This window comes from Streptomyces sp. NPDC054866 (assembly GCF_053610745.1).
On sequence record NZ_JBSGZA010000005.1, the window covers coordinates 112174 to 169844 of the forward strand.

General features: G+C 70.7%; 46 protein-coding genes, 1 tRNA gene and 2 pseudogenes (2 of these 49 only partly in view). 15 read left to right on the forward strand and 34 right to left on the reverse strand.

The features are described from left to right. From ACWGI2_RS25410 to ACWGI2_RS25430, 5 genes and pseudogenes are all read right to left on the reverse strand, one after another. Nucleotides 1-651 carry the start of a tetratricopeptide repeat protein gene (locus ACWGI2_RS25410; RefSeq protein WP_453698291.1) on the reverse strand. Its footprint begins 1452 nt before the window's first position, so only the first 651 of its 2103 coding nucleotides appear in the window; the start codon lies at nucleotides 649-651; its stop codon lies off the left edge, out of view. A 1020-nt stretch (nucleotides 652-1671) separates the two neighbouring features. After that, nucleotides 1672-2424, reverse strand: a pseudogene (locus tag ACWGI2_RS25415) (AfsR/SARP family transcriptional regulator); the annotation flags it as partial. Between the two features lie 474 nt (nucleotides 2425-2898). Then, nucleotides 2899-5040, reverse strand: coding sequence for an ATP-binding protein (locus ACWGI2_RS25420; protein ID WP_453697822.1), 2142 nt, complete (start codon nucleotides 5038-5040; stop codon nucleotides 2899-2901). Then, entirely contained in the window at nucleotides 5030-5887 is an 858-nt protein-coding gene (locus ACWGI2_RS25425) for a response regulator transcription factor (RefSeq protein WP_453697823.1), read from the reverse strand. The genes ACWGI2_RS25420 and ACWGI2_RS25425 overlap by 11 nt, the downstream gene beginning before the upstream one ends. An 85-nt stretch (nucleotides 5888-5972) precedes the next feature. Next, nucleotides 5973-6371: a hypothetical protein gene (locus tag ACWGI2_RS25430; protein ID WP_453697824.1), complete on the reverse strand. Its 399-nt coding sequence runs from the start codon at nucleotides 6369-6371 to the stop codon at nucleotides 5973-5975. A 181-nt stretch (nucleotides 6372-6552) separates the two neighbouring features. On the opposite strand from ACWGI2_RS25430, the gene ACWGI2_RS25435 reads away from it, so the two are divergent. Then, nucleotides 6553-7023, forward strand: a complete 471-nt coding sequence (locus ACWGI2_RS25435; protein WP_453697826.1) for an FxLYD domain-containing protein — start codon at nucleotides 6553-6555, stop codon at nucleotides 7021-7023. A gap of 19 nt (nucleotides 7024-7042) precedes the next feature. Here ACWGI2_RS25435 and ACWGI2_RS25440 read toward each other — a convergent pair whose 3' ends face one another. Then, a complete protein-coding gene (locus ACWGI2_RS25440; RefSeq protein ID WP_453697828.1) occupies nucleotides 7043-7636 on the reverse strand; it encodes a TetR/AcrR family transcriptional regulator in 594 nt (197 codons plus the stop codon). A 99-nt stretch (nucleotides 7637-7735) separates the two neighbouring features. Between ACWGI2_RS25440 and ACWGI2_RS25445 the strand changes: the two genes are divergently transcribed. After that, the gene (locus tag ACWGI2_RS25445) at nucleotides 7736-8284 is read left to right on the forward strand and encodes an LppU/SCO3897 family protein (protein ID WP_453697830.1); all 549 of its coding nucleotides are present in this window, start codon (nucleotides 7736-7738) and stop codon (nucleotides 8282-8284) included. Between the two features lie 77 nt (nucleotides 8285-8361). On the opposite strand, the gene ACWGI2_RS25450 is transcribed toward ACWGI2_RS25445, so the two are convergent. From ACWGI2_RS25450 to bldG, 11 genes are all read right to left on the reverse strand, one after another. Then, a tRNA-Thr gene (locus ACWGI2_RS25450) sits at nucleotides 8362-8435 on the reverse strand. Between the two features lie 101 nt (nucleotides 8436-8536). Further along, nucleotides 8537-10084, reverse strand: a complete 1548-nt coding sequence (locus ACWGI2_RS25455; RefSeq protein WP_453697831.1) for an alpha/beta hydrolase — start codon at nucleotides 10082-10084, stop codon at nucleotides 8537-8539. Between the two features lie 93 nt (nucleotides 10085-10177). Beyond that, on the reverse strand, nucleotides 10178-11383 hold the full coding sequence (locus ACWGI2_RS25460; protein WP_453397032.1) for a DNA polymerase III subunit delta': 1206 nt from the start codon (nucleotides 11381-11383) through the stop codon (nucleotides 10178-10180). 119 nt (nucleotides 11384-11502) lie between these two features. Further along, the gene (gene tmk / locus ACWGI2_RS25465; protein ID WP_453697833.1) at nucleotides 11503-14664 is read right to left on the reverse strand and encodes a dTMP kinase; all 3162 of its coding nucleotides are present in this window, start codon (nucleotides 14662-14664) and stop codon (nucleotides 11503-11505) included. Nucleotides 14665-14774: 110 nt separating this feature from the next. Beyond that, nucleotides 14775-17606 (reverse strand): type I DNA topoisomerase, encoded by a 2832-nt coding sequence (topA, locus tag ACWGI2_RS25470; protein ID WP_453397030.1) that lies wholly within the window; start codon nucleotides 17604-17606, stop codon nucleotides 14775-14777. 275 nt (nucleotides 17607-17881) lie between these two features. Beyond that, nucleotides 17882-18079 (reverse strand): hypothetical protein, encoded by a 198-nt coding sequence (locus ACWGI2_RS25475; protein WP_190084028.1) that lies wholly within the window; start codon nucleotides 18077-18079, stop codon nucleotides 17882-17884. 212 nt (nucleotides 18080-18291) lie between these two features. Next, nucleotides 18292-19812 (reverse strand): DUF7059 domain-containing protein, encoded by a 1521-nt coding sequence (locus ACWGI2_RS25480; protein WP_453697835.1) that lies wholly within the window; start codon nucleotides 19810-19812, stop codon nucleotides 18292-18294. A 164-nt stretch (nucleotides 19813-19976) separates the two neighbouring features. Continuing rightward, the gene (locus tag ACWGI2_RS25485; RefSeq protein WP_453697836.1) at nucleotides 19977-20558 is read right to left on the reverse strand and encodes a small secreted protein; all 582 of its coding nucleotides are present in this window, start codon (nucleotides 20556-20558) and stop codon (nucleotides 19977-19979) included. 198 nt (nucleotides 20559-20756) lie between these two features. Next, the gene (locus tag ACWGI2_RS25490) at nucleotides 20757-23165 is read right to left on the reverse strand and encodes a sodium-translocating pyrophosphatase (RefSeq protein WP_453697838.1); all 2409 of its coding nucleotides are present in this window, start codon (nucleotides 23163-23165) and stop codon (nucleotides 20757-20759) included. Nucleotides 23166-23477: 312 nt separating this feature from the next. Beyond that, a complete protein-coding gene (locus ACWGI2_RS25495; protein WP_453397026.1) occupies nucleotides 23478-23915 on the reverse strand; it encodes an ATP-binding protein in 438 nt (145 codons plus the stop codon). A 113-nt stretch (nucleotides 23916-24028) separates the two neighbouring features. Continuing rightward, complete coding sequence (gene bldG / locus ACWGI2_RS25500) at nucleotides 24029-24370, reverse strand: anti-sigma factor antagonist BldG (protein WP_003975386.1); 342 nt, start codon at nucleotides 24368-24370, stop codon at nucleotides 24029-24031. Between the two features lie 80 nt (nucleotides 24371-24450). On the opposite strand from bldG, the gene ACWGI2_RS25505 reads away from it, so the two are divergent. Beyond that, nucleotides 24451-26904, forward strand: coding sequence for a DEAD/DEAH box helicase (locus tag ACWGI2_RS25505; protein WP_453697840.1), 2454 nt, complete (start codon nucleotides 24451-24453; stop codon nucleotides 26902-26904). A 306-nt stretch (nucleotides 26905-27210) separates the two neighbouring features. Here ACWGI2_RS25505 and ACWGI2_RS25510 read toward each other — a convergent pair. The 7 genes and pseudogenes from ACWGI2_RS25510 to ssd form a co-directional block, all read right to left on the reverse strand. Then, nucleotides 27211-27504, reverse strand: a pseudogene (locus ACWGI2_RS25510) (Rv3654c family TadE-like protein); the annotation flags it as partial. After that, nucleotides 27501-27893: a TadE family type IV pilus minor pilin gene (locus ACWGI2_RS25515; RefSeq protein ID WP_453397024.1), complete on the reverse strand. Its 393-nt coding sequence runs from the start codon at nucleotides 27891-27893 to the stop codon at nucleotides 27501-27503. The gene ACWGI2_RS25515 and the pseudogene ACWGI2_RS25510, both read right to left, overlap by 4 nt. Next, the gene (locus ACWGI2_RS25520; protein WP_453697842.1) at nucleotides 27880-28083 is read right to left on the reverse strand and encodes a DUF4244 domain-containing protein; all 204 of its coding nucleotides are present in this window, start codon (nucleotides 28081-28083) and stop codon (nucleotides 27880-27882) included. Before ACWGI2_RS25520 ends, ACWGI2_RS25515 begins: the two co-directional genes overlap by 14 nt. 59 nt (nucleotides 28084-28142) lie before the next feature. Continuing rightward, nucleotides 28143-28925 (reverse strand): type II secretion system F family protein, encoded by a 783-nt coding sequence (locus tag ACWGI2_RS25525; protein WP_453697843.1) that lies wholly within the window; start codon nucleotides 28923-28925, stop codon nucleotides 28143-28145. Then, entirely contained in the window at nucleotides 28922-29773 is an 852-nt protein-coding gene (locus ACWGI2_RS25530; RefSeq protein ID WP_453697844.1) for a type II secretion system F family protein, read from the reverse strand. Before ACWGI2_RS25530 ends, ACWGI2_RS25525 begins: the two co-directional genes overlap by 4 nt. Beyond that, nucleotides 29770-30945: a TadA family conjugal transfer-associated ATPase gene (locus tag ACWGI2_RS25535; RefSeq protein WP_453697846.1), complete on the reverse strand. Its 1176-nt coding sequence runs from the start codon at nucleotides 30943-30945 to the stop codon at nucleotides 29770-29772. The genes ACWGI2_RS25530 and ACWGI2_RS25535 overlap by 4 nt, the downstream gene beginning before the upstream one ends. Next, entirely contained in the window at nucleotides 30942-32084 is a 1143-nt protein-coding gene (gene ssd / locus ACWGI2_RS25540) for a septum site-determining protein Ssd (protein ID WP_453697847.1), read from the reverse strand. The genes ACWGI2_RS25535 and ssd overlap by 4 nt, the downstream gene beginning before the upstream one ends. Nucleotides 32085-32603: 519 nt before the next feature. On the opposite strand from ssd, the gene ACWGI2_RS25545 reads away from it, so the two are divergent. Continuing rightward, nucleotides 32604-33443, forward strand: coding sequence for an HAD family hydrolase (locus ACWGI2_RS25545; RefSeq protein ID WP_453697848.1), 840 nt, complete (start codon nucleotides 32604-32606; stop codon nucleotides 33441-33443). Between the two features lie 312 nt (nucleotides 33444-33755). On the opposite strand, the gene ACWGI2_RS25550 is transcribed toward ACWGI2_RS25545, so the two are convergent. Continuing rightward, nucleotides 33756-34571, reverse strand: coding sequence for a Fic family protein (locus tag ACWGI2_RS25550; RefSeq protein ID WP_160506339.1), 816 nt, complete (start codon nucleotides 34569-34571; stop codon nucleotides 33756-33758). A gap of 101 nt (nucleotides 34572-34672) precedes the next feature. Here ACWGI2_RS25550 and ACWGI2_RS25555 point away from each other — a divergent pair, with 101 nt between their 5' ends. After that, nucleotides 34673-35653, forward strand: a complete 981-nt coding sequence (locus tag ACWGI2_RS25555) for an ATP-binding protein (RefSeq protein WP_453697850.1) — start codon at nucleotides 34673-34675, stop codon at nucleotides 35651-35653. A gap of 15 nt (nucleotides 35654-35668) precedes the next feature. Here the strand turns inward: ACWGI2_RS25555 and ACWGI2_RS25560 are convergent, their stop codons facing one another. Next, nucleotides 35669-36949: a hypothetical protein gene (locus ACWGI2_RS25560; protein ID WP_453397016.1), complete on the reverse strand. Its 1281-nt coding sequence runs from the start codon at nucleotides 36947-36949 to the stop codon at nucleotides 35669-35671. A 400-nt stretch (nucleotides 36950-37349) separates the two neighbouring features. On the opposite strand from ACWGI2_RS25560, the gene ACWGI2_RS25565 reads away from it, so the two are divergent. From ACWGI2_RS25565 to ACWGI2_RS25590, 6 genes are all read left to right on the forward strand, one after another. Then, nucleotides 37350-39713: a bifunctional SulP family inorganic anion transporter/carbonic anhydrase gene (locus tag ACWGI2_RS25565; RefSeq protein WP_453697851.1), complete on the forward strand. Its 2364-nt coding sequence runs from the start codon at nucleotides 37350-37352 to the stop codon at nucleotides 39711-39713. 49 nt (nucleotides 39714-39762) lie between these two features. Next, nucleotides 39763-41766, forward strand: a complete 2004-nt coding sequence (gene acs / locus ACWGI2_RS25570; RefSeq protein ID WP_453697852.1) for an acetate--CoA ligase — start codon at nucleotides 39763-39765, stop codon at nucleotides 41764-41766. A 213-nt stretch (nucleotides 41767-41979) separates the two neighbouring features. After that, on the forward strand, nucleotides 41980-43389 hold the full coding sequence (gene nhaA / locus ACWGI2_RS25575; RefSeq protein WP_453697854.1) for a Na+/H+ antiporter NhaA: 1410 nt from the start codon (nucleotides 41980-41982) through the stop codon (nucleotides 43387-43389). Between the two features lie 141 nt (nucleotides 43390-43530). Then, the gene (locus ACWGI2_RS25580; protein WP_160506299.1) at nucleotides 43531-44037 is read left to right on the forward strand and encodes a phage holin family protein; all 507 of its coding nucleotides are present in this window, start codon (nucleotides 43531-43533) and stop codon (nucleotides 44035-44037) included. Beyond that, nucleotides 44034-44981, forward strand: coding sequence for an alpha/beta fold hydrolase (locus ACWGI2_RS25585; protein WP_453397012.1), 948 nt, complete (start codon nucleotides 44034-44036; stop codon nucleotides 44979-44981). Before ACWGI2_RS25580 ends, ACWGI2_RS25585 begins: the two co-directional genes overlap by 4 nt. 161 nt (nucleotides 44982-45142) lie before the next feature. Further along, entirely contained in the window at nucleotides 45143-45331 is a 189-nt protein-coding gene (locus ACWGI2_RS25590; RefSeq protein WP_237330242.1) for a hypothetical protein, read from the forward strand. A gap of 45 nt (nucleotides 45332-45376) precedes the next feature. On the opposite strand, the gene ACWGI2_RS25595 is transcribed toward ACWGI2_RS25590, so the two are convergent. The 3 genes from ACWGI2_RS25595 to nth are packed head-to-tail and all read right to left on the reverse strand — an operon-like array spanning nucleotide 45377 to nucleotide 48423. Then, on the reverse strand, nucleotides 45377-46579 hold the full coding sequence (locus tag ACWGI2_RS25595) for a MarP family serine protease (protein WP_453697856.1): 1203 nt from the start codon (nucleotides 46577-46579) through the stop codon (nucleotides 45377-45379). 49 nt (nucleotides 46580-46628) lie between these two features. After that, on the reverse strand, nucleotides 46629-47411 hold the full coding sequence (locus tag ACWGI2_RS25600) for an NUDIX hydrolase (protein WP_453697857.1): 783 nt from the start codon (nucleotides 47409-47411) through the stop codon (nucleotides 46629-46631). 55 nt (nucleotides 47412-47466) lie between these two features. Next, complete coding sequence (gene nth, locus ACWGI2_RS25605) at nucleotides 47467-48423, reverse strand: endonuclease III (protein WP_453697858.1); 957 nt, start codon at nucleotides 48421-48423, stop codon at nucleotides 47467-47469. A 304-nt stretch (nucleotides 48424-48727) separates the two neighbouring features. Here nth and ACWGI2_RS25610 point away from each other — a divergent pair, with 304 nt between their 5' ends. After that, nucleotides 48728-49402, forward strand: a complete 675-nt coding sequence (locus tag ACWGI2_RS25610; RefSeq protein WP_016642758.1) for a Crp/Fnr family transcriptional regulator — start codon at nucleotides 48728-48730, stop codon at nucleotides 49400-49402. 429 nt (nucleotides 49403-49831) lie between these two features. On the opposite strand, the gene ACWGI2_RS25615 is transcribed toward ACWGI2_RS25610, so the two are convergent. From ACWGI2_RS25615 to ACWGI2_RS25630, 4 genes are all read right to left on the reverse strand, one after another. After that, the gene (locus ACWGI2_RS25615; RefSeq protein WP_453697860.1) at nucleotides 49832-50662 is read right to left on the reverse strand and encodes an MBL fold metallo-hydrolase; all 831 of its coding nucleotides are present in this window, start codon (nucleotides 50660-50662) and stop codon (nucleotides 49832-49834) included. A gap of 691 nt (nucleotides 50663-51353) precedes the next feature. Then, nucleotides 51354-52220, reverse strand: a complete 867-nt coding sequence (locus tag ACWGI2_RS25620) for an NUDIX hydrolase (protein ID WP_453397007.1) — start codon at nucleotides 52218-52220, stop codon at nucleotides 51354-51356. A 106-nt stretch (nucleotides 52221-52326) separates the two neighbouring features. Next, nucleotides 52327-52797, reverse strand: coding sequence for a RidA family protein (locus tag ACWGI2_RS25625; protein ID WP_160506292.1), 471 nt, complete (start codon nucleotides 52795-52797; stop codon nucleotides 52327-52329). Then, on the reverse strand, nucleotides 52794-52955 hold the full coding sequence (locus ACWGI2_RS25630) for a DUF4177 domain-containing protein (RefSeq protein ID WP_003975360.1): 162 nt from the start codon (nucleotides 52953-52955) through the stop codon (nucleotides 52794-52796). Before ACWGI2_RS25630 ends, ACWGI2_RS25625 begins: the two co-directional genes overlap by 4 nt. A gap of 82 nt (nucleotides 52956-53037) precedes the next feature. Between ACWGI2_RS25630 and ACWGI2_RS25635 the strand changes: the two genes are divergently transcribed. Beyond that, nucleotides 53038-54018 (forward strand): ArsA-related P-loop ATPase, encoded by a 981-nt coding sequence (locus ACWGI2_RS25635; protein WP_453697861.1) that lies wholly within the window; start codon nucleotides 53038-53040, stop codon nucleotides 54016-54018. Between the two features lie 11 nt (nucleotides 54019-54029). Beyond that, complete coding sequence (locus ACWGI2_RS25640; RefSeq protein ID WP_453698293.1) at nucleotides 54030-55400, forward strand: ArsA family ATPase; 1371 nt, start codon at nucleotides 54030-54032, stop codon at nucleotides 55398-55400. A 78-nt stretch (nucleotides 55401-55478) separates the two neighbouring features. On the opposite strand, the gene ACWGI2_RS25645 is transcribed toward ACWGI2_RS25640, so the two are convergent. After that, complete coding sequence (locus ACWGI2_RS25645; protein WP_167828965.1) at nucleotides 55479-55823, reverse strand: WhiB family transcriptional regulator; 345 nt, start codon at nucleotides 55821-55823, stop codon at nucleotides 55479-55481. Nucleotides 55824-56239: 416 nt separating this feature from the next. Here ACWGI2_RS25645 and ACWGI2_RS25650 point away from each other — a divergent pair, with 416 nt between their 5' ends. After that, on the forward strand, nucleotides 56240-57671 hold the 5' portion of the coding sequence (locus ACWGI2_RS25650; RefSeq protein WP_453697862.1) for a transglycosylase domain-containing protein. It continues 851 nt past the right edge of the window; 1432 of the gene's 2283 nt are visible here — the first part of the coding sequence; it begins with the start codon at nucleotides 56240-56242; its stop codon lies beyond the right edge, outside the window.

Below are 57671 nucleotides of genomic sequence, written 5' to 3' on the forward strand. Positions count from 1 at the left end.
ACGCTCCGAAGTACGCAGCGCGTCCAGAGCCACGGCCAGCGAACGCCGGACGCTCAAGTCGTCGTGCTCCAGGTGGTGCAGGCGTCCGCCGCTGACGGTGAGGAGCTCGGCGAGGGCGTCGGGGGTGAGCGCGCGGCGGGCGGCGAGGCGGGCCGCGATGATCCGCAGGGCCAGCGGCAGGCGGCCCGCGAGTTCGACCAGGGGGTGCCCCGCGTCGAGCCCCGCGCGCCCGGAGGCGGCGCGCAGCAGGGCGGCGCTGTCCCCCTCGGAGAGCGGATCCAGCGGGAAGCGTCCCGCCCCGTCGAGCGCGGTGAGCGGAGAGCGGCTGGTGACGATGACCGCGCAGCCGGGGCCCGCGGGCAGCAGTGGCCGCACCTGCGCGGCGGTCGCCGCGTCGTCCAGGACGAGCAGGGTGCGGGTGGGCGCGAGCAGCGAACGGAGCAAAGCGGCTGCGGCGTCCGGGTGTTCGGGGCTGTGGCTCGACTCGACCCCGAGGTCCCGGAGCAGGGCGGCGAGGGCCTGGCCGGGGGTGAGGGGCGTCATCCCGGGGGTGGCGCCGCGCAGATTGACGTAGAGCTGCCCGTCGGGGAAGTGCTCGCGAAGCCGATGGGCCACGTGCAGGGCAAGGGCACTCTTCCCCACACCCGCCATGCCGGACAGAACGGCGACGGGCGGCGTGACCCCACCCCCCGGGCCGAGCGCACCGCCACCGCCCCCCTGCCCCGCAAGAAGCCGCGCCAGGGAGCGAACCACTTCTTCGCGTCCCGTGAAGTGGGGCGGGGAGGGCGGGAGTTGGGCGGGGCGGGTGGAGGGGCGCGGGGGGCTTGCGGGGGTGGGGCCTGGGGCGGTGGGGCTCGCGGGGGTGGGACTCGGGGCGGTGGGGCCCGCGGGGGCGGGGCCCGGGGCGGTGGGGCCCGAGGCGGCGGGGCTCGGGGCGGTGGAGCCCGAGGCGGCAGGGCTCGCGGGGGTGGGGCCCGCAGTGGTGGGGCCTGAGGGAGGAGGCGTGGCGGGGCTTGGGGCGGGGGGTGTCGGGGGTTCTGGTGTGGTGGAGGGTGGGGGCACTGGGCCTGTGGAGGCTGGGGACTCTGGTCCGGCGGAGGCTCGCGACTCCGGGCCGGGGGATGCCGGGGACGCGGGCCCGGGGAAGGCTGCGGACTCTGGTCCGGTGAAGGCCTGCGACTCCGGGCCAGCGGAAGCCGGGGACGCGGGTCCGGCGAAAGCAGAGGACTCCGAGCCAGCGGAAGCCGCGGACACAGAGTCGGCGGAAGCCGGGGGCTCCGATCCGGCGGAGGCTGGGGACACAGGGCCAGCGAAAGCCGCAGCCTCTGGTCCAGCGAAAGCCTGCGACTCCGAACCGGCGGAAGCCGGAGACACAGGACCAGCGGAAGCCAGGGACATAGGTCCGGCGAAAGCCGGGGACTCCAGACCGGAATCCGCCGTGCCGGCCCTCGTAGCGGAGGGCACCGGGGCGACCCTGGAAGCGGAACCCTCCTGAGCCATCCCCGAACCGGTGCCCGCCGGGGTGGCAACCCCCGGAGCGGAACTCTCTTGAGCAACTCCCGCCCAGGAACCCGCCGAAGCGCCCCCCGAACCGGAGCCCCCCTGAGCACCCCCCGAACCCGAACCCGCCAGCGCACCACCCGAAACTGAAGCCCCCACCAACGCCGCCCCCGCAGGCTCCTGCAGTACCTCGCGGTGTGCTTCCCGTACCGAGGCGCCCGGTTCCACGCCCAGTTCTTCCACCAGCCTGCGTCGCAGCTCGCGGTGGACCGCGAGTGCTTCCGCCTGGCGGCCCGTGCGGTGCAGTACCAGCATCAGCTGCCGGTGGAAGGTCTCCCGCAGCGGATACTCGGCGACCAGTTCCGCCAGCTCCGGTACGAGCCCTCGGCCGCCGGCCCCGGTCGCCAACTCCGCGTCGTACCGCAGTTCGAGGGCGAGGAGCCGCGCCTCCTCCAGGCGCGGCACGAGCGCGTGCCCCGCCGCGTCCGCGGGCAGCCCGCCCAGCGGGGCGCCGCGCCACAGGGCGAGCGCGCCGGAAGCGGCGGACACGCAGCCGTCCCAGTCACGTTCCGCATGCGCGGACCTGGCCTGCGCGACCAGCTGCTCGAAGACCCGTACGTCCAGCTCACCGTCGGCCACCCGCAGCCGGTACCCCGGAGGCACCGCCCGCAGCCGGTCCGGGTCGTCCAGGAGCCGGCGCAGCCGCGTCACGTGGTTCTGGAGCGAGGCGTGCGCGGACGCGGGCGGTGCGCCGCCCCACAGCGCGTCCTTGAGGGCGTCGACGGAAACCACCCTGCCCGGTTCGAGCAGCAGCGCGGCCAGCAGGGCGCGGCCCTTGGCACTCTGCACGGGCTGCGGCTCGCCCTCGGCGTCGTACACGGCAGGCGCGCCCAGGAGCCCGAACCGCAACCCGTCGCACCGCACGTCCACGCCATCTCCCGCCAACCGTTGGCCACATGTTAGCGATCGGTTGGCGGGCCCTGATGGGATCAGAACATCGGGCCCGGCCCCGCCGGTACTCGCGCCAAGCGCGTAACTCGGGGGAGTGTCACCGTTGCGGCCGGGCCCGCTCAGTTTCTGCGAGGCACTCTTAACTCCCTTACGGGATGGGGGAGTTGAGATGCTCGCGGGACGTGAGCAGCCGCGCGAGCCCCACCGTACCCATGCGGGAAGCACCACCCCACGGGTCCCAACAGAACCCTCCGGCCGCCGGATTCCGGCACCAGGTGCTCACTGATCACCCACCATTCGCCCACCATTCGCTCACGTGGGCGGGCCGCGCGATGAGCCCCCGGAATGGTATCCCCCGGTAACACCGCGCACCTATGGCCCCCCCCCCCCCCGCACCCCCGCGCCCCGGCAACACCACGTCCCCGCACCCCCGCGTCCCCGCGCCCCTCACTCCGCCGGCACCCGCACCGTGAACACCGCCCCCTCCCCCGGCGTACTCCGCGCCGTCACCGTCCCGCCGTGCCCCTCCACCAACTGCCGGACGATCGCGAGGCCGAGCCCGCTGCCGCCCGTCGCCCGCGTACGGGACTTGTCCGCGCGCCAGAAGCGGTCGAAGACGTGCGGCAGGTCCTCGGGGCTGATGCCGGTACCGGTGTCGGCGACCTCCACCACCACCGCGTCGAGCGTGGCGCGGCAGTTGATCGTCACGCTGCCGCCCTCCGGAGTGTGCCGGATCGCGTTGGAGACGAGATTGCCGATGGCCTGGCGGAGCCGGAGCGGGTCGGCCGTGAAGCAGGGGTCCCCGAGCGTCGTCGCGCTCAGCCGTACGCCCGCCGCCTCGGCACCCGCCTGGTGCGCCGCCGCGACCTGGTCCACGACGTCGGACGCGTGCACGGGCTCGCGGTGCAGCCGGAGCGTACCGGCGTCGGCGGCGGCCAGGTCCTGGAGGTCGTTGACGATGTGCTGGAGCAGCACGGCCTCTTCGAGGAGCGAGGAGACCAGCTCCGGGTCGGTGGCGACCACGCCGTCCTCGGCCGCCTCCAGCCAGCCGCGGATGTTCGAAAGCGGCGTACGCAACTCGTGCGCGACGTCGCTCACCATGGCCTGGCGCTGGTCCTCCAGGGCCTTGCGGTGGGCTGCCATGTCGTTGAAGGCGTCGGCGAGTTGGCGGATCTCCCCCGCCGATCCCGCCGAGCGCGCGGTGACGGGTTCGGCCGCCTCACCCGTCTTCATGCGCTGCGTCGCGGCGGTCAGCGCCCGCAGCGGGCGGGTCAGCCGGCTCGCGGCGAAGGCGGTCACGGCGACGGTCACCGCGAGGATGCCCGCCGAAAGCCCCGCGAGCCGGGTGGTGTTGGCCCCGGAGAGGCTGAACCCCGAGTTCTCGCCCGCGCGGGCCGCCGCGGTGCGCGAACCGTCGGAGCTGGTGACGAAGAGGAGGGCGGGCGCGGAGACGAACGGACCGAGCTGCTCGCGCCGGGCGCTGCCCACGCAGGCGGCGGTCTTGGTGTCGAACTCGCTGTCGATGCGGCTGACTCCGCCCGACGGCTCGGTGGGGTACGGCGATTCCGCGGGGGCGCTGGTAGGCGTGCCCCGCCGCTTGGCAGGAGCGTCCGGCACCGGGGAGGCGCCGTGTTCGGCCCGGTCGCCGGGCTTGGCGGGCTGTTCCGTTTCGGTGGGCGGTTCCGCTTCGGTGGGCGCTTCCGTTTCCGTGGGCGGTTCCGCATCGATGGGCGCTTCCGTTTCCGTGGGCGGTTCCTTTTCCGTGGGGATGTAGCGCCCGGATTGACGGTCGAACACCCCCACCGACTGCCACCACGTCAGGTCGAGCCCGATCTTGACGGGCGGGGCGTCCCCGCGCCGCAGGCACGCGTTGGTGAGCTCGTTGAGCCGCTCGAGCGCCTTGTTCTCGGTACGGGTGGGCATGTCGAGCCGATAGTCGCGGCAGCTGGAGTCCAGGAACTGGGACGGGTCGTTGGGGGCCTCGACGCGTGGCCGCCCACTGGGCCCCTGGACGGCATGGGCGGAAACCCCGAGGTCGTGCATGCAGCCCACGACGCTCGCCGCCACCTTCGCCAGCTCTTTCCGCTCCGACCCCGGCAGGCGGAAGGGCCCGACCGCGCGCGGATCGATACGGTCCTGGCCCCCGGACTCCGCGTCCGCGCTCCCCGCACCGGCGGTGAGCGCCCCGTCGACGGCGAGCGGATCGACGACGGCCGAGGCCTTGGCCGGCAACTCGGCCCCGGCTGCCCCCTTACCGCCCTCAACACCCTTGCCGCCCCCGCCCCGCGAATCGGCGATGACCACCCGATCCTGCGTGGTCAGGGCGATACGCCGCCCGGTCTGACGGGCCAGCTCCCGCACGGTCTTCTCGGCGCCGCGCCACCCCGGCGCACCGGCCGCGAGACCGAGCAACTCGTCGTAGACACGGGCGTCATCGGCGAGTACCTGCCCCTGTTCCTGCCGGATCGCGCCGGACGTGGTCTGCGCGGCGAGCCAGGCGGTGGCGGCGATGGAGACCACGGAGACGAGCACGGAGACCGCAAGCAGCCGGGGCAGCAGACTCTTGCGGAACGGTATGTCACGCACCACGTCGTGCCGCCGCCCCGAGGGCCGGTCCGAGGGCGGGCCCGGGGGCGGGGGCGGGTCCGAGAGCGGGCCCGGCGGCGGACCCGGGGGCCGCGCGGAAGGCCGCACCCGTGAGCTTGTACCCGACGCCGAAGACCGTCACGAGATGGCGCGGCCTGCGCGGATCGGCCTCGATCTTCTTGCGCAGATTCAGTACGTGTACGTCGACGGTGCGCACCGATATGTACCCCGACGACCCATGAATACGATCAAGCAGCTGGGGCCGTGTGAACACCCGCTCAGGCTCCGCGGCCAGCGCCGCGAGCAGTTCGAACTCCCCCGGAGTGCACTCGACGAGCCGCCCGTCGACGGTCACCTCGTGCCGCACCGGATCGACGGAGAGCCCGCCCACCCGCAACACACGCGGCACTGCCTCGGCACCCTCGACGACGGGATGGTGCGTGCCCTGGGAGCGCCGCAGCAAGGTACGGACACGGGCCATGAGCTCGCGCGGGCTGTACGGCTTCGTCAGATAGTCGTCGGCCCCGAGATCGAGCCCGAGCAGCAGATCGTCCTCGGTCGTCCGGGCGGTCAGCATCAGAATAGGAATCCCGGCGACGGAGCCACCCCCACCGCCACTCCCGCCCCCGCTCAAGCTCCCACCCCGCAGGACGCGTGTGACGCCGAGGCCGTCGACCCGCGGCATCATCACGTCGAGCACGAGCAGGTCCGGCGGCCTGCGCCGCACCTCGTCGATCGCGGCGCGCCCGTCGTGGACGACGGCGACCGTGTGGCCCTCGCGCTCCAGATAGCGGCGGACCAGCTCGGCCTGTTTCTCGTCATCCTCCGCGACCAGGACAAAAGCGCACATGGCGTCGAGCATAAGCGGGGCGGTACGGGCCTGACCGGATACGGACAGCGGCCTGACAGGATCCTCATAACTCCCGGCAGGCTGCCTACGCCTCGTACGGCACGACTACGACCTGGAACTCGTCCTCGTAGACGACCCGCCCCGGATCCGATGACCGCACCACCCGGCACTCGATGCCGTGCGCGTCCAGAATCTCGAGATAGCCGGGCAGGCGCTCGATGAGATGAGTGGCGGTCACCTTGAACCAGGCGACGGCGCCGGGCGTGACGTCGGGGTCGTAGACGGTGGGGTCCACCTTCGAGGGGGTCGGGTACGCGGCGTCGTACCAGTCGTTGTTGACCCGCCGGAACCGCTCCTGCTCCGGGGTCAACTTCCCTTCCCTGGCAAGCCCGTTGACGAGAACGAACACCCCGGGGAAATGCCCGCGCGGATGGCGCGAGGGCGACTCGTACCGAACGTAAGCGGCAACACCGTCATCACTCATCGCGGCATCCTCGCAGGCCCGAGAGCGGCCGCAGGAACGGGGCTCCCCCACCAACCGTCACCCTGACCCCGCACCCGCACCCGCACCCGCACCCGCACGGCAGCAACGAACGACACCCCACAGAGACCCATACGGCCGCCCCACCTCGCGCCCAAAGCCCACCACCCCGAAGGTGGTCCGCATGAACCACACCCAAGCCACCCGCATCGCCACCACCGCAGCCACCGCCGCCCTCCTCGCCCTCGCCACCACCGCCTGCTCGGACAGCGACGTGGACAAGGTCAAGGACAGGGCAGCCTCCGCCACAGCCAAGGCGGGCGAAGCCGTCGCATCCGCCACGGAGGCAGCCGCGTCCAAGATGGCCGAGGTGAAGGACGGGGTGGACGCGAAGGGCGACGTAAAGGTCGACGGACCCACCAAGTCAGAGAACGACCGGGCAACGGCCAAGATCACGGCCACCAACACCACGGACAAGAAGGCGGACTACACCATCTCCGTCAACTTCCGCGACGGCGACGGCAACCTCCTGGACACGGCAGTCCTCAACATCACCAATGTCGACGCCGACAAGTCGAAGTCCGCCACAGCCCGCAGCAACCGCTCCCTCTCCGGCACCCCGAAGGCAGAAATCAGCAGGGCACTACGCCACTGATCGCCCCGCCAGACAGCCCTCAGGGAACGATCGACCGCCAAATCCGCTCCGGCAGAAGCCGCGCAGCCTGATCGAGATCGACGTCGTCGTACCCGGCGAGCCAGCGGCGCGCGGTCGCGACGACGGGCCCCAGGACAAGACCCTCGATCAAGGACATGGGAAGCGGAGCGACCTCACCCGAGTCGACGTGCTGCTGCATCCAGCCGGTCAGCGGAGACAGCCTGGCCTCCTGCGCGTCACGGATCTGCCAGGCCTGCGTCATCCCGAGCCGGTCGGCGTACGAGGAGTGCAGGAGCCGGGCGGCGTCCGGGTTCTCCTGGATGAACCTCAGGTAGGCCCGCACAAGGGAGCGGATACCGGTCCGTGCCGTACGGGAACGCTCCACGGAAGCGCCGAGCTCGGTGAGGAGACGGCCGAGCCAGCGCAGCAGCAGGGCGCTCATGAGGCCGTCGACGCTGCCGAAGTGGTGGTAGAGGCTGCCGAGGCTGACACCACTGGCCTTGGTGAGCGCGCCGACGGTCACGCCCTGCTCGCCGGAGTCGGCGTACACCTGGAGCGCGGCCTCCAGGAGTCGGTCGGCGGTCTCTTCACCGCGTTGCTGCTTGGGGCTCATGGTCCACCCAGCCTAGAGCACCCCTGGACCCTTCCATTCCTAGAGCACATTTCTAGAAAAGCACTCCACTCCAGCAACCCACTGACTCATACTGACCCGGTGTCTGAACCCATATCGCCGGCCCCACGGCCCGGCCGCCCACCCGGCTCCACCGCCCGCGGCTGCCTGGGGTCCCTGGGCGCCATCGGCGCCGTACTCATCGTCATCCTGCTCGTGAACCAGGGAGAGGACGACGACGGCAACAACGCCGCCCCAACCCCCGCGACGAGCCAAAGCACGTACACCACCGAACCACCCCCCATCGCCACCCCGACACCCGCCACCACCCCGACATCCGCCACCACCCCGACATCCGCCGCCACGCCCACAAGCGAGGCCCCCACCCCCTTCAAGTCGGGAACCTGCCTCAACGGCACGCTGCCGGACTCCACGACAGCGCAGGAGGTCAACGACGTGGAGGAGGTGTCCTGCTCGGCAACCGACGCCCACTACGAGGTGATCGAGACGATCCCCATGACGTCAGAGATGAGCCGCTGCAACGACAACCCAAAAACCCAATACGCCTTCTCGTACCGCTACACCCTCAACGGCTCGACCATCAACGAATACGTCTACTGCCTGATCGGCCTCGGCTCATACGCCCGCTGAACCCCCCGAACAACGGGACCACTCCAGGCAAAGCAAAAGCCCCAGGTCACGGCGAGTGAGTCCTGGGGCTTCTACAGAGCCGCCTTCGGGATTCGAACCCGAGACCTACGCATTACGAGTGCGTTGCTCTGGCCATCTGAGCTAAGGCGGCACGCGTCCCGCACCTATGGTGCGATCAGCAGCGACGCCAAGTCTACACAGTTTCCGGGGGTGCTCCGTACACCCCCGGTGGGCGGCCCACCCGGGCCCGTGTCACCCCTGCGAGCAGCGCTTTCCGTCGTCCGGGGCCTTGCCTTCCAGCAGGTACGCGTTGACCGCCTCGTCCACGCACTTGCTGCCGCGCCCGTACGCCGTGTGGCCGTCCCCCTCGTACGTGAGCAGCTTGCCGGAGGAGAGCTGGTCGGCCAGGGCCTCGGCCCAGCGGTAGGGGGTCGCCGGGTCGCGTGTGGTGCCGACCACGACGATCGGAGCCGCGCCTTCCGCCTCGATGCGGTGCGGCTCACCCGTCGCCTTCACCGGCCAGTACGCGCAGTTCAGCGAGGCCCAGGCCAGGCCCTCGCCGAAGACCGGGGAAGCCTTCTCGAAGTCCGGGAGGGATTTCTCGACGTCGGCGGCCGTATCGAAGGCCGGGGGGAGGTCCAGGCAGTTCACGGCGGCGTTGGCGAACATGAGGTTCGCGTACGTCCCGTCGCCGTCGCGCTCGTAGTAGCTGTCCGAGAGGGAGAGGAGGCCCGCGCCGTCCTTGTCCCTCATCGCGGTGGCCAGCGCCGTGCGCAGTTGGGGCCAGGCGCCCTCGTCGTACATCGCCGCGATCACGCCCGTCGTGGCGAGCGCCTCGCCGAGCTTGCGGCCGTCGGAGTCGCCGGTGGGGATCGGCGCGCGGTCCAGTTCGTCGAAGAAGGACTTGAGACGCTTGCCCGCGTCCGCCTCGCTCCCCGTGCCCAGGGGGCATTCCGACCGGCCCACGCAGTCCTTCGCGAACGACTGGAACGCCGTCTCGAAGCCCGCCGTCTGGTCACGGTTCATGCGACGCGCCGGCAGCGACGGATCCATCGCGCCGTCCAGGACCAGGCGCCCGACGCGGTCGGGGTAGAGCCCGGCGTACGTCGCTCCCAGGAACGTGCCGTACGAAGCGCCCACGTAGCTCAGCTTCTCGTCGCCGAGCGCCGCGCGCAGGATGTCCATGTCGCGGGCCGCCTCGACCGTCGAGACGTGCGGCAGCACCTCGCCGGACCGCTTCTCGCAGCCCGCCGCGAACTTCTTGAAGGCGAGCGACAGTTGGGCGGTCTCGCGCTCGTCGTCCGGTGTGACGTCCGTCTGCGTGTGCGCGTCCATCTGCTTGCCGTCGAGGCAGGTGACGGGCTCGCTGCGGGCCACGCCGCGCGGGTCGACCGCCACCATGTCGTACTGGGCGCGGACCTCTTCGGGGTAACCGAGGGCCGCGTACGACTGGAGGTAGCCGATCGCCGAGCCGCCGGGTCCGCCCGGGTTGACCAGGAGCGAGCCGAGGCGCTTGCCGGGTCCTGTGGCCTTCTTCCGGGAGACGGCGAGCTTGATCGCCTCGCCGTCCGGCTTCGCGTAGTCCAGCGGCGCCTTGATCGTGGAGCACTCGAAGCCGGCGACGCCGCACTCGCGCCAGCTCAGCTTCTGTTCGTAGTACGGAGTCAGCTCCTGCGGGGTGGCGCGGGGCAGCGCGGCCATGGACACGTCCGCCGTCGTGCTCCCGGCCGAGCAGCCGGAGATGAGCAGTCCGGCGGCCAGGAACGCGGTCGCGGGGGTGCGGAGTCCTCTGATGCGCATCACGTGAGACTAACGCCATGCGTTGGATCAGTGACACAAAGTGCCCGTACGGGTGACTCCGTCAACCAGCCCGCCCGCAGCCAACCACCCCAGCTAGCCCGCCCGCAGCGCCACCGTCATCGCCTCCACCGCGAGCAGCGGCGCAACATTGCGCTCCAGTGCCGTGCGGCAGGCGCCGATCGCCTCGATGCGGCGCAGCGTGGACTCGGGCGATGTGCCGCGCGCCAGGCGCTCCAGCATGTCGAGCACCTCCGTGTTGGCCAGTGCCACGCGCGAGCCGAGCTGCAGGGTGAGCACGTCGCGGTAGACACCGGTCAGCTCGATGAGCGCGAGGTCGAGGCTGTCGCGCTGTGTGCGGGTCCTGCGGCGCTTCTGCCGGTCCTCCAGGTCCTTCATGACGCCCGCGGTGCCGCGCGGCATCCGGCCACCCTTCTCCGCGCCGAGCGCCGCCTTCAGGTCGTCGGTCTCCTTGACGTCGACTTCCTCGGCGACCTGCTTCGCGTCGTCGCCCGCCGTGTCGATCAGCTCCTGCGCGGCCTTGAGACAGCCGCCGATGTCCTCCACGCGCATGGGCAGCTTGAGCACGGCGGCACGGCGCTCGCGTGCCCGCGGGTCGGTCGCGAGGCGGCGGGCGCGGCCGATGTGTCCCTGGGTGGCGCGCGCGGCGGCAGCGGCGACATCGGGCTCGATGCCGTCACGGCGGATGAGTACGTCCGCGACGGCGTCCACCGGAGGCGTACGCAGCGTCAGATGGCGGCAGCGCGAGCGGATGGTGGGCAGCACGTCCTCGAGCGAGGGCGCGCAGAGCAGCCATACGGTGCGGGGGGCGGGCTCTTCCACGGCCTTCAGGAGGACGTTGCCCGCGCCCTCGGTGAGACGGTCGGCGTCCTCCAGGACGATGACCTGCCAGCGGCCGCCCGCAGGCGACATCTGGGCCCGTCTGACCAGCTCGCGGGTCTCCTTGACGCCGATGGACAGCAGGTCCGTACGCACCACTTCGACGTCGGCGTGCGTGCCGACCAGGCTCGTGTGGCAACCGTCGCAGAAGCCGCAGCCGGGCGCCCCACCGAGCGCGCGGTCCGGGCTGGTGCACTGGAGCGCGGCACCGAAGGCGCGGGCGGCGGTGGACCGCCCGGAGCCTGGCGGCCCGGTGAACAGCCAGGCGTGCGTCATCTTCGACGCCTCGGGCCGCGGGGTGCCCGCGGCCACGGCGGTCACCAGCGTGTCGGCGTCCCGGGCCGCGGCACTGAGCTGCTCACTCACCCGCTCCTGGCCCACCAGGTCGTCCCATACGGTCATCGGTCACCGCCTCCGCCCTGCTCCCGCGTCGTACGTCGCGCGCTGTCGAATTCATTGTGGAGCACGCCACTGACAACGCGGGCCGCTCGCTGCTCGGTGAGGCTCAGCGCCTCAGCGCCTCAGCGCCTGTTCCTCCCACGGCCGCCCCGGCCGCCGCCCCGGCCGTCCTCATCCTCGTCCCGCTCCCCCAGCAACTCGTCCGCCAGCGAAGGCAGATCGTCCAGCGGAGTCTCCTCCGCCCAGTCCGAGCGAGGGCGCTGAACAGGCTCTCCGTGCTCATCGACCTGGGGCAGCTCACGAGTGCGGTCGTTCCCGCCGCCACCGTCCGGCGAAGGCGCAGGCGAAGACGCAGGCCGCTCGTCGCGGAAGTACCCCGGCGGCACCTTGTCCTCCTGTACGGAAGGCAGCACGGCCGTCTCGTCCGCAGCACCCGGCACGGGCGGCTGCGGCAGCACCTCGGTCTCCTCCGAACCGGAGGAGTCCTGCACCTGCGGGAGCACCGCGGTCTCGTCGGCCGCACCCGGGGCAGACGCACCCGGAGCGGACGCACCCGGCTTCACGACGGGAGTGGGCACCGTCGTCTCGTTGTCCGGCACGGCATCCGCATCCGCAGGAGCGCCGGACGAAGCCGACTTCGGAGCCGGAGCACGCTTCGGAGCCGGAGCAGAAGCCGCCGCACTCGAAGCGGCAGCAGCCGCAGCCGCGGAAGCCGCAGCCAACCGCCGCGCCTCCTCGGCCCGCAGCAGCGCCTCCTCGGCCTTGCGCTGCTTCTCGAGGCGTCGCGCCTCGGCCTCGGCACGGAGCCGCGCCTCTTCCTCCGCCTCCTGGCGGCGCCGCGCCTCCTCGGCCGCCCGCACCTTCTCCTCGGCGAGCAGTCGCGCCTGCTCCTCCTCGGCCCGGCGCTTCGCCTCCTCGGCGCGCTGCCTTGCCTCCTCCGCCTGCCGTTCGGCCTCGCGGCGCTGCGCCTCCTCCAGCTCGCGGCGCTTGCGCTCCTCCTCCTCGGCGCGGAGCTTGGCGAGCTGCTCCTGGCGCTCGCGCTCGACCCGCTCCTCCTCGGCCTTGCGCGCGGCTTCTTCCTCGGCCTTGCGGCGCGCCTCTTCCTCGGCGGCCTTGCGGGCCTCTTCCTGTGCCTTCACCTCGGCCTCGGAGAGCGGCAGCATCAGGTCGAGCCGGTGCCGGGCGACGGTCGTGACCGCTTCCGGCTCCTGCGCGGCGTCGATCACCAGATAACGCCCCGGGTCGGCGGCGGCGAGCGTGAGGAAACCGGACCGCACGCGCGCGTGGAACTCGGCGGGCTCCGACTCAAGTCGGTCGGGCGCCTCGGTGAAGCGTTCGCGGGCCGCCTCCGGAGACACGTCGAGCAGCACCGTCAGATGCGGCACGAGCCCGGCCGTCGCCCACCGCGAGATACGGGCGATCTCGGTCGGGGACAGATCGCGCCCCGCGCCCTGGTAGGCCACGGACGAGTCGATGTACCGGTCGGAGATGACGACCGCGCCCCGCTCAAGGGCGGGACGTACGACCGTGTCGACGTGCTCGGCGCGGTCGGCGGCGTACAGAAGTGCCTCGGCGCGGTGCGAGAGGCCGGCCGACGAGACGTCGAGCAGGATCGACCGCAGCCGCTTGCCGACCGGCGTGGCGCCCGGCTCGCGCGTCACGACGACCTCGTGGCCCTTGGCCCGGATCCACTCGGCGAGCGCCTCGGCCTGCGTCGACTTGCCGGCGCCGTCGCCGCCCTCCAGGGCGATGAAGAAGCCCGTGGCCGCGATCCCCTGCGCGGGATCGTCGCCGCCGCGCAGCGCGTCCCGCAGGTCGTGGCGCAGCGGCACGCCCTGCCGGTCGTCGATCTTGGCGAGGACCAGCGCGGCCACCGGCAGGAGCAGCGCGCCCACCAGCATCAGTGTGAAGGCGGCGCCTCCGTGGTCGAACACGAACTTGCCGTTGACGAAGCGGTGCGGTCCGATCGCCGCCGCGACCACGGGGGCGATGAGCGCGCCGAGCGCGATGAAGAGGCGTACGACCGCTTGGAGATGTTCCGTCGTGCGCGCCCTGCGGTAGTCCTCGACCTCCTGGTCGAGCAGTGCGTGCCCGGTGTGCGCGGCGATGCCCGCGGCCACCCCGGCGAGCGCCAGGAGCAGCAGCACGGTCGTCACGTCGGGCACGAGACCCGCGGCGAGCAGCGCGACGCCGGTGAGGGCGATGGCGAGCGCGAGCAGCCTGCGGCGCGAGAGCGAGGGCAGCAGCGACGGTGCGGTGCGGATGCCGACGGCAGTGCCGCCGGTCAGCGCGAGGACGACCAGGCCGTACGTGACGGGTCCGCCGTCCAGGTCCTTGGCGTGCAGCACGGCGACCGCTACGGAGGCCGCGATGGCCCCGGCGATCGCGGCGCAGGCGGCGACGAGCAGCGGGATCGCGCCGGTGCGGCCGCGGTCGGTGCCGCTGCCGGTGCGCGGCCTGCGCAGCCCTTCGAGGGGGCTACGCGCGCGTGGCGTCTGCGTGGCGGGAAGTTCGAGGAAGTAGACGATCGACAGCGAGGCCGCGAAGAGCCCGGCGGCGACGAACGAGGCGAGCCCCGCCTGGTGCACCCCGAACCAGTCGATCCCGGTGCCGAGGAGGTTCCCGACCAGGGTGACGGCGACGAGCGCGGCGGCCGCGACGGGCAGCGCGATGAATCCCGTACGCAGCGACAGGCGCCGCAGTGCGTCCATGTGGTCCGGCAGCGGCCGCACCGTCGCGCCCTCCAGGGGCGGCGCGGGCAGCAGCGCGGGCGCCGCGCTCTCGCGGCAGACCGTCCAGAAGCGTTCGGCGACGCCGATCACGAAGGCGGTCACGAGCAGCATCGCGAGCGCGTTGTCCGGGGTCCAGTCGATCCACAGCGGCGCGACGATCAGGAGCCCGGCCCGCAGACCGTCCGCCACGACCATCGTCCAGCGCCGGTCCAGCGGCCCGTCCGGTGACGTGATCGAACTCAGCGGCCCGAGAAGCACCGCTCCGAAGAGCAGCGTCGCGAGAACGCGTGCCCCGAAGACAGCGGTGACCGCGAACGCGGCCCCTCGATAGCCGCCCCCGAACGCCCCCTCGGCGATGGCCGCTTGCAGCGCGAGCACCACCAGGACAAGGAGGGCGAGGGCGTCGCCGACACCGCCGACCAGCTGGGCGCTCCAGAGCCGCTTCAGCTGCGGCACGCGCAGCAAGGCGCGGACAGCACGCTCTCGGGAATCTGCGACCAGGGCGTCGTCGGGGGCCGGGTTTCCGACCGTTGGCTGCTCGGCACGCGTCATCCGTCCAGCCTATCCGCACGGTGTGACACTCCGAAGGGGCGCCCGAACAAACGGGCGCCCCTTCGGTTCACACATTCACAGCGCCGTCACCAGGCGACGTACACGGCTGCCTACTCGGCGTCGGACGCCTTGGCGGCCGAAGCCGCGGTCTTCTTGGCGGCGGCCGTCTTCGTAGTGGTCTTCTTCGCGGCCGTCGTCTTCTTGGCAGCCGTTTTCTTAGCGGCTGTCTTCTTGGCGGCGGTCTTCTTCGCGGGAGCCTTCTTCGCCGCCTTCTTGGCGGTCTTCTTGGCCGGCCCCTTCGCCCGCTTCTCGGCGAGCAGTTCGTAGCCCCGCTCGGCGGTGATGTCCTCGACGCTGTCGGCGGCCCGCAGTGTCGCGTTCGTCTCGCCGTCGGTGACGTACGCCCCGAAGCGGCCGTCCTTGACGACGACGGGCTTTCCGCTGACCGGGTCCTCGCCGAGCTCCTTCAGCGGCGGCTTGGCGGCGGCCCGCCCGCGCTGCTTGGGCTGGGCGTAGATCGCGAGGGCCTCGTCGACCGTGATGCTGAAGAGCTGCTCCTCGGTCTCCAGGGAGCGCGAGTCGGTGCCCTTCTTCAGATACGGGCCGTAGCGGCCGTTCTGCGCGGTGATCTCCACGCCCTCGGCGTCCGTCCCGACCACACGCGGCAGGGACATCAGCTTCAGGGCGTCCTCGAGCGTCACCGTGTCGAGTGACATGGACTTGAAGAGCGAGGCCGTCCGCGGCTTGACCGCGTTCTTGCCGGTCTTCGGGGTGCCCTCGGGGAGCACCTCGGTGACGTACGGCCCGTAACGGCCGTCCTTGGCGATGATCTCGTGGCCCGACGTGGGGTCGGTGCCGAGGGCGAAGTCACCGCTCGGCTTGGCGAGCAGCTCCTCGGCGTACTCGACCGTCAGCTCGTCCGGCGGCAGGTCGTCGGGCACGTCGGCGCGCTGGTGGCCCTCCGCGTCCTTCTCGCCACGCTCGATGTAGGGGCCGTAGCGGCCGACCCGGAGCACGATGCCGTCGCCGACGGGGAAGGAGGAGATCTCCCGGGCGTCGATCGCGCCGAGGTCGGTCACCAGTTCCTTGAGCCCGCCGAGGTGGTCACCGTCGCCGTTGCCCGCGCTCGACGCGGCCCCCGCGTCGTCGCCCTCGCCGAAGTAGAACCGCTTCAGCCACGGCACGGCCTGCGCCTCGCCCCGCGCGATGCGGTCGAGGTCGTCCTCCATGCGTGCGGTGAAGTCGTAGTCGACGAGCCGCCCGAAGTGCGTCTCCAGGAGGTTGACCACGGCGAAGGACAAGAAGGAGGGCACAAGGGCCGTGCCCTTCTTGAAGACGTAGCCGCGGTCGAGGATCGTGCCGAGGATCGACGCGTACGTCGACGGGCGGCCGATCTCACGCTCTTCGAGCTCCTTGACCAGCGAGGCCTCGGTGTAGCGGGCCGGCGGCTTGGTCGCGTGGCCGTCGACGGAGATCTCGTCGGCGGACAGCGCGTCGCCCTCGCTGACCTGCGGAAGCCTGCGCTCACGGTCGTCGAGCTCGGCGTTCGGGTCGTCCGCGCCCTCGACGTAGGCCTTCATGAAGCCGTGGAAGGTGATGGTCTTGCCGGACGCGCTGAACTCGGCGTCGCGGCCGTCGGCGGCGGTGCCGCCGATCTTCACCGTGACGGAGTTTCCGACCGCGTCCTTCATCTGGGAGGCGACGGTCCGCTTCCAGATCAGCTCGTAGAGCCGGAACTGGTCGCCGGTCAGGCCGGTCTCGGCGGGCGTGCGGAAACGATCACCCGAGGGACGGATCGCCTCGTGCGCCTCCTGCGCGTTCTTGACCTTCCCGGCGTACGTGCGGGGCTTGTCCGGCAGGTAGTCGCTGCCGTACAGCTGCGTGACCTGCGCGCGAGCGGCGGTGACCGCCGTGTCGGACAGCGTCGTGGAGTCCGTACGCATGTAGGTGATGAAGCCGTTCTCGTACAGCTTCTGGGCCACCTGCATCGTGGCCTTCGCGCCGAAGCCCAGCTTGCGGCTGGCCTCCTGCTGCATCGTCGTCGTACGGAACGGCGCGTACGGAGAGCGGCGGTAGGGCTTGGACTCGACGGAGCGGACCGCGAACCGGGTGTTCTCCAGGGCGGCGGCGAGCGAGCGGGCGTTCGCCTCGTCCAGGTGCAGCGTGTCGGACTTGAGCTGCCCGACCGAGTTGAAGTCGCGGCCCTGAGCGATGCGCTTGCCGTCGACCGCGGTGAGGCGCGCGACCAGCTGCGAGGGGTCGGAGGCGTCACCGGTGCGGCCGGTGCCGAAGGTGCCCGTCAGGTCCCAGTACTCGGCGGAGCGGAAGGCGATGCGCTCGCGCTCACGCTCGACGACGAGGCGGGTCGCCACGGACTGGACACGGCCCGCCGACAGGCGCGGCATGACCTTCTTCCACAGGACCGGCGAGACCTCGTAGCCGTACAGACGGTCGAGGATGCGGCGGGTCTCCTGGGCGTCGACCATGCGCTTGTTGAGCTCGCGCGGGTTGGCGACGGCGCCCTGGATCGCGGCCTTGGTGATCTCGTGGAACACCATGCGCTTGACCGGGACCTTGGGCTTCAGGACCTCGAGGAGGTGCCACGCGATGGCTTCGCCCTCGCGGTCCTCATCGGTGGCGAGGAAGAGTTCGTCGGAGTCCTTCAGCAGGTCCTTGAGCTTCTTGACCTGTGCCTTCTTGTCGGCGTTGACGACATAGATGGGCTCGAAGTCGTTCTCGACGTCCACGCCGAGCCGGCGCACCTCGCCGGTGTACTTGTCCGGGACCTCCGCAGCCCCGTTGGGGAGGTCGCGGATGTGCCCGACGCTCGCCTCGACTACGTAGCCGGGGCCGAGGTAACCCTTGATCGTCTTCGCCTTGGCAGGCGACTCGACGATGACGAGTCGGCGGCCGCCCTTTGCGGTCTCGCTGGTCGGGGACAACTTCGCTCTTCTCTCCGGTCGGTACTCGGTGGCCGTGCTGTGTGGCCTCGCTCGGTGCGCTTGAGTTGCGCTGACGCTGCGGAGTGTGACGGTACATCCCGCCCCCGTGTCAAACGGGAAAAGCCCGCAACGGCCACTCGAACGGTAACCCGACTACCGCCATTCCTGCCGCCCGGAGTGGCGACCTGCCCTTTCACCACCGGCTTCACCACCGGCTCGGCACCGGCGCCGGGCCTACGGCCCGTGTGCGCCGTGAGGCCACCGGCCCTTTCCGGTCACATCCGAGTGAAACACCACACTCCGAGCACCAGTGCGCCCGATCCCGCGAGCGCGGCGAGTGTCGCCGATGCGACAGGGTTCACACCGTCGGCGACGGGCGCGCGGTGCGCCACCCGTGCCCCGGTCCACAGCAGCAGCCCCGCTCCGAACAGCGCGAACACCGTTCCCGCGAAGATCGCTGGTCCACTCTCCATGGCGTTGCCTCCCCGTACTGAGTTCCCTGCTTCGGGAAACTTGCACGCCCGGGAATCCGGGGTGCGAACCCCGGGTGAACGGAGGGCGCCCGGCCGTACGTCCAGCGGTCGCGGACGTCCATCCATCCCACCCACAACGGGGGACCGATGTCCGCGAAACGTACGAGACACGCCGTACGCGTACCGCCAACAGGCCGAGGAGCGATGTGCCTCTACGCGCCGGCCGGCTCCAGGAAGCCCTGCTCGACGAGGAGCCGGATCTGCGCGGGCGTGCGGTCCCGCAGCAATACGGGGTCCTCCCCCACCAGTTGGGCGATCGCGTCGAGGATCCGCCCGGCGCTCAGCGACCCGTCGCACACCCCGGCGAAGCCCGCGCCCACGGTGTCCACCTTGGTGGCCCGCCGCATCCCGCGGTGCTGGCGCAGCACGACGTGCTCCGGGTCCTCGGCTCCGGGCAGCCCGACCTGCTCCTGCACGACCTCGTCCGCGAGCTTGAAGTGCCCCGCGAGCAGCGCGGCGTCGTCGTGCGTCCGCAGGAAGTCCTGGCGCACGAAGAACTCCCGCACCGTCTCGCCCAGCGGCTGCTCGACGGGGTGCGGCCACTCCTCGACGGTCACGGACGGCTCGGCCACACCGGACTTGCGGAGTGTGATCCACCCGAACCCGATCGCGCGCGTCTTGCGTGCTTCGAACTCGTCGAGCCACGCGTCGTACCGCGCCGCGTACTCCTCCGGGTCCGTGCGGTGGTCCCCGGCGTCCCGCAGCCACAGCTCGGCGTACTGCGTGACGTCCTGCACCTCACGCTGCACGATCCACGCGTCGCACCCGCGCGGCACCCAGGAACGGAGCCGCTCGGTCCACTCCTCACCGTCCACGTGCTGCCAGTTGGCCAGGAAGTGCGCATACCCCCCTTCGTTCAACCGCTCCCCCGCCTGCTGAACGAGCGACCGGCACAGATCGTCCCCACCCATGCCGCCGTCGCGGTAGGTGAGCCGCGCTCCGGGTGAGATCACGAAGGGCGGATTGGACACGATCAGGTCGTACGTCTCATCGCCCACGGGTTCGAAGAGGGAGCCCTCCCGCAGGTCCGCCTCGGGAGCACCGGACAGGGCGAGGGTGAGCCGTGTGACGTGCAGGGCGCGGGGGTTGAGGTCGGTCGCCGTCACCCGGGTCGCATATTGCGCGGCGTGCAACGCCTGGATCCCGGAGCCGGTGCCGAGGTCGAGAGCGCTGGCCACCGGTGTACGCACCGTGAGTCCGGCGAGCGTCGTCGATGCCCCGCCGACGCCGAGTACGACCCCTTCGTCATGGCTGCCGATGCCTCCGGCGCCGCCGACCGCACACCCCAGGTCCGAGACGATGAACCAGTCCTCGCCGCTCGGCCCTCCGTAGGGCCGCACGTCTACGGTGGCCTTCAGCGCGCCCTCACCATCCGCCGCGGACAGCCAACCGCTCTCCAGTAGAGGGCCGACCGGCAGAACGGCCGCCACGCGCGCGTGCGGCACGGAACGCTGCAACAGGAAGAGCCGTACGAGCGTCTCCAGCGGCCCTTCCCCGCGGGTGGCCCGCAGCGCGGGCACGGTCTCGCTGCGGGCCAACGCCGTGTAGGCGGGCGCCCCGAGCAGCTCGAGCAGCCCGTCAGCGGTGAAGTCGGCCGCCAGCAGGGCTTCCCGCAACTGGGCGGAGACGTCGGCACGATCGGACGAGGGCAGGGGGGCGCTAGCAATACTCACCCCTTCATTGTGACCCGCATCCGCGTGTATCCACCGCTGCGGGCAATCGTTCCGCAGGGCGGATCCCACACGGATCCCACCCCGGCGGCTGAACGCAACGCTGCCCCGGACGCCGGGGAATCTTTCCCAAGGCTCCGGGGCAGCGGGCGAGAAGGGGGCAACCCCTAGGCGGCGGAAGGCGTAGCGCTGGCCGACTTGCAGCTGTCCTGCTTGCCCATCGCCTTGCCCACCTCACCCTCCTGCAACTTCTCAAGCGCCTCGTTGCCGCTCTTGCTCAGCTTGTCCAGCTCCCCCGCGACGGTCTTGAGGCCGTCCGCGAAGTCCGCCTGGTTCTTGGTGTCCAGGCCGTCGACCTTCTTCTTCAGGTCGCCGTACGACTTGGAGATGGCGTTCAGTTCCTTGACCGCGTCGTCGGTCTTCTTCTGGCCGCCGTCGACCGGCGGGGCACCCGCGTCCTTCACCGCGGTGCCCATCGCCTTGTAGGCGTCGGACATGTCCTGGAACGCCTTGGAGTCGGTCTTCTGGACGTCCTCCGGCGAGCTGTTGTCCGAGGTCTCCTTCTGGATCGCCGCGTTGGCGGCAGCGATCTTCTTCGACTGCGGCTGAACCGAGTCACAGACGTCCTTGGCCCAGGAGTCCAGCTTCTCGTTGCCGTCGTCGCTGCAGCCCGACAGCGCCAGTACCAGTACCGCACCGCCGGACAGTGCGGCTGCAAGCTTCTTGTTCACCGGATTGGTCCCTTCCATGGCTCTCGGCCCCGGAACTTACACGCCAACTGGGCTACAACCGCATGCCGAGGGTCCGGTACCACCCCTATTGAAGCCATTTGCACCAAGCAGAGAGCGCGAGAGAAGGCTCACGAGACATTCACCGGGTGCACGAAGGGCGGACGCCGCGTCAAAACGCGCCGCCCGCCCCTGTGTTGGGCAGAGTCTGACCCGGTGTTACGACACCACAGCCGGGTCAGCCGAGTTGTTCACTCGCTCCGTCCCACCTTCCTCCGCGTCACCCACGGCGATGCCCCGCCTCTTGGAGACGTACACCGCGCCGATGATGACCAGGATCGAGAGCACCGCGATCAGTGCCCGGACCCCCGCGCTCGCGTCGTCCCCGTAGCTGAACTGGACGACCGCGGGCGCGATGAGCAGCGCCACCAGGTTCATCACCTTCAGGAGCGGGTTGATCGCCGGTCCCGCGGTGTCCTTGAACGGGTCACCGACGGTGTCACCGATCACCACAGCCGCGTGGGCCTCACTGCCCTTGCCGCCGTGGTGGCCGTCCTCGACAAGCTTCTTCGCGTTGTCCCAGGCGCCGCCGGAGTTGGCGAGGAAGACCGCCATCAGCGTGCCCGTGCCGATCGCGCCCGCCAGGAACGAGCCGAGTGCGCCGACGCCGAGCGAGAACCCGACCGCGATCGGCGTGAGCACGGCGAGCAGACCTGGCGTGGCCAGCTCGCGCAGCGCGTCCTTGGTGCAGATGTCGACGACGCGCCCGTACTCCGGTTCCTCGGAGTAATCCATGATCCCGGGGTGCTCGCGGAACTGCCGCCGCACTTCGTAGACCACCGCTCCCGCCGACCGCGACACCGCGTTGATCGCGAGCCCCGAGAAGAGGAAGACGACCGCGGCGCCCAGGATCAGGCCGACCAGGTTGTTGGGCTGTGAGATGTCCATCACGAGGTTCATCGGGGCGCCGTCGCCCATTTTCTCGCCGACGTCCTTGGCCGCGGTCGCGATGGCGTCGCGATACGAGCCGAAGAGCGCCGAGGCGGCGAGGACGGCCGTGGCGATGGCGATGCCCTTGGTGATGGCCTTGGTGGTGTTGCCGACGGCGTCCAGGTCGGTGAGCACCTGCGCGCCGGCGCCCTCGACGTCACCGGACATCTCGGCGATGCCCTGCGCGTTGTCGGAGACCGGACCGAAGGTGTCCATGGCGACGATCACGCCGACCGTGGTGAGCAGGCCGGTTCCGGCGAGCGCCACGGCGAACAGGGCGAGCATGATCGACGTACCACCGAGCAGGAACGCCCCGTACACACCGAGCCCGATCAGGAGCGCGGTGTAGACGGCCGATTCGAGGCCGATCGAGATGCCTGCCAGGACGACGGTGGCCGGGCCGGTGAGCGACGTCTTGCCGATGTCCTTCACCGGCCGCCGGGTGGTCTCCGTGAAGTACCCGGTGAGCTGCTGGATCAACGCCGCCATGACGATGCCGATCGCGACGGCGACGACCGCGAGAACCCGCGGGTCTCCGCCGTGACCCGCGACCGCCGCGTCCGTGACGCCGTCCAGATCGGCGTACGACGACGGCAGGTAGAAGAAGACCGCGACAGCCACGAGCACCAGCGAGATGATCGCCGAGATGAAGAATCCGCGGTTGATGGCGGTCATCCCGCTGCGGTCGGAGCGCCGTGGCGCCACCGCGAAGATCCCGATCATCGCCGTCACGACACCGATCGCCGGAACGATCAGCGGGAAGGCGAGTCCGGAGTCGCCGAAGGCGACCTTGCCGAGGATCAGCGCGGCGACCAGGGTCACCGCGTAGGACTCGAAGAGGTCGGCGGCCATTCCCGCGCAGTCGCCGACGTTGTCGCCCACGTTGTCGGCGATGGTCGCGGCATTCCTCGGGTCGTCCTCAGGAATGCCCTGCTCGACCTTGCCGACCAGGTCGGCGCCGACGTCGGCGGCCTTGGTGAAGATGCCGCCGCCCACACGCATGAACATCGCGATCAGCGCCGCCCCGAGGCCGAAACCTTCGAGGACCTTCGGCGCGTCGGCCGCGTAGACGAGCACCACGGTGGAGGCGCCCAGAAGACCGAGCCCCACCGTGAACATGCCGACAACGCCGCCCGTGCGGAAAGCGATCTTCATGGCCTTGTGCGAAACGGCGGTGAGATCCTTTTCGGGTTCACCTTCCGCAGGCGTGGCCTCTCGTGCGGCTGCCGCCACACGGACATTGCTGCGTACGGCGAGCCACATGCCGATATAGCCGGTGGTCGCCGAGAACACCGCACCGATCAAGAAGAAGATCGATCGGCCGGCACGCTGATTCCAGTCGTCTGCGGGCAGCAGCATGAGCAGGAAGAACACCACGACGGCGAAAACGCCGAGAGTGCGCAACTGCCTGCCCAGATAGGCATTGGCGCCCTCCTGAATCGCCTTCGCGATCTTCTTCATGCTGTCGGTGCCCTCGTCGGCCGCGAGCACCTGGCGTACGAGCACCCAGGCGACCGCGAGGGCCGCGACCGCGACGGCCGCGATGACCATCACGATGAGTCGATTGTCGTCGGTCAGTACTGCAGCTGCGAAGGTTGAGGGGTGGTCAAACTGATGAGGGGTAGAAAGCCCCGCCATTCGTCCTCCTTGACGCCTGGGGTGAGCTCAAGATGTGGACGGATTGTAGGTAGCGGAACCTGATCAAAACAGAGCGCCGCAAACGGAATTGGCGCGAGATTGCTCCCCAGCAAATGATCGCGAGCGCGGATTGACCCCGAAAGCGGTAATGCCCCAAAACCGTTGACGGCTACTGGCAGTCCCGAGGCAATTGACTGGGGCAATGATCCACAAGAGAAAAAGGCCCTGCTCCCGGGTGGGGAGCAAGACCTTGGTGTGGCTCAGGGGTGGACCGACGGACTGATGGAGCAGCGGACCGACCGATGGACCGCTTCAGAGAAGCGGTGCCGGGGCCGTCGGCCACGTCATCCGGATGAGACCGCCGCCTTCGCCGGCGGTGACCTCCACGTCGTCCACGAGCCCGCTGATGACGGCGAGACCCATCTCGTCCTCACCCTCGGCATCCAGATCGTCGGCCCCACCGGACCCCGAGCCGGGTGCCCGGTCGCCGGGAGTCGCGTGGGGAGCCTCGTCGCCGACCTCGATGGAGAACTGCTTCTCGTCCTCGATCAGGGCGACCCGCACCGGCGCCGATACGCCGTTGCTCTGGTGCAGCCCCACGGCACGCGTGCAGGCCTCGCCGACCGCGAGTCTGACCTCGTCGAGGACGGCCTCGTCCACTCCGGCCCTGCGCGCGACCGCCGCCGCCACGAGCCGAGCGGTCCTGACGTGCTCGGGCAGCGCGCTGAAGCGGAGTTCAACGGTGGCCATGCATCCCCCTCGGACATACGCGCGTGCTGTCAGGGGGCCGGGCCGAGGGCCCGGTCCCCTGCTGTTCTGCCACTCCCGGGCCGAGCAAGCAGCCGACCCGGGACATCCGGCTCTCAGTCGGTGGCCGCGACCGCTTCCTCGACCGAGGTGTGAATGGGGAACACCTTGGTCAGGCCGGTGATGCGGAAGATCTTCAAAATACGTTCCTGGTTGCAGACCAGGCGCAGCGAGCCCTCATGGGCACGCACCCGCTTCAGGCCGCCGACCAGTACGCCGAGCCCGGTGGAGTCGAGGAAGTCCACGCCCTCCATGTCGACGACCAGGTGGAAACTGCCGTCGTTCACCAACTCGACCAACTGTTCGCGCAACTTGGGCGCGGTATAAACATCGATTTCGCCACCGACCTCGACGACCGTACGATCGCCGACGGTACGGGTCGACAGGGACAGGTCCACGGATCCTCCAGCACCTTGCTATCGAGCGGTCATCCCTCGGGACACCTCGGCAGAGCCCCCAGGACGGATCGCCAGCCGCGATGGCATTCAATCACTTACAGGCAGGCGTGCACGACGCCTTGGGACCATTGTCCATCCCGCCAGTGACACACTCGGTGCCGATGGCCAACTTTTCTCCGCCGGGAGGACCCTCCACGGGCGCCCCGGTACGCACGTCTCCACGGACGGTCCTGGACCGGCTCACCGCGGGACCGAGCCGTGCTTCGCGCGTCACTCATACGGAGCACTTGCCCCCGCGCGAGGCTCGATATGCAGTCTGGCCTGATCGCATCCGTTCGGAGGTCGTCGCCGCGGTCCAGTCGGCCGGAATCGAGCATCCCTGGGCCCACCAGGCACTCGCCGCCGAGCACGCCCTGGACGGCGAGTCGGTCATCGTCGCCACCGGCACCGCCTCGGGCAAGTCGCTGGCGTACCTCACGCCCGTGCTCTCGGCCCTCCTGGACGGCTCTCAGGCCCCGAACGGCCGCGGCGCGACCGCGCTGTACCTGGCCCCGACGAAGGCCCTGGCCGCCGACCAGCGCCGCGCCGTACGCGAGCTCGCGGCGCCCCTGGGGAACGCGATCCGCCCCGCCGTGTACGACGGCGACACACCGGTCGAAGAACGCGAATGGGTACGTCAGTACGCCAACTACGTCCTGACCAATCCCGACATGCTGCACCGCGGGATACTCCCGTCCCACCCCCGCTGGTCCTCCTTCCTGCGCGCCCTGCGCTATGTCGTCATCGACGAGTGCCACACCTACCGCGGCGTCTTCGGCTCGCACGTCGCCCAGGTCCTGCGCCGCCTGCGGCGCCTCTGCGCCCGCTACGGCTCCGACCCCGTCTTCCTCCTCGCCTCCGCCACCTCCGCCGACCCCGCCATAGCCGCGGAACGCCTCACCGGGCTCCCGGTGAAGGAGGTCGCCGACGACGCTTCACCCCGCGGCGACCTCGTCTTCGCCCTCTGGGAACCCCCGCTCACCGAGCTCCACGGCGAGAAGGGCGCCCCCGTCCGCCGCACCGCCACCGCCGAGACGGCCGACCTCCTGACCGACCTGGCCGTCCAGGGCGTCCGCTCCGTCGCCTTCGTACGGTCCCGGCGCGGCGCCGAGCTGATCGCGGTGATCGCTCAGGAACGCCTCGCCGAGGTGGACCGCTCCCTCGCCCGCCGCGTGGCCGCCTACCGCGGCGGATATCTCCCCGAGGAACGCCGCGCCCTGGAGCGGGCCCTGCACTCCGGGGAACTCCTCGGCCTCGCGGCCACCACCGCCCTCGAACTCGGCGTGGACGTATCCGGGTTGGACGCCGTGATCATCTCCGGCTATCCAGGGACCCGCGCCTCGCTCTGGCAGCAGGCGGGCCGTGCGGGACGCTCCGGGCAGGGCGCGCTGGCCATCCTGGTCGCCCGCGACGACCCGCTGGACACCTATCTCGTCCACCACCCCGAAGCGCTGTTCGACCAGCCGGTGGAGTCGACGGTCCTCGACCCCGACAATCCGTACGTCCTCGCACCCCACCTCTGCGCGGCCGCCGCGGAACTCCCGCTCACGGACGACGACTTGGCGCTCTTCGGCCCCGCCACCGAGGACCTGCTCCCGCAGCTGGAGGCCGCGAAGCTGCTGCGCCGCCGCACGAAGGCCTGGCACTGGACCCGCAGGGAGCGCGCCGCCGACCTCACCGACATCCGCGGCGAGGGCGGGAACCCCGTCCAGATCGTCGAGGAGGGCACGGGCCGGCTGCTCGGCACCGTCGACGCGTCCGCCGCGCACACCGCCGTCCACGAGGGCGCGGTCCACCTGCACCAGGGCCGTACGTATCTCGTGCGCCGTCTTGACCTGGAGGATTCGGTCGCCCTGGTCGAGGAGGCCGGTCCGCCGTACTCCACGACCGCCCGCGACACCACGGCCATCTCCATCCTGGAAACGGACACCGAGATCCCCTGGGGCTCGGGCCGCCTCTGCTACGGCTCCGTCGAGGTCACCAACCAGGTCGTCTCCTTCCTGCGCCGCAAGCTGATCACCGGCGAGGTCCTCGGCGAGACCAAGCTGGACCTGCCGCCCCGCACCCTGCGCACCCGCGCGGTCTGGTGGACGGTCACCGAGGACCAGTTGGACGCCGCCCGCGTCAATCCGGAGATCCTCGGCGGCGCCCTGCACGCCGCTGAGCACGCCTCCATCGGCATGCTGCCGCTCTTCGCGACCTGCGACCGGTGGGACATCGGCGGCGTCTCCGTGCCGCTGCATCCGGACACGCTCCTGCCGACCGTCTTCGTGTACGACGGCCATCCCGGCGGGGCGGGCTTCGCCGAGCGGGCCTTCCACACGGCCCGCGAATGGCTGACCGCCACCCGCCAGGCCATCGCCTCCTGCGAGTGCGAGGCCGGCTGCCCCTCCTGCATCCAGTCCCCGAAGTGCGGCAACGGCAACGACCCGCTGCACAAACGCGGCGCGATCCGCCTCCTCACCACCCTCCTCAAGGACGCCCCCACCTCCTGAGGGGCCTCGGCCGACCGCTGCAGAGCTCGCTTCCGGCGGCCTCAGCGGCGCCGCGTACGCGTCCGGTCGCCGGCCAGCAGAACGCCCCGCTCTCACCTCCAGGCTCTCCCCAGCAGGGGCCACAAGGGGGCCTGGCGGGCCTCCGGCAGCTCGCCCCGACCGCGCGACCGGGTGCCGCCCGGCGTGCGCCACAGCACCCGCACCCGGAACCGGCTCCGGAGACGGGCCTGGCGCAACCGGACCCGCCGGGCCCGCCCTGGATCTGACCTCCGCCATGAACGGGCCGAAGCCGGCCTCCGCAGTGACGTCCGAGATCTCGCCGTGCACCGCGCACCGCACCAGACGCGTCCCCTGCGCCTCGGCCACCCGCCCGGCCCTCGCACACGCCCCGGAACGCCCCTCCATCCAGTGGTCCGCGGCCGCGAGCGCCGCCAAGTCGGCGGCGCCGCCCGCTCGGTGGCGGGCGACGATCACCTGCCCCATCGCGAGGACCGCGCCGCAGACCACGCACAGCACGGCCATCACGACGACGACCCACACCGTGGCGGCTCCCCGGTCCGACGCGGCCCCGGCAGCCCGCCACCCAGCCCGCCCCCTCATGCGCCCACCCCCACCGTCTCCTCCGCCAACGCCACCGCCTCCGACCGCACCCTCAGCCCGAGCCCCAGTGCCCCAGGCCCCGGCGAGTCCGCCACGACCTCCACCCGCACCAGGTCGCCGTCACGCCGCACGGCCACCGCCGCTCCCCGCGGCGCCGCCTGCCGAGCCGCCGCCACCGCCGCGCTCTCGGGGTCCTGCCTGGCCATCGCGCGCGCCCCGGCCCGAGCCGCGTCCACGCACTGGATCTGCGCGGACGCGGTCAGCAACGCCCAGACCAGCGCCATCGTGAACAGCACCAGCGTGGGCAGCACCACGGCCGCCTCAGCCGTCACGAACCCCCGGTCCCCACAACGGCCCCGGCCGCCCCGCGCCCCCTCAGAACTGGACATCGAGGGCCTTCTCCACGACCGCCTGCAACGCGGCCCTGACCTGCCCGCTCGTCACCACCTTGTAGAGCAGTCCGGCGAACCCCACCGCCGCGATCAGTCCCATCGCGTACTCCGAAGTGACCATCCCCGCGTCCCCTCGCACCGCACGCGCCTTGCGCCGCAGCGCCCGTGCACACAGCTGTCCCCACATCTCAACCCCCGTGAAATTTCCGTACGTTCCGTCATCGAGACATCAACACGTCGAGCCGCTCAGATGCCGCTCAACAACCCGCCCGCCAGGCCGATCACCACGGGCAGCACCCCCACCGCGATGAACGCGGGCAAGAAGCACAGCCCCACCGGCGCCGTCATCAGGACTCCGGCCCTGCGCGCCGCCGCGGTGGCCGTACGCCCCCGTTCCGCCCGGCAGTCCGCGGCGAGGCGCGCCACTGGCTCCGCCGCCGGAGCCCCCGAGTCCCCGGCCCGCTCAAGCAGGCGAGCCAGTGCTCCCGCGCCCGGTATCGCGCCCAACCTCCGCCACGCGTCGGATGGTTCACCGCCCAGCCGCACCTCCGCGGCCCCCTGCCCGAGCCGCTCCCCGACAGGACCCTTCAGGGCTTCGCCGACAGCCTGAGCGGCCACGACAGGTCCGGCCCCCGCAGCGACGCAGGCCGCCAACAGGTCTGCGGCCAAGGGCAGTTGCCGAGCCGCCTCCACCGCGTCGAACTCAGCGACGCGAGCGTCCCGCCCCCGCCACCAACGCCACACCCCGTACCCGGCACCCAACCCCACCAGGCACCCCGGAACCCCGCCCACCAGCACCCACCCGGCACTCACCGCCCCGGCCACCGCCATCCACCCCCGCACCGCGCCCCGCCACCGACACCACTGCCTCCGCGAGCCCCCTGGCAGCCGGTCCGCCACGCCCAGTACGACCCCTGAACGCCCCCGCACCGCCCGCTCACGCCGCGCCGAAAGGGCAGCCGACATCAGCCACAGCACGGCCACCGCACCCCACACGGCCACCCCCAGCTCGTGGACTACATGGTTCATCGCTCCTCCGCCCCTCGTACGATCCGCAGCGCCCACCACACGCCGACCCCCTCCAACGCCCCGCCCACCGCCAGGCACCCGAGCCCCGCCCCGGTGTGCAGCAACACCCGCAGGGGCGCCGCACCCAGCGCGCTCCCCATGAGCAGTCCGAGGACCGGCAGCCCCGCGAGCATCACCGCCGTCGACCGAGCTCCCGCCAACTGGGCCCGGAGATCGGACCGTTGATCCCGCTCCGCCCGCAGCGCACCCTCCAGCCGCTCAAGCCCCGCCGCGAGCCCTGCCCCGCGGTCCACCGCCACCCGCCAGCACGCCGCGAGCCCCACAAGACCCCGCGCCCCCGGCTCCCGCGCCGCCTCCTCAAGCGCCCCCGGGACATCCCCGCCGAACCGCGCCGCCGCCAGCACGCCGGCCCGCGCCTCGCCGAGCCCGAGGCCGCGGTCGGCCGCCGCGGCCCGCAACGCCTCCCCCGGCTGCCGCCCGGCCCGCACCTCTCCCGCGAGCGCCCCGCACAACGCGATCACCGCGGTGGCCCGGCGCTCGCTTTCCAGCCGTGCGTCCCTGCCTCGCCGTACGCGCCGTATCAGCGGCACCCCTGCCGCTCCAAGGACCAGCGGCAGCACCGACTCCCCGAGCAGCGCGACCACCGCGCCGCCCGCCAGCACCCACCACTCGTGCCGCACCCTGCTGCCCACGCGGCCCACCGCCCGCCGCCACGCCGAATCCACCGGCTCGGTCTCGCCGCCGCCCACGAGCACCGCCCGCGTCCGCCGCCGCCCTCGGTCCCGCCCGACCACCAGCCAGGCCGCGCTTCCCGCGCACACGGCCGCCGCCATCCCCGCCACACTCATCCCTCACCACTCCAACCGCCGCTCACCAGAAGCGAGTTCAGCCGCTCCCAGCCACGCTCCCGGACAAACTCCTTCTCTCCCCATCGCAGGGCCGGGACCGTCACCACGAGGCCGGACGCGTCGCGTTCCAGGACATGCACCTCGGCGATCCGCCGCCGACCGGCCCGGTCCCGTACGAGATGGAGCACCACGGACAGCGCGGCCGCCAGCTGGCTGTGCAGAGCGGCCCGGTCGAGTCCTGCCGCCGTCCCCAGCGCCTCCAGGCGGGCGGGCACGTCCCCCGCGGCGTTGGCGTGGACCGTGCCGCAGCCGCCCTCGTGGCCCGTGTTCAGAGCTGCCAGCAGATGGACCACCTCCGCGCCCCGCACCTCACCCACGACGAGCCGGTCGGGACGCATCCGCAGCGCCTGCCGCACCAGGTCGTCCAGGCCGACTTGACCGGCCCCCTCCTGGTTCGCGGGCCTGGCCTCCAGGCGCACCACGTGCGGATGATCGGGGCGCAGCTCCGCCGAATCCTCGGCGAGCACGATCCGCTCCCCCGGCCCGACGAGACCGAGGAGCGCGCTCAGCAGCGTCGTCTTGCCCGATCCCGTCCCGCCGCTGATCAAGTAGGAGAGCCGGGCGTCGAGCAGCGCCCTCAGCAGTCGGTCCCCGCCGGGCGGCACCGTCCCCGCCGCGGTCAGTTCCGCGAGGGTGAAGGCCCGGGGCCGTACGACACGCAAGGAGAGGCAGGTCGACCCGACGGCGACCGGGGGCAGCACCGCGTGGAGGCGGGTGCCGTCCGGGAGCCGTGCGTCCACCCAGGGCCTCGCGTCGTCGAGCCTGCGCCCTGCCACGGCCGCGAGCCGCTGTGCCAGCCGCCGCACCGCCGCCGCGTCCTCGAAGGACACGCTGGTCAGCTCCAGGCCCCCGCCGCGGTCCACCCACACCCGGTCGGGCGCGGACACCAGCACATCGGTCACCGAGTCGTCCGCGAGCAATGTCTCCAGGGGCCCCGCGCCCACCAGCTCCGATCGCAGCCGCGCCGCCGCGCCCAGGACTTCCGCGTCGCCGAGCACCCTGCCCTGGGCGCGCAGCGCCTCGGCCACGCGGGCCGGGGTCGGCTCCGTCCCGTTCTCCGCGAGCCACTGGCGGACCCCGTCCAGCATCCTGGCCCCGACGACGGCGCTCATGAGCCGCCTCCGGTGGCGTCGACCGGAACCCGGTCCCAGAAGGCCGTGCAGAACCGCGCCAGCGGCCCTCGCGCGACGCCTCCCGGCGGCATTCCCCCGGCCTGCGCGGCCAACAGGCCCGGCTCCCTCGGCAGTTCCCCGACGAGTGGCAGCCCGACGAGCCGCGCGACCTCCTCCGCGTCGAATCCACTGAAGCCGTCGATTCCGCCGCCTGCCGCGCGCCCGGCGCCGCCCCTGCCGACCACCGCCCGCAGGTCCCCCAGCACCATCCCCACCGCCGACGCGACCCGCCGGGCCCCCGCGACCGCGCGCAGCTCCGCGGGCACCACCAGGAGCCCCAGATCCACCTGGGCCAGCGCCTCGGCCACTCCTTCGTCCACGCGGCGCGGCAGATCCACGACCACCACCCCGCCCCGCCTGCGGGCCGCGGCGATCACCGCCCGCATGGCCTCGGGCGCAATGACCACCGCGTCGCCCCGATCCCAGCTCAGGACCCGCAGGGAATGCAGCTCGGGCAGCGACTCCTCGAGCGCGCCCCCGCCGACCCGTCCCCTGGACTGCGCGAAGGCGGGCCAGCGGAGTCCGTCGGCAGCTTCGCCGCCGAGCAGCACATCAAGCCCGCCGCCGAGCGGGTCGGCGTCCACGAGCATCGTGCGCCGCCCCGCGCGGGCCGCCGTGACGGCCAGCGCGCACGCCAGCGTCGAGGCGCCTGCTCCGCCACTCCCGCCGATCACTCCCACCGTGAGCGCGGGCCGCCCCACGCCCTCGGCGACATCGGCGATGCGGTCCACGAGCCATCGCTCGCCGTCGGGCAGGACCAGCACATGATCGGCACCGATCTCCACCGCGCGCTGCCAGACCCCCGAGTCGTCCTGGTCCCGCCCGACCAGCACGACACCGCGCCTGCGCACGGCGCCCCGCACCCGGTCCACCGCGTCGTCCCCGACCAGGACCAGGGGCGCCGCGTCCCAGCCGCCTCTGCGCTCCGGCACGCCGTGCTGCACCTCGGGCCGCGCCCCCGCCGCGGCGCACAGCCGCAGCAGGTCGTCCAGCAGGTCCACATCTTCCGTGACGATCAGCGGTCCGCCCTGCCGTCCATCGGACGACGGCGGCCCGTCACGTGTAATCACTCCAGCCACGATCTCCAGCCCCCTCTCACTGCAAGCCCGTTGAATGCCGCGTTCCACATCAGCGATGAGCCGGCCAAAGCAATCCGGCCATGGACTTCGCGTGCAGAACGAGCGGAATCAGCGTGCAGCGATCCGGGATAACGTGTGGATCTTGGTCAATAACTGTGGACAAGACGGGGTCTGTGAATATCCCCTTCACCCATACCGGTGACATCCCGAAGACTTCCGCAGAGCAGCCTGGCGACTACGTACAGTGACGGATCTTGGGCATGAAAAAAGATCGCCGAATCGGCTGCCAGAGGCGCCAGGCGATCAGATGAGGGTCGGAAGAGGCCCGGAAAACCCATCCGGACATGCGACGACCCCCGCCGGGGGGGAGAGCGGGGGTCGTCCCCACGGTCCGACTCGGGGGGGGAGGAGCCAGACCGGGTTAGCACGGTCGCGAACGATCCGTGACTTCCATGGTGTACCCGAGAGCCTTCTCAGGCAAACCCACGCGCCTCACCTTACGCCGAATGGTGGGCGCCTATGCTCGGCCTCGTGGAAAACCACTCCTTGCCTCGCACAGCCGCCTTCTTTGACCTGGACAAGACGGTCATTGCGAAGTCGAGCACACTCACCTTCAGCAAGTCGTTCTACCAAGGCGGGCTGATCAACCGCAGGGCGGTACTCCGAACCGCATATGCACAGTTCGTCTTCCTCGCCGGCGGGGCCGACCACGACCAGATGGAGCGGATGCGCGAGTACCTGTCCGCGCTCTGCCGCGGATGGAACGTGCAGCAGGTCAAGGAAATCGTCGCCGAGACGCTGCACGACCTGATCGACCCGATCATCTACGACGAGGCCGCGTCCCTCATCGAGGAGCACCACACCGCAGGCCGGGACGTCGTCATCGTCTCCACCTCGGGCGCGGAGGTCGTCGAGCCGATCGGCGAACTGCTCGGCGCGGACCGGGTGGTGGCGACCCGGATGGTGGTCGGCGACGACGGCTGCTTCACCGGCGAGGTGGAGTACTACGCCTACGGCCCCACCAAGGCGACCGCGATCAAGGAGCTCGCGGACTCCGAGGGGTACGACCTCGACCGCTGCTACGCCTACAGCGACTCGGCGACCGATCTCCCCATGCTCGAATCCGTGGGGTATCCGCACGCGGTGAACCCCGATCGCGCACTGCGCCGCGAGGCTCTCGCGCGCGAGTGGCCGATTCTCGACTTCCACCGGCCGGTCCGGCTCAAGGAGCGGCGCCAGGGGCCGTCCCGGCCCGCGCTCGTCGCGGCGGCGGCCGTGGGTGCCGCTGCGGCCACAGCGGGCCTCGTGTGGTTCGTGAGCCGCCGCCGGACCTCACGTGCCCGATTCGCCCTTATTTGAACCTAAAAGTAAAGAAGTAGTGCCAGCACTTCCGCTTACCCCAGGACAGGAGTACAAAGGAGTCAACGGCCCGCGAGACCAAGGACATCCGAGAGGATTACCTTTGAACGCAACCAAGGCCCCACGGACCGATGCATGAACACCGAGCACCCACGCGACGTCGACCCGTCGATTACGGGCCAGCCGCACCAGGTGACGGGCTAAGTTCCCGACCTGATGGGCAACTTTCGAGGACGCTTGGTAACACGGTGAACATGCCAGCGGCGGTACGAGAACTCGTACCGCCGCATCCCTGTTCAGGGCCCCTTCACATCAGGCCGCGCCGCGCTGCATCGCCTCGCAGACCGCCGTCGACTCCCTGACGCCCAGTTCGACCGCACGTCCGCAGTGGGCGATCCAGGCGGCCATGCCCTCCGGCGTCCCGGATGCGTAGCCGTCGAGCGCCCCCACATAGGCCGCCCGTCCCTGTTCCGCATGACCGGCCTCGGCCGGACAGACGGACTTCGGGTCGAGCCCGCTGCCCACCAGGACGATGCGCTCGGCCGCCCGCGCGACCAGGCCGTTGTGCGAGCCGAAGGGGCGCAGGCTGAGCAGTTCGCCGTGCACCACGGCCGCCGTGACGAGAGCCGGCGCGGAACCTCCCGCGATGATCAGCTGCGAGAGACCCTCCAGGCGGCCCGCCACCTCGTCGGAGTCCGGCACATCCAGCTCGACCAGCGGCTCGTCGACCGGCTCGCCGGCCAGCCGCGGCCGTCCCGCCGCCTCGTCGTTCTCCGCGGCGGCCACCAGATGGAGGCGCGCGAGGACCCGGAGCGGTGACTGCCGCCAGATGGAAAGGAGTTGACCGGCCTCCGCGGTCAGCCGCAGGGCCGCGCCGATCGTGCGGGCCTCGCCGTCTCCACTGAAGTCGCTGCGCCGGCGCACCTCTTCGAGTGCCCAGTCGGCACCGGAGAGCGCCGCTGAGCCGCGGGCACCGCGCAGGGCCGCCTCGGAGGTGACCTCATTGCTGCGGCGCCGCATGATCCGGTGGCCGTAGACCCGGTCCACGGCCTTGCGCACGGAGTCCACGGAGTCGGCCACGCCGGGCAGGGCGCCCAGGGCCGCGAGCGGATCGGCTGTCGTACTCATGAGTACGACCCTACGCACCCCCGGGGCCCGCCCCACGAAGGAGTGGTCTTCTTCACGCCGGATCGATACGGCAGGTGATCGTCCGGCTACCCTTGGTGAACATGAAGATCGCTTTCGTAGGGAAGGGCGGCAGCGGCAAGACCACGCTGTCCTCGCTCTTCATCCGCCACCTCGCCGCCACCGGAGCACCGGTCCTCGCGGTGGACGCCGACATCAACCAGCACCTGGGCCCCGCGCTCGGCCTCGACGAGGCGGAAGCCGCCGCCCTGCCCGCCATGGGCGCGCGGCTCCCCCTCATCAAGGAGTACCTGCGGGGCTCCAATCCGCGGATCGCATCCGCCGACACGATGATCAAGACGACACCGCCCGGCGAGGGCTCGCGGATCCTGCGGGTGCGCGAGGACAACCCCGTGTACGACGCGTGTGCGCGGCCGGTGGAACTCGACGACGCAGCCGTGCGTTTGATGGTCACAGGGCCGTTCACCGAAGCCGACCTCGGTGTCGCCTGCTACCACTCCAAGACGGGGGCGGTGGAGCTGTTCCTGAACCACCTGGTCGACGGGCGCGACGAGTACGCGGTCGTCGACATGACCGCGGGTTCGGACTCCTTCGCGTCCGGCATGTTCACCCGCTTCGACATGACGTTCCTGGTGGCCGAGCCGACCCGGAAGGGGGTCTCCGTCTATCGCCAGTACAAGGAATACGCACGCGACTTCGGCGTCGACCTCAAGGTCGTCGGCAACAAGGTGCAGGGCCAGGACGACGTCGACTTCCTGCGCGAGCAGGTGGGCGACGACCTCCTGGTGACGGTCGGGCACTCGGACTGGGTGCGCGCCATGGAGAAGGGCCGCCCGCCCCGGTTCGAGTTCCTGGAGGACGACAACCGCCGTTCCCTGCAAGCACTTCAGAGCGCCGTCGACACCTCGTACGAGCAAAGGGACTGGGACCGCTACACCCGTCAGATGGTCCACTTCCACCTGAAGAACGCGCAGAGCTGGGGCAACGAGAGGACGGGTGCCGACCTGGCTGCCCAGGTCGACCCCGACTTCGTACTGCGTGAGCGGACCGTCGCCACGGCCTGAACTCCCTTGGGGGAGTTACGGCTTGGCTGCCGGGGCGCCCGGTACGCCCTTCGGGGCCGGTGCGGGCTGGGCGGAGAGGTAGGACGCCCAGCCCTCCTTCGGGGCCTGGCCGACCCGGAGCTTGGTGAGGCGCTCCACGGTCTGCGGGTCCTGGGCGTCGAGCCAGTCGGCGAGTTGACGGAAGGAGACGCAGCGCACTTCGCGCTTGGTGCAGACCGACTCGATCGTCTCCTCGATGGCGCGCATGTACGTGCCGCCGTTCCAGGACTCGAAGTGGTTGCCGATGATCAGCGGGGCGCGGTTGCCCTTGTAGGCGCGGTCGAAGCCCTGAAGGAGGCCGTCACGCATCTGGTCGCCCCAGTACTCGTGCTTGCTGGGGTCGCCCTGGGACGTCGTGCCCGACTGGTTCACCATGAAGTTGTAGTCCATGGTCAGCGTCTCGAACTTACGGCCGGGGACGGGGACCAGCTGCATCGACAGGTCCCAGAGGCCTTCCTTCTTCTTGGGCCAGACCTGGTTGTTGACGCCGCTGGTGTCGTAGCGGAAGCCCAGCTCGCGAGCCGCCCGCATGAAGTTCTTCTGGCCTTCGAGGCAGGGCGTGCGGGCGCCGATGAGTTCCTTGTCGTAGTCGAAGGGCAGCGGCTGCGCCTTCTTCATGCCCGTGTTCGTCTTCCAGGCCTTCACGAAGGACTTGGCCTGCTTGATCTCGCTCTTCCAGTCGGCGACCGACCACTCGCCCACACCGCGGCCGGCGCCACAGAAGTGGCCGTTGAAGTGGGTGCCGACCTCGTTGCCCTCGAGCCAGGCGCCGCGGAGCTGCTCCACGGTGTCCTTGATTCCCTTGCGGTCGTTGAAGCCGATGTCCGAGCTGCCTGCCATGTGCTGCGGCGGGTCGTAGAGCTTCCGCTTCGACTCGGGGAGCATGTACACGCCGCTGAGGAAGTACGTCATCGTGGCGTCGTTGCGCTTGGCGACCTTGCGGAAGTGCGAGAAGAGCTTCTGGCTGTCCTCGCCTGCGCCGTCCCAGGAGAAGACCACGAACTGGGGCGGCTTCTGGCCGGGTCTCAGCCGGGTGGGCTCGGGCAGGTGCGGCTGTCGGCCGGTGAAGGCGGTGGAACCGTCACCGATCATGCGGACCGCGCTCTTGGGGGCCGGGGCGGGGGCTGCCTTCTTGGCGCCCGGGGCGCCTGGCTTGGCGCCGGTGTCGCCGCTCGAGCAACCGGCCAGTACCGCGACGGATGCCACGAGGGCGGTGATGCCCGCGGCGATCCGCTGGATCCTCTGGGTGGCGGCCATCTTCCGCCCACCTTCTTCCTTCACGTCGGCTTCGAATCGGGGCCCTTCCGCAGCGGCACTGCGGGGAGCCCACGGGGGGCGCTTCAGGGGTCACCACCGGAGGGGATTGGGCAGGAATTGCCCGGAAATGACCCGTAGCGCCGCCAACGTCGCACGGAGGCATGAAGCAGACGTTCCGACAAGCCGACGAATAGCTTTATTCACCCTTCGGGGTGATCTAGTGCCCCATTTGCCCTGCTTGTCTATCCGAGACCTTTACTCTCCATTACGATTCGTTTACCGAGAGTTGAGAAATCCCGCCGCTGCAACGCCGTGACCCACGGCCGCGACCCGCCCTCCGGAGACCTCCCGGAGGACCCCTTGTCCCGCGACCGCGCCGCCCCGGAGGAGACGGGAAACCATGTCTGCCTGCGTCCCCACCCACGCCACCGACTCGGCCCACGCATCACGCGACCACGAGCCCCACGCGCCGCCGCCCGGCAGGTTCCGCAAGTTCCGTAAGTTCCGCATCGCCGGCGCCGACGTCTCCGCGTCCATCGCCGTCTTCTTGATCGCCCTGCCGCTGTCCCTCGGCATCGCGCTCGCCACCGGAGCGCCGCTCCAGGCGGGCCTCGTCGCCGCCGCCGTCGGCGGCCTGGTCGCCGGCTGGGTCGGCGGATCACCGCTACAGGTCAGCGGCCCCGCCGCGGGGCTCACGGTCGTCACCGCCGACCTCATCCACCAGTACGGCTGGCGGACCACATGCGCCATCACCGTCCTCGCCGGAATCGCCCAACTCGGCCTCGGCTGCCTGCGCGTGGCCCGCTCGGCGCTCGCCGTCAGCCCCGCCGTCGTGCACGGCATGCTGGCCGGCATCGGCGTCGCCATCGCCGTCGCCCAGCTGCACATCGTGCTCGGCGGCACCCCGCAGAGCGCCGTGCTCGACAACCTCCGCGCGCTGCCCGCCCAGTTGGCCGACCTGCACCCGGCCGCGCTGTCGATCAGCGTGCTGACCCTGGCGGTACTGCTGCTCTGGCCGCGGATTCCCGGGCGTACGGGCCGAGCCCTGCGAGTCGTACCGGCTCCCCTGGTCTCCGTCGCCGTGGCGACGGCCGTCGCCGTGGTCGCCGGGCTGAGCGTGGCCAGGGTCGACCTGCCGTCGTGGCGCAGTCACGCGCTGGTCGGCCTGCCCGAAGGGCCCGTCCTCGGGCTCGTCGCCGCCGTCCTCACGGTCACGCTGGTCTGCAGCGTGCAGTCGCTGCTCGGCGCCGTCGCCGTGGACAAGCTCGCCTCCGGGCGGCGCGACCCGCGCGCCGGCGGTGTCCGCTCCGACCTCAACCGCGAACTGCTCGGCCAGGGCGCCGCCAACGCCGTGTCCGGGGCGCTCGGCGGGCTCCCCGTCGCCGGGGTCGCGGTGCGCAGCACGGCGAATGTGCGGGCCGGTGCCGTCAGCCGGAACTCCACGATGCTGCACGGCGTTTGGGTAGTAGTGGCCGCCCTGCTCCTGGTCCCCCTCCTCGAGCTGATCCCGCTCGCCGCGCTCGCCGCCCTGGTGATGGCGGTCGGCATCCAGATGGTGAGCCTGAACCACATCCGCGTCATCACCCGCCACCGCGAGACCCTCGTGTACACCACCACGACCCTCGGTGTCGTCTTCCTCGGTGTGCTCGAAGGCGTGGCCATCGGCGTCGCCGTCGCCGTGGCCGTCGCGCTGCACCGCCTCGCCCGCACCCGGATCACCCACACCGAGGAGGGCGGGGTCCACCACGTGCGCGTCCGGGGGCAGTTGACCTTCCTCGCCGTGCCGCGCCTGAGCAGAGCGCTGCATCTCGTACCCCAAGGCGCGGCGACCATCGTCGAGTTGGACGGATCGTTCATGGACCACGCCGCGTACGAGGCGCTGCAGTGCTGGCAGGACGCGCACACCGCGCAGGGCGGCACCGTCGAGGTGACCGGGCGCGCCGGGACGCGGATCGCCGAGCCCGCCGGAGCGTCGCACTCCTGCTGCCGGCCCTGGACGGCCTGGCGCAACCACCACTGCGACCGGCCCCAGGAAGCCCCCAGAGGCGAGGGGCGGCGCAGTGGGTATCAACTGGAAAGCGGCATCAGCGCGTTCCAGCGGAACACGGCGCCGCACGTGCGGGGCGAGCTGGCCCGGCTCGCACGCGAGGGACAGCAGCCCTCACAGCTCTTCCTGACCTGCGCCGACTCCCGGCTCGTCACGTCGATGATCACGTCGAGCGGTCCGGGTGACCTCTTCGTCGTCCGCAACGTCGGCAATCTGGTGCCGCTGCCGGGCGCCGAGAGCGGCGACGACTCGGTGGCCGCGGCGATCGAGTACGCGGTGGACGTACTGAAGGTGCGGTCCATCACCGTGTGCGGGCACTCTGGATGCGGGGCGATGCAGGCGCTGCTCACCACCCCGCCCGGGGGCGCCCAGACGCCCCTGAAGCGGTGGCTGCGGCACGGGATGCCGAGCCTTGAGCGCATGGCGGCCCACAAGAAGGAGAGTTGGGCGCGGCTCGCCGGGCGGGCCCCCGCCGACGCGGTCGAGCAGCTCTGTCTGACCAATGTGGTCCAGCAGTTGGAGCACCTGCGCGGCCACGAGGCCGTGGCGCGGCGCTTGGCCGAGGGCGCCCTCGAACTGCATGGCATGTACTTCCATGTCGGCGAGGCGCAGGCCTACTTGCTCACCGGCAGCCCGGACGCCGTATTCGACCAGGTCACACCGTCGCCGCAGCAGGGATCACCACGCGAGGAGCCGCCCACCCGAGTAAAGGTCTAAACCAATTTTCGGCAAGCTCTTGTCACCAGGGGTTCGGGTCTGATGAGCTGTGGCTTTGGACACAACGGACACCCTGGGAATGGGAGATGTCGTGAGCAACGAAAGCCTGGCCAACCTTCTTAAAGAAGAGCGAAGGTTCGCGCCGCCGGCCGACCTGGCGGCCAACGCCAACGTCACCGCGGAGGCGTACGAACAGGCCAAGGCTGACCGGCTCGGCTTCTGGGCCGAGCAGGCCCGCCGGCTGACCTGGGCCACCGAACCGACCGAGACGCTCGACTGGTCGAACCCGCCCTTCGCGAAATGGTTCGCCGACGGGAAGCTCAACGTCGCGTACAACTGCGTCGACCGTCACGTCGAGGCGGGCCACGGCGACCGCGTGGCGATCCACTTCGAGGGTGAGCCCGGCGACAGCCGGGCCATCACCTACGCCGAGCTCAAGGACGAGGTCAGCCGGGCCGCCAACGCGCTGGCCGAACTGGGTGTCCAGCAGGGCGACCGCGTCGCGGTCTATCTGCCGATGATCCCCGAGGCCGTCATCTCGATGCTGGCCTGTGCCCGTATCGGCGCCGCGCACTCCGTGGTCTTCGGCGGGTTCTCCGCCGACGCCATCGCCAAGCGCGTGGCGGACGCCGACGCCAAGGTCGTCATCACCTCCGACGGTGGCTACCGCAGGGGCAAGCCCGCCGCCCTGAAGCCCGCGGTCGACGACGCCGTCTCGCGCGAGGGAAGCTCCGTCGAGCACGTACTCGTCGTGCGCCGCACCGGCCAGGACGTGGCGTGGACCGAGGGCCGCGACGTGTGGTGGCACGAGCTCACCGAGCGCCAGTCCGCCGAGCACACGCCTGAGGCCTTCGACGCCGAGAACCCGCTCTTCATCCTCTACACGTCGGGTACGACGGGTAAGCCGAAGGGCATCCTCCACACCTCCGGCGGCTATCTCACGCAGGCCGCGTACACCCACCACGCGGTGTTCGACCTCAAGCCGGAGACCGACGTCTACTGGTGCACGGCCGACATCGGCTGGGTCACCGGGCACTCGTACATCACGTACGGCCCGCTGGCGAACGGCGCGACGCAGGTCATGTACGAGGGCACGCCCGACACCCCACACCAGGGGCGCTTCTGGGAGATCGTCCAGAAGTACGGCGTGACCATCCTCTACACGGCGCCGACGGCGATTCGTACGTTCATGAAGTGGGGCGACGACATCCCCGCGAAGTTCGACCTCAGCAGCCTGCGGGTCCTCGGGTCGGTCGGTGAGCCGATCAACCCCGAGGCCTGGATGTGGTACCGGAAGAACATCGGCGCCGACAAGTGCCCCATCGTGGACACCTGGTGGCAGACCGAGACCGGCGCGATGATGATCTCGCCGCTGCCGGGCGTGACCGAGACCAAGCCGGGAAGCGCCCAGCGCGCGCTGCCGGGCATCGCCGCGACCGTCGTCGACGACGAGGCGCGCGAAGTGCCGGACGGCGGTGGCGGCTACCTCGTCCTGACCGAGCCGTGGCCCTCGATGCTGCGGACCATCTGGGGCGACGACCAGCGCTTCATCGACACCTACTGGTCGCGCTTCGAAGGCAAGTACTTCGCCGGAGACGGCGCCAAGAAGGACGACGACGGCGACATCTGGCTGCTCGGCCGCGTGGACGACGTGATGCTCGTGTCCGGGCACAACATCTCCACCACCGAGGTCGAGTCGGCGCTCGTCTCGCACCCCTCGGTCGCCGAGGCGGCCGTCGTGGGCGCGGCGGACGAGACCACCGGTCAGGCCATCGTCGCGTTCGTGATCCTGCGGGGCACGGCGAACGCCGACGACGAGGGCCTCGTGGCGGACCTGCGTAACCACGTGGGTACGACCCTCGGCCCGATCGCCAAGCCGAAGCGCATCCTGCCGGTGGCCGAGCTGCCGAAGACGCGCTCCGGGAAGATCATGCGGCGCCTGCTCCGCGACGTCGCCGAGAACCGCGAGCTGGGTGACGTCACCACGCTCACGGACTCCTCCGTGATGGATCTGATCCAGACCAAGCTGCCGGCCGCGCCGAGCGAGGACTAGCCAGACCCACGCCTGAGAGGGGCACCCGGCACCGCGCCGGGTGCCCCTCTTGCGCATAAAGTGACGATCGCCGGATAGGTCCGGTCGCACGTTAGGTACCCTAAGGATCGCGTCAACAACGCGACAAGAAATCACGACACGAAGTATCTGGGTGCGCCGGGAAGTCTGGTCGGCAAGTGTTTCGTCCTGCCTACCGACCGGAGGTCGACCCCCGTGGCCGCGCCCGCACCCAGCAACGCACCCCGCAACAACCGCAAGGTCCTCGGACGGCTCTCGCTGCCCGAGCGGAACTTCGTCGCGAACGCGCTGCGTGCCGAGACCGTCGGCGGTGTCCTCCTCCTCGTCGCCGCCGTCACCGCGCTGATCTGGGCGAACACCGCCGGCGGCTCGTACGAGTCCGTGAGCGGCTTCCACATCGGGCCCGCCTCCCTCGGCCTCGACCTCTCCATCCAGCACTGGGCGGCCGACGGACTGCTCGCCGTCTTCTTCTTCGTCGCCGGCATCGAACTCAAGCGTGAGCTCGTCGCGGGCGACCTGCGCGACCCGAAGGCCGCCGCGCTGCCCGTCATCGCCGCGCTCTGCGGCATGGCCGCACCCGCTCTCGTGTACGTCCTGGTCAACACCGTGGGCAGCGGCTCCATGGACGGCTGGGCGGTGCCGACCGCCACGGACATCGCCTTCGCGCTCGCCGTCCTCGCCGTCATCGGCACCTCGCTGCCGTCCGCGCTGCGCGCCTTCCTGCTCACGCTCGCCGTCGTCGACGACCTCTTCGCGATCCTGATCATCGCGGTGTTCTTCACCAGCGAACTCAACTTCGCGGCCCTGGGCGGCGCCGTCATCGGCCTCGCGGTCTTCTGGCTGCTGCTCCGCAAGGGCGTACGCGGCTGGTACGTCTACGTTCCGCTGGCCCTTGTCATCTGGGGGCTGATGTACAACAGCGGCATCCACGCCACGATCGCCGGTGTCGCGATGGGCCTGATGCTGCGCTGCACCCGCCGCGAGGGCGAGGAGCACTCGCCGGGCGAGCACATCGAACATCTGGTGCGCCCCCTCTCCGCGGGCCTCGCGGTGCCGCTGTTCGCGCTGTTCAGCGCCGGTGTCGCGGTGTCGGGCGGCGCGCTCGGGGACGTGTTCACCAAGCCGGAGACACTCGGTGTCGTCCTCGGTCTCGTGGTCGGCAAGGCCGTCGGCATCTTCGGCGGCACCTGGCTCGCGGCCCGCTTCACCAAGGCTGAGCTCAACGACGAACTCGCCTGGCCGGACGTGTTCGCGGTCGCCTCGCTCGCCGGCATCGGCTTCACCGTCTCCCTCCTGATCGGCGAACTCGCCTTCAGCGAGGACCCGCTGCTCACCGATGAGATCAAGGCAGCCGTCCTGATGGGCTCTCTCATCGCGGCCGTCCTTTCCGGGATCCTGCTCAAGGTGCGCAACGCCCGCTACCGCGCGCTGTACGACGAGGAGGAGCGCGACGACGACCTCGACGGCATCCCGGACGTGTACGAACAGGACAAGCCGGAGTACCACCTGCGGATGGCCGCGATCTACGAAAAGAAGGCGGCCGAGCATCGCAGGCTTGCCGAAGTGTCGGCCGGGGCACGCGCCGATGACGAGGGTCCGGCATGATCTGAGCAGACTTGACTGCTCGGCATGGGCTGGGCGGTCGTATCTGACCAGACGTACGTGAGCAGGCTTACGCAGACTGCGTGAGCACGCCTACGCAGTCCTGAGCAGTCCTACGCAGACTTACGGAGAAGGGGAGAAGCGATGAGCACACCCGACGGGCCCGTCGGCACCGAACGCAGCCTCGGCCAGCTGGTCTCCACGGCGACCAGCGAGATGTCCGCGCTGGTGCACGACGAGATCGCGCTGGCCAAGGCCCAGCTGCGGCAGGACGTCAAACGGGGTGCGGTCGGCGGCGCCGCCTTCGCCGCGGCCGGGACGGTGCTGATCTTCTCGCTGCCGATGCTGAGCTTCGCCCTGGCGTACGGCATCCGCACCTGGAGCGGCTGGAACATGGCCATCTGCTTCGTGCTCTCCTTCGCGGCGAACGTGCTGGTCGCCGGGGTGCTCGCGCTGATCGGCGTCGTCTTCGCGAAGAAGGCCAAGAAGGGCAAGGGCCCGCAGAAGGCCGCCGCTTCGGCCAAGGAGACGGCTGCCGTACTCCAGAACGTCAAGCCGCACCCGCGTTCGGTTGGCCCCGCCCCCGCCGTGGGTGCCACCCTCGACCGTGGCAGTGAGAAGGCTGCGGCTGTGGCACGCTCGTCTTCATGACGGACCCTGCCACGCCCGCCCCCCATCCGGCCCAACCGACGTCACTCGTACGCATCGAAGGACCGTGGACCCACCGGGACGTCGCCGCCAACGGCGCCCGCTTCCACATCGCCGAGATGGGCGACGGGCCGCTCGTGCTGCTCCTGCACGGCTTTCCGCAGTTCTGGTGGACCTGGCGGCATCAGATGGTGGCACTCGCCGACGCGGGCTTCCGTGCGGTCGCGATGGACCTGCGGGGCGTGGGCGGCAGCGACCGTACGCCGCGTGGTTACGACCCGGCGAACCTCGCGCTCGACATCACGGGCGTCGTGCGGTCGCTCGGCGAACCGGACGCCGCGCTCGTCGGGCACGACCTCGGCGGATACCTCGCGTGGACAGCGGCCGTGATGCGGCCCAAGCTGGTGCGCCGCCTCGCCGTCTCCTCGATGCCGCACCCGCGGCGCTGGCGCTCGGCGATGCTGTCGGACCGCAAGCAGACCTCCGCGGCCTCGTACGTGTGGGGCTTCCAGCGGCCGTGGGTGCCGGAGCGTCAACTCGTCGCGGACGACGCCGCTCTGGTGGGGCGTCTGGTGCGGGACTGGTCGGGGCCTCGGCTCCCGGACGACGAGTCGGTGGAGACGTACCGCCGTGCCATGACGATCCCGTCGACGGCGCACTGCTCGATCGAGCCGTACCGCTGGATGGTGCGGTCGATGGCCCGCCCCGACGGCATCCAGTTCAACCGGCGCATGAAGCGGCCCGTACGGGTTCCCACGCTGCATCTGCACGGATCGCTCGACCCCGTGATGCGGACGCGCAGCGCGGCCGGTTCGGGCGAGTACGTCGAAGCGCCTTACCGGTGGCGGCTGTTCGACGGACTGGGGCACTTCCCGCAGGAGGAGGACCCTGTCGCTTTCTCCACCGAGCTGGTGAACTGGCTGAAGGATCCCGAGCCGGACCGGTAACCGGACGGTAGGCCGAGCGGAGGCCCTCGACGGGCCTCGACGGGCCTTGACTTGCAGCCGTGGGAACACCTGTCCTTCGAACGGCCAATTGCCTCCCGCATAGGCCAATTGGGGCCCGTGGGCGCGATTACCGACCTTGGGGCACGGGCACACGTCCGGGTATGGGCTGGACGCACGACTACAGTGACGCAGCACGCAACCGCCGCTCGGCCACAGCGCTGAACAGCCGTGAGAGGGGCGGTCCGCACGATCCGGGCCATGAGGGCCCTGCTCAAGGCATCGGCATTCCCCACATCCTGCGCCGCAGGGCCCGCTGGGTCTCGGCGCGGCTGAGGCATACGCGCGACTGATCCGGCCGTTCCCCCGGCTGCGCGCCGCCTAGAGCGCGCAACCCTCTAGAGCGCGCAACCCTCGCTGTCGACCTCTTGGTTGGCGGTGCGGCCTGCCTCGATGTCCTCGCGGACCTCGTCGGCGGTGAGGGCATAGCCGGTGTCCGGGTCGTCGAGCGACTTCGCGAAGACCACGCCGTAGACCTTGCCTTCGGGCGTGAGCAGCGGGCCGCCTGAGTTGCCCTGGCGGACGGTCGCGTAGAGCGAGTACACATCGCGGCGCACGGTACCCCGGTGGTAGATGTCCGGGCCGTTGGCCGTGATGCGACCGCGCACGCGCGCGGGACGGACGTCGTACGGGCCGTTCTCCGGGAAGCCCGCGACGATCGCGTTGTCACCGCTGACCGCGTCCTTGGACGTGAACTGCAGGGCGGGCGCCTGGAGGGTCGGCACGTCCAGTACGGCGATGTCGCGCTCCCAGTCGTAGAGCACGACCTTCGCGTCGTACGTCCTGCCGTCTCCGCCTATCTGCACCGTCGGGTCGTCCACGCCGCCGACCACATGCGCGTTGGTCATCACGCGGCGCTCGGAGAAGACGAAGCCGGTGCCTTCGAGGACCTTGCCGCAGCCGCGGGCCTCGCCCTGCACCTTCACGATGGAGCGCCTGGCCTTCGTCGCGACCTCGCTCTTGGCGAGCCTGGGATCGGGGGCCTGGACCTCGGTGATGGGCTCGTTCGAGAACGGGCTGAAGACCTGCGGGAAGCCGTTGCGCGCAAGGACCGATGAGAAGTCCGCGAACCAGGTGTCGGCCTGGTCGGGCAGCGTGCGCGAGACGCCTAGCAGGATCTTGGAGTTGCGTACTTCCTTGCCGACCGTCGGCAGCGTCGTACCCGCGAGGGCGGAGCCGATCAGCCAGGCGACGAGGAGCATCGCCAGTACGTTGACCAGCGCGCCGCCCGTGGCGTCCAGGGCGCGGGCGGGCTGCCAAGTGATGTACCGGCGGAGCTTGTTGCCCAAGTGGGTGGTGAAGGCCTGGCCGATGGAGGCACAGACGATCACGATGACCACGGCGACGACGGCGGCCGTCGTGCTCACCGCCCCCTCGTCGTCCGTGAGGGCGCCCCAGATGACGGGCAGCAGGTACACCGCGACGAGTCCGCCGCCCAGGAAACCGATCACCGACAGGATGCCGACGACGAATCCCTGGCGATAACCGACGACCGCGAACCACACGGCGGCGACCACCAAAAGGATGTCCAGCACGTTCACCGATTCAATCCTCGCCTCGCATCGCGGTCGCCACGTCCCCGCAACCTTGTCATGCGCGCCAGTCGAGCGGCACCTGCTTGGTGCGGTCCCAGGGGCGCTCCCAGCCTGCGAAGTGCAGAATTCTGTCGATCACTCCGGCCGTAAAACCCCAGACCAGAGCGGATTCGACGAGGAAGGCCGGGCCTCGGTGGCCGCTCGGATGAACCGTCGTCGCGCGGTTGTCGGGATCCGTGAGATCGGACACGGGAACCGTGAAGACGCGGGCGGTCTCGGCCGGATCGACGACGCCGACGGGGGTGGGCGTGCGCCACCAGCCGAGCACCGGGGTCACCACGAAGTCGCTCACCGGGATGAAGAGCTTGGGCAGCACGCCGAAGAGCTGGACGCCTCGGGGGTCGAGCCCGGTCTCCTCCTCGGCCTCGCGCAGGGCGGCGCGCAGGGGGCCGTCGGCGAGCGGATCGCCGTCCTCGGGGTCGAGGGAGCCGCCGGGGAAGGAGGGCTGGCCCGCGTGCGAGCGCAGGCTCCCGGAACGCTCCATCAGGAGCAGCTCGGGGCCGTGTGCGCCCTCTCCGAAGAGGATCAGTACGGCGGACTGGCGTCCGGCGCCGCTCTCCGGGGGCAGGAAGCGGCTGAGCTGGGTCGGCTGGACCGTTTCGGCGGCGCGGGCGACGGGGTCCAGCCAGGCGGGGAGTCCTTCGGTGCTGAGGCGCACGTGTCCGTTGGGGCTTCGTGCTGGGCGGCCTGTGCCGCCGGGGCCCTGGAATCCGTTCCCATCGCTCATGTGCGTATCGCTCGTGTCGGTTGTCTCGCTCGTGTCGCTCGCGTGCGTCATCGGCACCCCCGTCCAACTGTGGACAACGCCTGTGGACCCTCGGTTGGTTCCTCGCTCATGCGGCGCCCAGCGGGGGCGCGGCCTTCCCCGGGTAGTCCGGCGGGGGCTTGAGGCGCTGGCCCGGCAGGCCCCCCATCTCGTACTTCAGGAGCTTCTTCGCCTTCTCCGGGTCGGTCTCGCCCTCCCCGTACGACGGGCAGAGATCGGCGATCGGGCAGGCGCCGCAGGCGGGCTTGCGGGAGTGGCAGATCCGGCGGCCGTGGAAGATCACGCGGTGCGAGAGCATCGTCCACTCGCTCTTCGGGAAGAGGTCGGCGACGACGGCCTCGACCTTCACCGGGTCGGTCTCCTCGGTCCACTTCCAGCGCCGGACGAGCCGCCCGAAGTGGGTGTCCACGGTGATGCCGGGGACTCCGAAGGCGTTCCCGAGCACGACGAACGCGGTCTTGCGGCCTACGCCGGGCAGCTTGACGAGGTCTTCTATGCGGCCGGGGACCTCGCCGTCGTGGTTGTCCCTGAGGGCCGTGGCGAGCCCCATGATCGACTTCGTCTTCGCCCGGAAGAACCCGGTCGGCCGGATCAACTCCTCGACCTCTTCGGGGTTGGCGGCGGCGAGGTCTTCCGGGGTCGGGTACGCGGCGAAGAGGCGCGGCGTCGTCTGGTTCACCCGCAGGTCGGTGGTCTGCGCGGAGAGGACCGTGGCGATGAGCAGCTCGAAGGGGTTCTCGAAGTCCAACTCGGGGTGGGCGTACGAGTACACGTCGGCGAGCTCGCGGTTGATACGGCGGGCTCGGCGGACGAGGGCTGTGCGGGACTCGGGCTTGGCCTTGGCGGGGGCGGTTTTTTTCGCCGGGGCGGTCTGCTTGGCCGCGGCGGTCTTCTTGGCCGGGGCGACGGTCTTCTTCGCTGGAGCGGTCTGCTTCGCTTGGGCGGCGGGCTTCTTGGCCGGGGTGGATTTCGTCGCTCCGGCTGTGGCCTGATTCTTCTCCGAAGGCTTCCTCACCGGTGGCACCTTTGTCCCTTTTGTCGCATTCTCTGGTTCAGTGGAAGTCTGTTCGCCCACAGCGGAATCTGGGAGGGCGGTCACCTTCCCAGCCCTCCTGGCCTGTGCTCTCACCGGCTTTTTGGACACCCGGCCAGCCTAGAGCCCGACACTGACATCCGCCCTGGACCCTATGGATCGGCCCCCAATTGGCCCCCTCCCGCACAGCTTGCGACGCCGGTGCGGCAGACTTGTGACTGATCACACTGTTTGGACCGTCCGGCAAAATGGGGGGACCACAGTCCCCTGATGCAGGCCGACAAGGAGAGAACTCGTGGACGACGTTCTGCGGCGCGCCCCGCTCTTCGCGGCGCTCGATGACGAGCAGGCCGCGGAGCTCCGCGCCTCCATGAGTGAGGTGACGCTCGCGCGCGGGGATGCGCTTTTCCATGAGGGCGACCCCGGAGACCGCCTTTACGTGGTCACCGAGGGCAAGGTGAAGCTTCACCGCACCTCACCCGACGGCCGCGAGAACATGCTCGCGGTGCTCGGCCCCGGCGAGCTCATCGGTGAGCTCTCGCTGTTCGACCCGGGCCCGCGTACGGCCACCGCCTCCGCGCTCACCGAGGTCAAGCTGCTCGGTCTGGGCCATGGCGACCTTCAGCCGTGGCTGAACGCACGGCCCGAGGTGGCCGCGGCGCTGCTGCGTGCCGTTGCGCGGCGCCTGCGCAAGACGAACGACCAGATGTCCGATCTGGTCTTCTCCGACGTGCCCGGGCGTGTGGCCCGCGCCCTTCTCGACCTGTCGCGCCGCTTCGGTGTGCAGTCCGAAGAGGGCATCCACGTCGTGCACGACCTCACGCAGGAAGAGCTGGCCCAGTTGGTCGGCGCGTCCCGCGAGACGGTCAACAAGGCTCTGGCGGACTTCGCTGGGCGCGGCTGGCTTCGGCTGGAGGCGCGTGCGGTGATTTTGCTGGATGTGGAGCGGTTGGCAAAGCGGTCGCGCTGACGCTGTTTCGTACGCGGATGGGGTCCCGCCTCTTTGAGGCTGGGCCCCATCCGTGCTTCCGCACAAGGCTTTCCCGCCCACCCACCCGATTGCCCCGCGGTGTGGGGGGGTGGGTGCGGCCCGGCTTCCCGGCTGGGGGAGGTGGGGGCAGGCCTGGGGAGTTGCCGCCGCTCAGGCCTGCCGGGCGCGCCTTAGGGCCGATGGGCGGGGAGTGTCCGTCGTCCAGGGCCCCGGGGCGGCTTGGGGCGGCGGAAGGATCGCCGTCCAGGACGCCGGGTTGGGGCGGGTGGGTGGGAAATATCCGCCCGCCAGGACCCCGGTCGGCTGAGGGCGGGCCCTCGCGGAGTTGGGGTGGGTGGGCAGGGAGCAGCCCGGCCGGGGTAGGTGCCTCGGCGGGGGATCTTTGAGCGGTTAGGCGCCCACGCCCGGTTAAATCAAGCCGTGTTCCCGCAAGTAGTCCAGTTGCGCCCTTACCGACAGTTCCGCCGCCGGCCACAAGGAGCGGTCCACGTCCGCGTAGACGTGGGCGACCACGTCCGAAGGGGCCGCGTGGCCGTTCTCCACGGCCGTCTCGACCTGGGCCAGGCGGTTCGCGCGGTGGGCGAGGTAGAACTCGACGGCGCCCTGGGCGTCTTCCAGTACCGGACCGTGGCCCGGCAGGACCGTGTGCACGCCGTCGTCGACCGTCAGGGACCTCAGCCGCCGCAGGGAGTCCAGATAGTCCCCCAGGCGGCCGTCAGGGTGCGCCACGACCGTCGTACCGCGGCCCAGGACCGTATCTCCCGTCAGGACCGCCTGATCGGCCGGGAGATGGAAGCAGAGGGAATCCGCGGTGTGGCCCGGCGTCGGGACCACGCGGAGTTCCAGGCCACCCGTCGTGATCACGTCTCCCGCGCCCAGGCCCTCGTCGCCGAGGCGCAGCGCGGGGTCGAGGGCCCGCACCTTGCTGCCGGTCAGCTCCGCAAAGCGGGCCGCGCCCTCCGCGTGGTCCGGGTGGCCGTGGGTGAGGAGGGTGAGCGCGACCCGCTGCCCGGCCTTCTCGGCCGTGGCGATGACGTTCTGGAGGTGTACGTCATCCAAGGGCCCCGGGTCGATGACTACCGCGAGCCCGGAGTCCGGCTCGGACACGATCCAGGTGTTGGTCCCGTCCAGCGTCATCGCGGAGGCGTTCGGGGCGAGGACGTTGACCGCGCGGGCAGTGGCGCGACCGCTGAGGGCTCCACCCCGGGGCTGGCCGGGAAGGGCGGCGGCTTCGGTCATGCGGGGGTGACTCCCGTCCGGTTCGTGGCAGGCGTGGCCGTGATGGGAGGCGTGGTCGCTGAGGCTGCCGTGGCCCTGGTGCCAGGCATAGCCGTGGTGGGAGGCGTGGCCCTGGTGGGAGGCGCGGCCCTCGTGGCGGGCATGGCCCTGGTGGCAAGCGCGGCCCTCGTGGGAAGCGCGGCCCTCGTGGGAAGCGCGGCCCTCGTGGGAAGCGTGACCCTCGTGGCGGGCATGGCCCTCGTGGCGGGCATGGCCCTCGTGGCGGGCATGGCTGGGACGGGAGGCGCGGCCTTGGTGACGGGTGTAGCCCTGGCGGCAGGCGTAGCCGTGACGAGAGGCATAGCCCTAGTGGCGGGCAGGACCCTGCTGCCAGGCGTAACCCCGGTGCCACACGTGACCCTGCTGCCAGGCGTAACCCCGGTGCCACACGTGACCCTGGTGGCAGGCGTAACCCCGGTGCCAGGCACGACCCCGGCTCCACACGTGACCCTGGTGCCACGCGAAACTCTGGTGGCACGCGTAACCCTGCTGCCAGGCACGACCCCGGCGCCAGGCGTAACCCCGGTGCCAGGCGCGACCCCGGCGCCACGCGCAACCCCGGTGCCAGCCGTAACCCTGGTGCCAGGCACGCCCCCGCTGCCACGCAAAACCCCAGTGTCAAGCCTGCCCCAGGAGCCAAGCCCAGACCCCCTCACGCCGAACCCCCCGTAGGGATGTGCTTCGTGAACTCCTCGTGGCCCGGCCACGTCAGTACCAACTCGCCCTCCTCCAAGCGCGCTTGCGCCAGTACCGGAGTGAGATCGCGCTCCGGGGCCGCCGCCAAGGTGTCCGCGGCCGTCCCGTAGTGGCTCAGTTGGCGCAGGGTCGCGATGGTGGGCGGCATCATCAGGAGGTCGCCCTTGTCGTATCCCTCCGTGGCCTCCGCCGGGGCGATCCACACCGTACGGTCGGCCTCCGTGGAGGCGTTGCGGGTGCGCTGCCCCTCCGGGAGGGCCGCCACGAAGAAGAACGTGTCGTAGCGCTTCGGCTCGAACTCCGGAGTGATCCAGCGAGCCCATGCGGCGAGCAGGTCGCTGCGCAGGACCAGGCCCCGGCGGTCCAGGAACTCCGCGAAGGAGAAATCGCGGGCCACCAGTGCCTCGCGGTCCGCCTCCCAGTCGTCGCCCGTGGTGTCGCCCACCACGGTCGACGGGGTGGGCCCGGCGAGCAGCACGCCCGCCTCCTCGTACGTCTCGCGGACAGCGGCGCACACGATCGCCTGGGCGCCCGGCTCGTCCACGCCGAGGCGCGCCGCCCACGTCGCGAGGGACGGGCCCGCCCAGCGCACGAGGTGGTCGTCGTCGCGCGGGTCCACACCGCCGCCCGGATACGCGTACGCGCCTCCGGCGAAGGCCATGGAGGCGCGTCTGCGCAGCATGTGTACGGCGGTGCCGGCCACGGAGTCCCGAAGGAGCATCACCGTGGCCGCCCGGCGCGGAGCCGCCGGCGTCAGTTCGCCGCTGCTCAGCGCACGGATACGGTCGGGCCACTCCGGGGGGTACCACTGCCCATTAGCCATGGGCGGAGGCTATCCCCTAGTGGGCTGATGTTCGAGAGGCAACTATCGGGTGCCAGAAGGCAGCGATCAGGCTCCGTCGAGGGCGTCGAGAGCGTCGACGGCTCGACTACGCCTCGGTCAGTTCCACCTGGATCTCGACCTCGACCGGCGCGTCGAGCGGCAGGACCGCCACGCCGACCGCGCTGCGGGCGTGCACGCCCTTGTCGCCGAGCACCTCACCCAGCAGCTCGCTCGTGCCGTTGATCACCGCGGGCTGGCCCGTGAAGTCGGGGGCCGACGCCACGAAGCCGACGACCTTCACGACGCGCGCGATCCGGTCAAGGTCACCGGCGATGGACTTCACCGCGGCGAGGGCGTTCAGACCGCACGTGCGGGCCAGTTCCTTGGCCTCTTCGGGCGTCACCTCCGCGCCGACCTTGCCGGTCACCGGAAGCTTGCCTTCCACCATCGGGAGCTGCCCCGAGGTGTAGACGTACACACCGGACTGGACCGCCGGCTGGTAGGCGGCCAGCGGCGGCACGACCTCGGGCAGGGTCATGCCCAGCTCGGCGAGCTTCGCCTCGACGTTGCCGCTCATGCCTGCTTCTCCCGCTTCAGGTAGGCCACGAGCTGCTCAGGGTTGTTCGGCCCGGGCACGACCTGGACGAGCTCCCAGCCGTCCTCGCCCCAGGTGTCCAGAATCTGCTTCGTGGCATGGACGAGCAGCGGCACGGTTGCGTATTCCCACTTGGTCATATGGCCGACTGTAGCCGTTGTGAGGCGCTGCTCACGGTGGCCTCCTGCTTAGCCCGAGCGGCGACTGGTTAGGCTCGGAAGTGTGAGCAGGCTCCAGGTCGTCAGCGGCAAGGGCGGTACCGGCAAGACCACGGTGGCCGCCGCACTCGCGCTCGCCCTCGCGACGGAGGGCAAGCGCACCCTCCTCGTGGAGGTGGAGGGCAGACAGGGCATCGCGCAGCTCTTCGAGACCGAAGCGCTGCCGTATGAGGAGCGGAAGATCGCCGTCGCTCCCGGGGGCGGGGAGGTGTATGCCCTCGCCATCGATCCCGAACTGGCGCTGCTCGACTACCTCCAGATGTTCTACAAGCTGGGGGGCGCCGGACGGGCGCTCAAGAAACTCGGCGCCATCGACTTCGCCACCACCGTCGCGCCGGGCCTGCGGGACGTCCTGCTGACCGGCAAGGCCTGCGAGGCCGTACGCCGCAAGGACAAGAGCGGGCGTTACGCGTACGACTGCGTGGTGATGGACGCGCCGCCCACCGGCCGCATCACGCGCTTCCTGAACGTGAACGACGAAGTCGCGGGCCTTGCGAAGATCGGCCCCATACACAATCAGGCACAGGCCGTGATGCGCGTCCTCAAGTCCCCGGAGACCGCGGTCCACTTGGTGACGCTCCTCGAAGAGATGCCCGTCCAGGAGACCGCCGACGGGATCGCGGAGCTGCGCGCCGCCAAGCTCCCCGTAGGACGCGTCATCGTGAACATGGTGCGGCCCGCGCTGCTGGACGAGGCCGCACTCGAACTCGGGCTCGACCGGACGCCGCGTACCGCCATCGCCAAGTCCCTGTCCGCCGCCGGGCTCGGCGGGGCCCGCCGCGGAGGTGTTGCCGAGCGCCTGGTCGACCCGCTCCTGGAGCAGGCCGCCGAGTACGCCGAGCGGTACGCCCTGGAGGGCTCCCAGCGGGCCGTACTCGGCGAGCTGGGCCTCCCCCTGCACGAACTGCCGCTCCTTGCCGGGGGAATGGACCTGGCGGGGCTCTACGAACTCGCCACGGAACTGCGGAAGCAAGGGATCGCATGACCAGGGATCGCATGACCTCGGACCCGGCACGACACCCGGACACGGCACGCCCCCTGGACCCGGCCCGCACGCTCGACGTGGACGCCCTGCTCGACGACCCGAAGACCCGCATCGTGGTGTGCTGCGGCTCCGGAGGCGTCGGCAAGACGACCACGGCGGCCGCGCTCGGCCTGCGCGCCGCCGAACGGGGCCGCAAGGTCGTCGTCCTGACCATCGACCCGGCGCGCAGGCTCGCCCAGTCCATGGGGATCGACTCGCTCGACAACGTCCCGCGCCGGGTCAAGGCCGTCGACGGAGACGGCGAGCTGCACGCCATGATGCTCGACATGAAGCGCACGTTCGACGAGATCGTCGAGGCGCACGCGGACAAGGAGCGGGCGGGCGCGATCCTCAACAACCCCTTCTACCAGTCGCTTTCGGCGGGCTTCGCGGGCACGCAGGAGTACATGGCGATGGAGAAGCTGGGGCAGCTGCGCTCTCGCGACGAGTGGGACCTGATCGTCGTCGACACGCCGCCCTCGCGCTCGGCCCTGGACTTCCTCGACGCCCCGAAGCGCCTCGGTTCCTTCCTGGACGGGAAGCTGATCCGGGTGCTCATGGCCCCGGCGAAGGTGGGCGGCCGGGCCGGGATGAAGTTCCTGAACGTCGGGATGTCGATGATGACGGGGGCCCTGGGCAAGCTGCTCGGCGGTCAACTCCTGCGTGACGTCCAGACGTTCGTGGCCGCGATGGACACCATGTTCGGCGGCTTCCGCACCCGCGCGGACGCCACGTACCGGCTGCTTCAGGCGCCGGGGACGGCATTCCTTGTGGTGGCGTCGCCGGAGCGGGATGCCCTGAGGGAGGCGGCGTACTTCGTGGAGCGCCTGGCGGCGGACGACATGCCGCTCGCCGGTCTCGTGCTCAACAGGGTGCACAGCAGCGGCGCCGCTCAGCTCTCGGCCGAGCGGGCGCTTGCCGCCGCGGAAAATCTTGAGGAGAGCCGCATTGTGGATCAGGAGGACGGGAAGGAAGGTGTTCGTAGCTCCCGCGAGGCTTCCCACGAGGCGCCCGGCAACTCCCCCGAGGCCTCCGGCAGTTCCGAGACCCCCGCACCTTCTGACACACCTTCCGAAGAGACCTCTGAAGCCTCCGCCGAACCTGATGACGCTCAGCAGCCCGTGGCACAGCTGACCGCCGGTCTGCTGCGACTGCACGCGGAACGCATGCAGCTGCTCGCGCGCGAACAGCGCACGCGCGATCGCTTCACCGCGCTTCACCCCGAGGTGGCCGTGGCCGAAGTGACGGCGCTGCCGGGCGACGTGCACGACCTGGCAGGCCTTCGGGCCATCGGGGAACGGCTCGCGGCCGGTGCTGATGGTGATTCGGCCGGAGCTGCCTGAGCAGCAGGTTTCACCCACGCCACGCGGCTGGTGGGCTCCCCCAGGGGGTTGTTCCCACCGCCACGCGGCCGACGGGCGCTAACCCACCGCCGCGTAGCTCTCGTACGTCTCGTCGTCCTCCAAGTCCACGGGCAGCAGGCCCGCGCCACGCTCGTACTCGGAGCGCGCCGTCTCCAGCAGACGGCGCCAAGAGGTGACCGTGGGACGCCTGCGCAGCAGTGCGCGGCGCTCCCGCTCAGTCATGCCACCCCACACGCCGAACTCGACGCGGTTGTCCAGCGCGTCGGCCAGGCACTCCGTGCGCACCGGGCAGCCGGTGCACACCGCCTTGGCCCTGTTCTGCGCTGCTCCTTGAACGAACAGTTCATCTGGATCGGTAGTGCGGCAGGCCGCCTGCGCACTCCAGTCGGTTACCCAGCCCATACCGGCGCCGTCCTCTCCCGAATCGAGGCTCCCCCACGGCGGCAGCGGCATATTCACCGCCGCCAGTTGAGGACGTTACGGAAGGTGGGCACAGCGCAACACCCCCTTCGGGCCCAATCTTGAATGGCCCGAACGGACTATGCGTAAGCGGCAGATCACCCGACGGAGTGAGCTGGCGACATGCGTGATTAACCCGGCAAATGCGGGCACTTCAGCTGAGTCACAACGGGCATCGAATGCCGCATGAGGCGAATTCGGACACACTTTCCCTGACGCTTGAAGAGCGTGGGAAGTCCCCGTTCGGGATTCGGGACCGACGGAGGGCTTGTTGCCGAACCGCACTGCTGTGACAGTTGAGAGCAGCTTAGGCCAAGGCATTGAGGCGTGTCCGGCGAATCAGAACGTAGGCTGCCCCCATGGGAAAGAAGCGCTCGGGCGGTGGTCTGTCACCAACTCAGCAGGCCGCGAAGTTCCTAGGAGTCAGCGTGCTCGCGGGAGCCGTGCTGGCAGGTATCGCCCTGCCCGCGGCCGGCGCGCTCGGCCTCGCGGCGAAGGGCTCGGTGGAGGAGTTCGATGACATTCCCTCCAACATGGAGCAGCCGCCGCTGAGTCAGCGCACCACGATCCTCGACAGCGAGGGCGGCTCCATCGCCACGGTCTACTCGCGTGACCGCACGGTGGTCCCCCTCAAGGAGATCTCGCCGTACATGCAGAAGGCGATCGTCGCGATCGAGGACTCGCGCTTCTACGAGCACGGCGCGATCGACGCGAAGGGCATCCTGCGCGCGCTGAACCAGAACGCGCAGAGCGGCGGCGTCTCCCAGGGCGCCTCCACGCTCACCCAGCAGTACGTGAAGAACGTCTTCGTCGAGGAGGCCGGTGACGACCCGACGAAGGTCGCCGAGGCCACCCAGCAGACCCTCGGGCGCAAGATCCGCGAGCTGAAGTACGCGATCCAGGTGGAGGAAAAGCTCGGCAAGAAGCGCATCCTCAGCAACTACCTGAACATCACCTACTTCGGGCAGCAGGCGTACGGAGTCGAGGCCGCGGCCCAGCGCTACTTCTCCAAGCCCGCCAAGGACCTCCAGGTCCAGGAGGCCGCGCTGCTCGCCGGCATCGTGCAGTCCCCCAGCCGGTACGACCCCGTGAACGACACGGAGGAAGCCACCAAGCGCCGCAACGTAGTGCTGCAGCGGATGGCGGAGACGCACGACATCACGCAGGCGGAGGCCGAGGAGGCGAAGAAGAAGCCGCTCGGCCTGAAGGTGAGCAGGCCGAAGAACGGCTGCATCACGGCGGTCAGCGGCGCCGGGTTCTTCTGTGACTACGTACGCGAGGTGTTCCTCTCCGACCCGGTCTTCGGCAAGACCAAGGAGGAGCGGGCCAAGGTCTGGAACCAGGGCGGTCTGCGCGTCAAGACCACGCTCGACCCACAGGCACAGCAGTCCGTCCAGGCCTCGATAAAGGATCACGTCTACCAGTCCGACGACGTGGCGACGGCTGCCACCATCGTCGAGCCGGGCACCGGCAAGATCCTGGGCATGGGCCAGTCGCGGCCCTACGGCTTCAAGAAGGACGAGACCACGATCAACCTGTCCGTGGACGACGCCATGGGCGGCGGCGCGGGCTACCAGCCGGGATCGACGTTCAAGCCGATCGTGGCCGCGGCGGCCCTGGAGGGCGGAATGCCGCCCACGAAGAGCTACGGCTCCCCGTACGAGATGCCGTATCCGGACAGCGTCGCGGCGTGCGACGGCAAGAAGTGGCTCAACTCGGGGGGCGCGAAGCTCACCAACGAGAACGAGTCCGAGGTCGGCCCGTACGACATGCGGGAAGCGACCGCGAAGT

Excerpts from the sequence above, each read along its gene's own strand:
- ACWGI2_RS25425 (WP_453697823.1), bottom strand. The coding sequence starts at position 5,887 with ATGTGCGCTTTTGTCCTGGTCGCGGAGGATGACGAGAAACAGGCCGAG.
- ACWGI2_RS25430 (WP_453697824.1), bottom strand. The coding sequence starts at position 6,371 with ATGAGTGATGACGGTGTTGCCGCTTACGTTCGGTACGAGTCGCCCTCG.
- ACWGI2_RS25435 (WP_453697826.1), top strand. The coding sequence starts at position 6,553 with ATGAACCACACCCAAGCCACCCGCATCGCCACCACCGCAGCCACCGCC.
- ACWGI2_RS25440 (WP_453697828.1), bottom strand. The coding sequence starts at position 7,636 with ATGAGCCCCAAGCAGCAACGCGGTGAAGAGACCGCCGACCGACTCCTG.
- ACWGI2_RS25455 (WP_453697831.1), bottom strand. The coding sequence starts at position 10,084 with ATGCGCATCAGAGGACTCCGCACCCCCGCGACCGCGTTCCTGGCCGCC.
- ACWGI2_RS25460 (WP_453397032.1), bottom strand. The coding sequence starts at position 11,383 with ATGACCGTATGGGACGACCTGGTGGGCCAGGAGCGGGTGAGTGAGCAG.
- tmk (WP_453697833.1), bottom strand. The coding sequence starts at position 14,664 with ATGACGCGTGCCGAGCAGCCAACGGTCGGAAACCCGGCCCCCGACGAC.
- ACWGI2_RS25475 (WP_190084028.1), bottom strand. The coding sequence starts at position 18,079 with ATGGAGAGTGGACCAGCGATCTTCGCGGGAACGGTGTTCGCGCTGTTC.
- ACWGI2_RS25485 (WP_453697836.1), bottom strand. The coding sequence starts at position 20,558 with ATGGAAGGGACCAATCCGGTGAACAAGAAGCTTGCAGCCGCACTGTCC.
- ACWGI2_RS25490 (WP_453697838.1), bottom strand. The coding sequence starts at position 23,165 with ATGGCGGGGCTTTCTACCCCTCATCAGTTTGACCACCCCTCAACCTTC.
- ACWGI2_RS25495 (WP_453397026.1), bottom strand. The coding sequence starts at position 23,915 with ATGGCCACCGTTGAACTCCGCTTCAGCGCGCTGCCCGAGCACGTCAGG.
- ACWGI2_RS25505 (WP_453697840.1), top strand. The coding sequence starts at position 24,451 with ATGGCATTCAATCACTTACAGGCAGGCGTGCACGACGCCTTGGGACCA.
- ACWGI2_RS25515 (WP_453397024.1), bottom strand. The coding sequence starts at position 27,893 with ATGTCCAGTTCTGAGGGGGCGCGGGGCGGCCGGGGCCGTTGTGGGGAC.
- ACWGI2_RS25520 (WP_453697842.1), bottom strand. The coding sequence starts at position 28,083 with ATGTGGGGACAGCTGTGTGCACGGGCGCTGCGGCGCAAGGCGCGTGCG.
- ACWGI2_RS25525 (WP_453697843.1), bottom strand. The coding sequence starts at position 28,925 with ATGAACCATGTAGTCCACGAGCTGGGGGTGGCCGTGTGGGGTGCGGTG.
- ACWGI2_RS25530 (WP_453697844.1), bottom strand. The coding sequence starts at position 29,773 with ATGAGTGTGGCGGGGATGGCGGCGGCCGTGTGCGCGGGAAGCGCGGCC.
- ACWGI2_RS25535 (WP_453697846.1), bottom strand. The coding sequence starts at position 30,945 with ATGAGCGCCGTCGTCGGGGCCAGGATGCTGGACGGGGTCCGCCAGTGG.
- ACWGI2_RS25545 (WP_453697848.1), top strand. The coding sequence starts at position 32,604 with ATGCTCGGCCTCGTGGAAAACCACTCCTTGCCTCGCACAGCCGCCTTC.
- ACWGI2_RS25550 (WP_160506339.1), bottom strand. The coding sequence starts at position 34,571 with ATGAGTACGACAGCCGATCCGCTCGCGGCCCTGGGCGCCCTGCCCGGC.
- ACWGI2_RS25555 (WP_453697850.1), top strand. The coding sequence starts at position 34,673 with ATGAAGATCGCTTTCGTAGGGAAGGGCGGCAGCGGCAAGACCACGCTG.
- ACWGI2_RS25560 (WP_453397016.1), bottom strand. The coding sequence starts at position 36,949 with ATGGCCGCCACCCAGAGGATCCAGCGGATCGCCGCGGGCATCACCGCC.
- ACWGI2_RS25565 (WP_453697851.1), top strand. The coding sequence starts at position 37,350 with ATGTCTGCCTGCGTCCCCACCCACGCCACCGACTCGGCCCACGCATCA.
- ACWGI2_RS25580 (WP_160506299.1), top strand. The coding sequence starts at position 43,531 with ATGAGCACACCCGACGGGCCCGTCGGCACCGAACGCAGCCTCGGCCAG.
- ACWGI2_RS25585 (WP_453397012.1), top strand. The coding sequence starts at position 44,034 with ATGACGGACCCTGCCACGCCCGCCCCCCATCCGGCCCAACCGACGTCA.
- ACWGI2_RS25590 (WP_237330242.1), top strand. The coding sequence starts at position 45,143 with ATGGGCTGGACGCACGACTACAGTGACGCAGCACGCAACCGCCGCTCG.
- ACWGI2_RS25600 (WP_453697857.1), bottom strand. The coding sequence starts at position 47,411 with ATGACGCACGCGAGCGACACGAGCGAGACAACCGACACGAGCGATACG.
- ACWGI2_RS25615 (WP_453697860.1), bottom strand. The coding sequence starts at position 50,662 with ATGACCGAAGCCGCCGCCCTTCCCGGCCAGCCCCGGGGTGGAGCCCTC.
- ACWGI2_RS25620 (WP_453397007.1), bottom strand. The coding sequence starts at position 52,220 with ATGGCTAATGGGCAGTGGTACCCCCCGGAGTGGCCCGACCGTATCCGT.
- ACWGI2_RS25625 (WP_160506292.1), bottom strand. The coding sequence starts at position 52,797 with ATGAGCGGCAACGTCGAGGCGAAGCTCGCCGAGCTGGGCATGACCCTG.
- ACWGI2_RS25630 (WP_003975360.1), bottom strand. The coding sequence starts at position 52,955 with ATGACCAAGTGGGAATACGCAACCGTGCCGCTGCTCGTCCATGCCACG.
- ACWGI2_RS25640 (WP_453698293.1), top strand. The coding sequence starts at position 54,030 with ATGACCTCGGACCCGGCACGACACCCGGACACGGCACGCCCCCTGGAC.
- ACWGI2_RS25645 (WP_167828965.1), bottom strand. The coding sequence starts at position 55,823 with ATGGGCTGGGTAACCGACTGGAGTGCGCAGGCGGCCTGCCGCACTACC.